Source organism: Rodentibacter myodis, from assembly GCF_001999305.1.
Taxonomy (GTDB): Bacteria; Pseudomonadota; Gammaproteobacteria; order Enterobacterales; family Pasteurellaceae; genus Rodentibacter; species Rodentibacter myodis.
This window is the reverse complement of the sequence record NZ_MLHQ01000001.1, coordinates 115,343-173,013: the sequence shown is the minus strand read 5'-3', so window position 1 is coordinate 173,013 and position 57,671 is coordinate 115,343. Positions and strand designations below refer to the sequence as shown.

At 41.9% G+C, this 57,671-nt stretch carries 59 protein-coding genes (2 of these 59 running past the window's edge); 19 read left to right on the top strand and 40 right to left on the bottom strand.

Annotated elements, in window-relative coordinates:
* The 7 genes from nagA to BKL49_RS00790 form a co-directional block, all read right to left on the bottom strand.
* On the bottom strand, positions 1-997 hold the 5' portion of the coding sequence (gene nagA / locus BKL49_RS00820; RefSeq protein ID WP_077422750.1) for an N-acetylglucosamine-6-phosphate deacetylase. Its footprint begins 158 nt before the window's first position; the window shows 997 of its 1,155 coding nt (coding positions 1-997); it begins with the start codon at positions 995-997; its stop codon lies off the left edge, out of view.
* Positions 998-1,177: 180 nt separating this feature from the next.
* Positions 1,178-1,984, bottom strand: a complete 807-nt coding sequence (gene nagB, locus BKL49_RS00815) for a glucosamine-6-phosphate deaminase (protein WP_077422749.1) — start codon at positions 1,982-1,984, stop codon at positions 1,178-1,180.
* Between the two features lie 230 nt (positions 1,985-2,214).
* On the bottom strand, positions 2,215-3,093 hold the full coding sequence (nanA, locus tag BKL49_RS00810) for an N-acetylneuraminate lyase (RefSeq protein WP_077422748.1): 879 nt from the start codon (positions 3,091-3,093) through the stop codon (positions 2,215-2,217).
* Between the two features lie 8 nt (positions 3,094-3,101).
* Positions 3,102-3,968 carry a MurR/RpiR family transcriptional regulator gene (locus tag BKL49_RS00805; protein WP_077422747.1) on the bottom strand — a complete coding sequence of 289 codons (867 nt, stop codon included), beginning with the start codon at positions 3,966-3,968 and terminating at the stop codon, positions 3,102-3,104.
* Complete coding sequence (locus tag BKL49_RS00800; RefSeq protein WP_077422746.1) at positions 3,961-4,866, bottom strand: N-acetylmannosamine kinase; 906 nt, start codon at positions 4,864-4,866, stop codon at positions 3,961-3,963. Before BKL49_RS00800 ends, BKL49_RS00805 begins: the two co-directional genes overlap by 8 nt.
* A gap of 75 nt (positions 4,867-4,941) precedes the next feature.
* On the bottom strand, positions 4,942-5,622 hold the full coding sequence (locus BKL49_RS00795; protein WP_077422745.1) for an N-acetylmannosamine-6-phosphate 2-epimerase: 681 nt from the start codon (positions 5,620-5,622) through the stop codon (positions 4,942-4,944).
* A gap of 18 nt (positions 5,623-5,640) precedes the next feature.
* A complete protein-coding gene (locus BKL49_RS00790; RefSeq protein ID WP_077422744.1) occupies positions 5,641-6,249 on the bottom strand; it encodes an SGNH/GDSL hydrolase family protein in 609 nt (202 codons plus the stop codon).
* Between the two features lie 297 nt (positions 6,250-6,546).
* On the opposite strand from BKL49_RS00790, the gene BKL49_RS00785 reads away from it, so the two are divergent.
* The 3 genes from BKL49_RS00785 to BKL49_RS00775 all read left to right on the top strand — a co-directional run bounded on the left by BKL49_RS00785 (position 6,547) and on the right by BKL49_RS00775 (position 11,211).
* Positions 6,547-7,533: a sialic acid TRAP transporter substrate-binding protein SiaP gene (locus BKL49_RS00785; protein WP_077422743.1), complete on the top strand. Its 987-nt coding sequence runs from the start codon at positions 6,547-6,549 to the stop codon at positions 7,531-7,533.
* 66 nt (positions 7,534-7,599) lie between these two features.
* The gene (locus BKL49_RS00780) at positions 7,600-9,447 is read left to right on the top strand and encodes a TRAP transporter large permease (RefSeq protein ID WP_077422742.1); all 1,848 of its coding nucleotides are present in this window, start codon (positions 7,600-7,602) and stop codon (positions 9,445-9,447) included.
* A gap of 636 nt (positions 9,448-10,083) precedes the next feature.
* Positions 10,084-11,211 carry an N-acetylneuraminate epimerase gene (locus tag BKL49_RS00775; RefSeq protein WP_167367097.1) on the top strand — a complete coding sequence of 376 codons (1,128 nt, stop codon included), beginning with the start codon at positions 10,084-10,086 and terminating at the stop codon, positions 11,209-11,211.
* A gap of 226 nt (positions 11,212-11,437) precedes the next feature.
* On the opposite strand, the gene crp is transcribed toward BKL49_RS00775, so the two are convergent.
* The 5 genes from crp to coaBC are packed head-to-tail and all read right to left on the bottom strand — an operon-like array spanning position 11,438 to position 14,729.
* Positions 11,438-12,109: a cAMP-activated global transcriptional regulator CRP gene (gene crp, locus BKL49_RS00770; protein ID WP_077422740.1), complete on the bottom strand. Its 672-nt coding sequence runs from the start codon at positions 12,107-12,109 to the stop codon at positions 11,438-11,440.
* 19 nt (positions 12,110-12,128) lie between these two features.
* Complete coding sequence (locus BKL49_RS00765) at positions 12,129-12,347, bottom strand: YheU family protein (RefSeq protein WP_077422739.1); 219 nt, start codon at positions 12,345-12,347, stop codon at positions 12,129-12,131.
* 17 nt (positions 12,348-12,364) lie between these two features.
* On the bottom strand, positions 12,365-13,021 hold the full coding sequence (gene slmA / locus BKL49_RS00760; protein WP_077422738.1) for a nucleoid occlusion factor SlmA: 657 nt from the start codon (positions 13,019-13,021) through the stop codon (positions 12,365-12,367).
* Between the two features lie 3 nt (positions 13,022-13,024).
* Positions 13,025-13,480, bottom strand: a complete 456-nt coding sequence (gene dut / locus BKL49_RS00755) for a dUTP diphosphatase (RefSeq protein ID WP_077422737.1) — start codon at positions 13,478-13,480, stop codon at positions 13,025-13,027.
* A 46-nt stretch (positions 13,481-13,526) separates the two neighbouring features.
* Positions 13,527-14,729: a bifunctional phosphopantothenoylcysteine decarboxylase/phosphopantothenate--cysteine ligase CoaBC gene (gene coaBC / locus BKL49_RS00750; RefSeq protein ID WP_077422736.1), complete on the bottom strand. Its 1,203-nt coding sequence runs from the start codon at positions 14,727-14,729 to the stop codon at positions 13,527-13,529.
* A 179-nt stretch (positions 14,730-14,908) separates the two neighbouring features.
* On the opposite strand from coaBC, the gene radC reads away from it, so the two are divergent.
* The 4 genes from radC to mutM all read left to right on the top strand — a co-directional run bounded on the left by radC (position 14,909) and on the right by mutM (position 17,139).
* Complete coding sequence (gene radC, locus BKL49_RS00745; RefSeq protein WP_077422735.1) at positions 14,909-15,571, top strand: RadC family protein; 663 nt, start codon at positions 14,909-14,911, stop codon at positions 15,569-15,571.
* A gap of 213 nt (positions 15,572-15,784) precedes the next feature.
* Positions 15,785-16,021: a 50S ribosomal protein L28 gene (rpmB, locus tag BKL49_RS00740; RefSeq protein ID WP_005542826.1), complete on the top strand. Its 237-nt coding sequence runs from the start codon at positions 15,785-15,787 to the stop codon at positions 16,019-16,021.
* 11 nt (positions 16,022-16,032) lie between these two features.
* Positions 16,033-16,203 (top strand): 50S ribosomal protein L33, encoded by a 171-nt coding sequence (rpmG, locus tag BKL49_RS00735; RefSeq protein ID WP_005613503.1) that lies wholly within the window; start codon positions 16,033-16,035, stop codon positions 16,201-16,203.
* A 120-nt stretch (positions 16,204-16,323) separates the two neighbouring features.
* Positions 16,324-17,139, top strand: a complete 816-nt coding sequence (mutM, locus tag BKL49_RS00730; RefSeq protein WP_077422734.1) for a DNA-formamidopyrimidine glycosylase — start codon at positions 16,324-16,326, stop codon at positions 17,137-17,139.
* A gap of 22 nt (positions 17,140-17,161) precedes the next feature.
* Here mutM and BKL49_RS00725 read toward each other — a convergent pair whose 3' ends face one another.
* The 4 genes from BKL49_RS00725 to BKL49_RS00710 all read right to left on the bottom strand — a co-directional run bounded on the left by BKL49_RS00725 (position 17,162) and on the right by BKL49_RS00710 (position 21,604).
* Positions 17,162-17,878, bottom strand: a complete 717-nt coding sequence (locus BKL49_RS00725) for a DUF554 domain-containing protein (protein WP_077422733.1) — start codon at positions 17,876-17,878, stop codon at positions 17,162-17,164.
* Between the two features lie 47 nt (positions 17,879-17,925).
* Positions 17,926-18,438 carry an MltR family transcriptional regulator gene (locus BKL49_RS00720; protein WP_244151923.1) on the bottom strand — a complete coding sequence of 171 codons (513 nt, stop codon included), beginning with the start codon at positions 18,436-18,438 and terminating at the stop codon, positions 17,926-17,928.
* Positions 18,439-18,509: 71 nt separating this feature from the next.
* Positions 18,510-19,664: a mannitol-1-phosphate 5-dehydrogenase gene (locus BKL49_RS00715; protein WP_077422731.1), complete on the bottom strand. Its 1,155-nt coding sequence runs from the start codon at positions 19,662-19,664 to the stop codon at positions 18,510-18,512.
* Between the two features lie 65 nt (positions 19,665-19,729).
* On the bottom strand, positions 19,730-21,604 hold the full coding sequence (locus BKL49_RS00710; protein ID WP_077422730.1) for a PTS mannitol transporter subunit IICBA: 1,875 nt from the start codon (positions 21,602-21,604) through the stop codon (positions 19,730-19,732).
* A gap of 462 nt (positions 21,605-22,066) precedes the next feature.
* Here BKL49_RS00710 and nrfA point away from each other — a divergent pair, with 462 nt between their 5' ends.
* From nrfA to BKL49_RS00670, 8 genes are all read left to right on the top strand, one after another.
* Positions 22,067-23,587: an ammonia-forming nitrite reductase cytochrome c552 subunit gene (gene nrfA / locus BKL49_RS00705; protein ID WP_208607791.1), complete on the top strand. Its 1,521-nt coding sequence runs from the start codon at positions 22,067-22,069 to the stop codon at positions 23,585-23,587.
* 72 nt (positions 23,588-23,659) lie between these two features.
* Positions 23,660-24,298: a cytochrome c nitrite reductase pentaheme subunit gene (gene nrfB, locus BKL49_RS00700; protein WP_077422728.1), complete on the top strand. Its 639-nt coding sequence runs from the start codon at positions 23,660-23,662 to the stop codon at positions 24,296-24,298.
* Positions 24,295-24,972, top strand: a complete 678-nt coding sequence (gene nrfC, locus BKL49_RS00695) for a cytochrome c nitrite reductase Fe-S protein (protein ID WP_077422727.1) — start codon at positions 24,295-24,297, stop codon at positions 24,970-24,972. Before nrfB ends, nrfC begins: the two co-directional genes overlap by 4 nt.
* Positions 24,969-25,934, top strand: a complete 966-nt coding sequence (gene nrfD / locus BKL49_RS00690; protein WP_077422726.1) for a cytochrome c nitrite reductase subunit NrfD — start codon at positions 24,969-24,971, stop codon at positions 25,932-25,934. The genes nrfC and nrfD overlap by 4 nt, the downstream gene beginning before the upstream one ends.
* Before the next feature lie 187 nt (positions 25,935-26,121).
* The gene (nrfE, locus tag BKL49_RS00685; RefSeq protein WP_077422725.1) at positions 26,122-28,032 is read left to right on the top strand and encodes a heme lyase NrfEFG subunit NrfE; all 1,911 of its coding nucleotides are present in this window, start codon (positions 26,122-26,124) and stop codon (positions 28,030-28,032) included.
* On the top strand, positions 28,029-28,559 hold the full coding sequence (locus BKL49_RS00680) for a DsbE family thiol:disulfide interchange protein (RefSeq protein WP_077422724.1): 531 nt from the start codon (positions 28,029-28,031) through the stop codon (positions 28,557-28,559). Before nrfE ends, BKL49_RS00680 begins: the two co-directional genes overlap by 4 nt.
* Positions 28,560-28,579: 20 nt before the next feature.
* On the top strand, positions 28,580-29,686 hold the full coding sequence (nrfF, locus tag BKL49_RS00675) for a heme lyase NrfEFG subunit NrfF (protein WP_077422769.1): 1,107 nt from the start codon (positions 28,580-28,582) through the stop codon (positions 29,684-29,686).
* The gene (locus BKL49_RS00670) at positions 29,683-30,888 is read left to right on the top strand and encodes a BaiN/RdsA family NAD(P)/FAD-dependent oxidoreductase (RefSeq protein ID WP_077422723.1); all 1,206 of its coding nucleotides are present in this window, start codon (positions 29,683-29,685) and stop codon (positions 30,886-30,888) included. The genes nrfF and BKL49_RS00670 overlap by 4 nt, the downstream gene beginning before the upstream one ends.
* 79 nt (positions 30,889-30,967) lie before the next feature.
* Here BKL49_RS00670 and era read toward each other — a convergent pair whose 3' ends face one another.
* The 5 genes from era to grcA form a co-directional block, all read right to left on the bottom strand.
* Positions 30,968-31,876 carry a GTPase Era gene (gene era, locus BKL49_RS00665; protein ID WP_077422722.1) on the bottom strand — a complete coding sequence of 303 codons (909 nt, stop codon included), beginning with the start codon at positions 31,874-31,876 and terminating at the stop codon, positions 30,968-30,970.
* A complete protein-coding gene (gene rnc, locus BKL49_RS00660) occupies positions 31,873-32,556 on the bottom strand; it encodes a ribonuclease III (protein WP_077422721.1) in 684 nt (227 codons plus the stop codon). The genes era and rnc overlap by 4 nt, the downstream gene beginning before the upstream one ends.
* Before the next feature lies 1 nt (position 32,557).
* Positions 32,558-33,607: a signal peptidase I gene (lepB, locus tag BKL49_RS00655; protein WP_077422720.1), complete on the bottom strand. Its 1,050-nt coding sequence runs from the start codon at positions 33,605-33,607 to the stop codon at positions 32,558-32,560.
* Between the two features lie 8 nt (positions 33,608-33,615).
* Positions 33,616-35,412 carry a translation elongation factor 4 gene (gene lepA, locus BKL49_RS00650; RefSeq protein WP_077422768.1) on the bottom strand — a complete coding sequence of 599 codons (1,797 nt, stop codon included), beginning with the start codon at positions 35,410-35,412 and terminating at the stop codon, positions 33,616-33,618.
* 413 nt (positions 35,413-35,825) lie between these two features.
* Positions 35,826-36,209, bottom strand: coding sequence for an autonomous glycyl radical cofactor GrcA (gene grcA / locus BKL49_RS00645; protein WP_077422719.1), 384 nt, complete (start codon positions 36,207-36,209; stop codon positions 35,826-35,828).
* 271 nt (positions 36,210-36,480) lie between these two features.
* Here grcA and ung point away from each other — a divergent pair, with 271 nt between their 5' ends.
* A complete protein-coding gene (gene ung, locus BKL49_RS00640; protein ID WP_077422718.1) occupies positions 36,481-37,140 on the top strand; it encodes a uracil-DNA glycosylase in 660 nt (219 codons plus the stop codon).
* 56 nt (positions 37,141-37,196) lie between these two features.
* Here the strand turns inward: ung and ruvX are convergent, their stop codons facing one another.
* The 6 genes from ruvX to fadR all read right to left on the bottom strand — a co-directional run bounded on the left by ruvX (position 37,197) and on the right by fadR (position 41,458).
* Positions 37,197-37,619 carry a Holliday junction resolvase RuvX gene (gene ruvX / locus BKL49_RS00635; RefSeq protein WP_077422717.1) on the bottom strand — a complete coding sequence of 141 codons (423 nt, stop codon included), beginning with the start codon at positions 37,617-37,619 and terminating at the stop codon, positions 37,197-37,199.
* Complete coding sequence (locus BKL49_RS00630; protein ID WP_077422767.1) at positions 37,619-38,179, bottom strand: YqgE/AlgH family protein; 561 nt, start codon at positions 38,177-38,179, stop codon at positions 37,619-37,621. Before BKL49_RS00630 ends, ruvX begins: the two co-directional genes overlap by 1 nt.
* Complete coding sequence (gene rsmE / locus BKL49_RS00625; protein ID WP_077422716.1) at positions 38,176-38,913, bottom strand: 16S rRNA (uracil(1498)-N(3))-methyltransferase; 738 nt, start codon at positions 38,911-38,913, stop codon at positions 38,176-38,178. The genes BKL49_RS00630 and rsmE overlap by 4 nt, the downstream gene beginning before the upstream one ends.
* Positions 38,914-39,029: 116 nt before the next feature.
* Positions 39,030-39,791, bottom strand: a complete 762-nt coding sequence (locus tag BKL49_RS00620) for an ABC transporter permease (RefSeq protein ID WP_077422715.1) — start codon at positions 39,789-39,791, stop codon at positions 39,030-39,032.
* Between the two features lies 1 nt (position 39,792).
* Positions 39,793-40,701, bottom strand: a complete 909-nt coding sequence (locus tag BKL49_RS00615; RefSeq protein WP_077422714.1) for an ABC transporter ATP-binding protein — start codon at positions 40,699-40,701, stop codon at positions 39,793-39,795.
* 31 nt (positions 40,702-40,732) lie between these two features.
* Positions 40,733-41,458, bottom strand: coding sequence for a fatty acid metabolism transcriptional regulator FadR (gene fadR, locus BKL49_RS00610; protein WP_077422713.1), 726 nt, complete (start codon positions 41,456-41,458; stop codon positions 40,733-40,735).
* 131 nt (positions 41,459-41,589) lie between these two features.
* Here fadR and nhaB point away from each other — a divergent pair, with 131 nt between their 5' ends.
* Both nhaB and dsbB read left to right on the top strand, forming a co-directional pair.
* The gene (nhaB, locus tag BKL49_RS00605) at positions 41,590-43,128 is read left to right on the top strand and encodes a Na(+)/H(+) antiporter NhaB (RefSeq protein ID WP_077422712.1); all 1,539 of its coding nucleotides are present in this window, start codon (positions 41,590-41,592) and stop codon (positions 43,126-43,128) included.
* Between the two features lie 9 nt (positions 43,129-43,137).
* Positions 43,138-43,671 carry a disulfide bond formation protein DsbB gene (dsbB, locus tag BKL49_RS00600; protein ID WP_077422711.1) on the top strand — a complete coding sequence of 178 codons (534 nt, stop codon included), beginning with the start codon at positions 43,138-43,140 and terminating at the stop codon, positions 43,669-43,671.
* 31 nt (positions 43,672-43,702) lie between these two features.
* Here the strand turns inward: dsbB and BKL49_RS00595 are convergent, their stop codons facing one another.
* From BKL49_RS00595 to BKL49_RS00570, 6 genes are all read right to left on the bottom strand, one after another.
* The gene (locus BKL49_RS00595; RefSeq protein WP_077422710.1) at positions 43,703-44,458 is read right to left on the bottom strand and encodes a DeoR/GlpR family transcriptional regulator; all 756 of its coding nucleotides are present in this window, start codon (positions 44,456-44,458) and stop codon (positions 43,703-43,705) included.
* Positions 44,459-44,483: 25 nt separating this feature from the next.
* A complete protein-coding gene (locus tag BKL49_RS00590) occupies positions 44,484-45,065 on the bottom strand; it encodes a rhomboid family intramembrane serine protease (protein ID WP_077422709.1) in 582 nt (193 codons plus the stop codon).
* Between the two features lie 99 nt (positions 45,066-45,164).
* Positions 45,165-45,653 carry a rod shape-determining protein MreD gene (gene mreD, locus BKL49_RS00585; protein ID WP_077422708.1) on the bottom strand — a complete coding sequence of 163 codons (489 nt, stop codon included), beginning with the start codon at positions 45,651-45,653 and terminating at the stop codon, positions 45,165-45,167.
* Entirely contained in the window at positions 45,653-46,708 is a 1,056-nt protein-coding gene (gene mreC, locus BKL49_RS00580) for a rod shape-determining protein MreC (RefSeq protein WP_077422707.1), read from the bottom strand. Before mreC ends, mreD begins: the two co-directional genes overlap by 1 nt.
* Positions 46,709-46,773: 65 nt before the next feature.
* Positions 46,774-47,826: a rod shape-determining protein gene (locus tag BKL49_RS00575; protein ID WP_077422706.1), complete on the bottom strand. Its 1,053-nt coding sequence runs from the start codon at positions 47,824-47,826 to the stop codon at positions 46,774-46,776.
* A 174-nt stretch (positions 47,827-48,000) separates the two neighbouring features.
* The gene (locus BKL49_RS00570) at positions 48,001-49,788 is read right to left on the bottom strand and encodes an ABC transporter ATP-binding protein/permease (RefSeq protein WP_077422705.1); all 1,788 of its coding nucleotides are present in this window, start codon (positions 49,786-49,788) and stop codon (positions 48,001-48,003) included.
* 304 nt (positions 49,789-50,092) lie between these two features.
* On the opposite strand from BKL49_RS00570, the gene BKL49_RS00565 reads away from it, so the two are divergent.
* Positions 50,093-51,751 carry a putative transporter gene (locus tag BKL49_RS00565; RefSeq protein WP_077422704.1) on the top strand — a complete coding sequence of 553 codons (1,659 nt, stop codon included), beginning with the start codon at positions 50,093-50,095 and terminating at the stop codon, positions 51,749-51,751.
* A gap of 201 nt (positions 51,752-51,952) precedes the next feature.
* On the opposite strand, the gene lipA is transcribed toward BKL49_RS00565, so the two are convergent.
* From lipA to mrdA, 7 genes are all read right to left on the bottom strand, one after another.
* A complete protein-coding gene (lipA, locus tag BKL49_RS00555; RefSeq protein WP_077422702.1) occupies positions 51,953-52,915 on the bottom strand; it encodes a lipoyl synthase in 963 nt (320 codons plus the stop codon).
* A 52-nt stretch (positions 52,916-52,967) separates the two neighbouring features.
* On the bottom strand, positions 52,968-53,609 hold the full coding sequence (lipB, locus tag BKL49_RS00550) for a lipoyl(octanoyl) transferase LipB (protein ID WP_077422701.1): 642 nt from the start codon (positions 53,607-53,609) through the stop codon (positions 52,968-52,970).
* Between the two features lies 1 nt (position 53,610).
* Positions 53,611-53,889 (bottom strand): DUF493 family protein YbeD, encoded by a 279-nt coding sequence (ybeD, locus tag BKL49_RS00545; RefSeq protein WP_077422700.1) that lies wholly within the window; start codon positions 53,887-53,889, stop codon positions 53,611-53,613.
* Positions 53,890-53,996: 107 nt separating this feature from the next.
* Positions 53,997-55,181, bottom strand: a complete 1,185-nt coding sequence (locus BKL49_RS00540) for a serine hydrolase (RefSeq protein WP_077422699.1) — start codon at positions 55,179-55,181, stop codon at positions 53,997-53,999.
* 21 nt (positions 55,182-55,202) lie between these two features.
* A complete protein-coding gene (locus BKL49_RS00535; protein ID WP_077422698.1) occupies positions 55,203-56,054 on the bottom strand; it encodes a septal ring lytic transglycosylase RlpA family protein in 852 nt (283 codons plus the stop codon).
* 51 nt (positions 56,055-56,105) lie between these two features.
* Positions 56,106-57,221, bottom strand: a complete 1,116-nt coding sequence (gene rodA / locus BKL49_RS00530; RefSeq protein ID WP_077422697.1) for a rod shape-determining protein RodA — start codon at positions 57,219-57,221, stop codon at positions 56,106-56,108.
* Positions 57,221-57,671 carry the 3' end of a penicillin-binding protein 2 gene (gene mrdA, locus BKL49_RS00525; RefSeq protein WP_077422696.1) on the bottom strand. Its footprint extends 1,511 nt past the window's final position, so the window shows 451 of its 1,962 coding nt (coding positions 1,512-1,962); its start codon lies off the right edge, out of view — the gene reads right to left on this strand; it ends in the stop codon at positions 57,221-57,223. The genes rodA and mrdA overlap by 1 nt, the downstream gene beginning before the upstream one ends.

Here is a 57,671-nt window from a genome sequence, read left to right as displayed (position 1 = left end):
GAATGGCTTCGGCAAGGGGGATTTCCACAAATTCTACGGCGTTTTTAATGGATTCCATCATTGTGATCGAAGCACCGGCGATAGTGCCGTTGGCATCGTAACAACGCCCTTCTTTCACATAAATGGTTTTGCCGACAAAAGTAAAGGTTTCTAATTCCGGCCCGGCTCCTGCGGCGGCGAGGGAGTCAGTGACGATACATAATTTGTCACCTTTGATTTTTTTATCAATACGCACATTACCATAGTTGATATGCACACCATCTACGATAATGCCGGTGTAAACATCGGAATCTAACACCGCACCCACTACCCCCATTGCACGGCCGGAACTGATCGGCGACATTGCATTGTGTAAATGGGTGGCAAAAGTCGCTCCCTTATGGAATGCCGCTTTCGCCGTTTCATAAGTCGCATTGGAATGTCCGATGGAGACGATAATGCCGCTTTTGACAAAATCGGGAATATATTGGACGGTCGGATTTTCAGCCGCAATGGTTATTTTGGTGATCACATCACCGTTTTCACAAAGAAAATCCTTCATTTCAGGCGAGATTTCACGGATATATTCAGGACGGTGAACGCCTTTTTTCTCCACGCTGATATAAGGCCCTTCAATGTGTAAACCCAGTGCTTGGTTTTTATGCTTGGTTAAATATTCACGCATAATTTTGACCGCACTTTTAATGCCTTCATCAGGTGCGGTAATAAAAGTGGGTAAAAAACTGGTGCAGCCGGATTTTAAATTCGTGGCTTGCATCATTTCTAAGGTTTCGACAGAGGTTTGATCGTTAAACATCACGCCGCCACAACCGTTAAGTTGCAGATCAATAAATCCTGCGGTAAGGTTGTTGCCCTGTAAATCAATGGTGTTGATTCCGCTTTCTAATTCACTTTGCGGTACAACGGCTTCGATCATTTCCCCATCGATAATAACGGCAAAATCCCGTAGGACTTCATATTTGGTGTAAATTACACAATTTGTTAATGCGTATCTCATTTTGTTTTCCTAAAAATAACCTATTGGTAGGGACACCACATTTTGTGTCCGTCATCATTATTCACTGAATTTTTATATGGACGCCAGCGTGGCGTCCCTACTTTTTCCTAAAGAATTCAGGAAATGGCTACGTAAAAATAATCAAAAAAACGACCGCACTTTTGTGTGGTCGCCGATGATTTAGGATAACACGCTATGAATGGCGCGTTGTTCCAACTCCGTAAAGTATTTAACGGTTTTTACTTTTAATTCCTGCTGTGCCGGCTCGTCACATACCAAAATAAAATGGCGATGAAGTTGTAATGCACTGACTGTCCATAAGTGATTTACCGCCCCTTCCACTGCCGCCTGCACGGCAAGGGCTTTTTGATGCCCGGTGGCAAGAATCATTACTTCTTCTGCGTCAAGCAAGGTTGCTACGCCAATGGTTAAGGCATATTTTGGTACTTTGTTGACATCGTTATCAAAAAAGCGGGAATTAGCAATAAGGGTATCCTGTGTTAAGGTTTTAATACGGGTGCGTGAACTTAATGAGGAAGCCGGTTCATTGAACGCAATATGCCCGTCATTTCCCACACCGCCCATAAAGAGGTTGATTTTGCCGTAAGATTTAATTTTTTCTTCGTAACGGCGACATTCTTCATCCAGATCATCTGCATTGCCGTTCAGAATATTGATATTTTCCGGCTGCATATCAACGTGGTTGAAGAAATTGTTATACATAAAGCTGTGATAACTTTCCGGATGAGATTGAGGTAAACCAACATATTCATCCATATTGAAGGTAACCACATTTTTGAAGCTCACCTCACCGGCTTTGTAGAGGGCGATTAATTCTTGATAGGTTTTTAACGGTGTACTGCCGGTAGGCAATCCAAGCACAAAGGGACGTTCGGCAGTGGGTTTGAAATGATTGATACGATCCACAATATGACGCGCCGCCCAACGGCTCACTTGTTGATCATCTTGTAAAGGGATAAGACGCATAATAAATTTCCTTTATTTTGACCGCACTTTTATTGTGAATGATTTCAACGTGCGGTCATTTTTTCAATAGATTTTCATATGATGTAGGTAATCTCAAAGGATTAAAAATTTAATTGTAGGGACGCCACGCTGGCGTCCATATTTAAAAATCAAATAATTTAAATGGGTTAATTTTGCGGACGCCGGCATGGCGTCCCTACTTTATCCTTGGCGATGACATCCTCGTTAATTTATAAATATTTTGCTTTTAATTCTTTCGCTTTGGCAAGTTGTTCCGGAGTGGCTTTTGCCGTCATTGGTTCACGGCAATAACCGGCTTCTACGCCTTCTAATTTAAGCAATTCTTTGATGGTTAAATATAAACCGTTGGCTAAAATGCCTTCGATTAAATCGTTGGTAACGTGTTGAATTTCCAATGCTTCTTTGATTTTGCCCGCTTTTGCCAATTCAAAAATTTGACGGGCGCGGATTCCGTTTACGTTAAAGGTTGAACCGATTGCACCGTCCACACCTAGCGAGGCGGCAGGCAACATCATTTCATCAAAGCCTGCCCAGATGAGGTGGTTTGGATAGGCTTTTTTCAAGCGTTCCAATAAATAGAAGTCGCCGGCGGTAAATTTCACGCCTAGCACTTTTGGATTTTGATAAAGCTCGCCAAATTGTTCAATCCCCATATTCACGCCGGTTAAGAACGGAATGGAATAGACGATCATATTATTACCGGTTTCGGCAATAATGGTTTCGTAATAATGTTTGATTTCAGGAAAGCTGAATTTGTAGTAAAAGGGTGTGACGGCAGATAAGCAGTCATAGCCTAATTCTGTGGCGTATTTACCCAATTCTACCGCTTCGTATAAATTCACGCTGCCCACTTGGGCGATAAGGGCGACCTGATCTTTTGCTTCATCTTTTGCAATGCGGAAGATTTGTTTTTTCTCCTCGGTGGAGAGCATAAAGTTTTCACCGGTTGAACCGCCTACATATAAGCCATCGATTTTCATTTTATCGATATTGTGGCGAATAATTTGGCGTAAGCCTTTTTCATTGATTGAGCCATCTTCGTTAAATGACACTAATAATGCACTGAAAATACCTTTCAAATCACGCATAATTTCTCCTATTTTATACGTTGTTCCAAAATCACATTGAGCGTTTTTTGCTTGGTTTGCACCGCTCTATCTTGTTCGCTTTGTACCAACAAAGCATAAATTAAATCCAATACAAAAAGTTGGGCGATTTTCGTACCAATGGAATCCCCCTGCAATTTGCCCTGTTTATTGCCATTGACCAACACAAAATCGGCGGCTTCCGTAATGGGGGAACGTAAACTATGCGTAATCGCCACCGTGGTTGCTCCATTTTGTTTGGCAATTTTTAAGGTGTGGGTGGTTTCTTGTGAATAGCCCGAATGGCTGATACCAATGGCAACATCATTAGGTTTTAACAATGCCGCCTGCATATACATAAAATGATTATTGCCTGTTGCATCCACGTGAAAACCGATTCGCATTAATTTATTTTTTGCCTCTTCCGCCGTAATGCCGGATGAGCCTACGCCGAATAGAAAAATACGATTCGCACGGCGAATGGCTTTAACACTTTCTTCCAGTTGTTTGAGATCCAACAAATTAATGGTTTCACTCACCACATTGGAAATCGCATTTTGTAACTTTTGCGCAATATGATGTGAGCTATCCGCCTGCTCAATATCGGTTTCCAATAATGGATTATCAAGGTTATCTTTGGTTGCCAATTCAATGGAAAGTTCTAATTTAAAATCACTGAATCCTTTAAAACCGACAGAACGGCAAAATCGTACAAAGGTTGCCTCGCCTACATCTAAATGTTCGGCAATTTCCGAAAGGGAACACTGCACCACCAAATCCGGCGACATTAAAATCGTATCTGCAATTTTTTTCTCGGTTTTGGTTAAACTTTGATAGAGCGAACTAATCGTATTTAAAACGTTGCCATTTTTAACCATAACTTGCCCCTTTATTCGCCGGGGTAAGTAATACATCGTTTACCCAATACGCCGCACCGATTAATCCTGCATCTTGTCCAAATTGTGCCGCCGCGACATCACAATGATAAACTTGTGGCATTTCATTTAGAAAATCTTTTACTAACGGTAAATAACCTTCCGCCAATCCTACGCTACCGCCAATCACCACTTTTTGCATATCCAAACCAATTTTTAAATCGGCGATTAAATGCGCAATGGTTTGAGCGGAACGCACCACAAGTGCGGTCGCTTTTTCATCATTTTTTCTGAAGCGTTCAAACACTTCTTTGGGGGAACAAGGTTCGTCCCACATTGCGGTGGCGGCTTCAATGGCACGTCCGGAGGCGATTGCTTCAACGCAACCACGCCGCCCACAACCACAAATCGCACCATTAGGATCGGCTAAAGTATGCCCGATATGACCGGCGATACCATTTGGCTCGGTGAGTAATTGGCGATTGACAATAAGTCCACCACCCACGCCGGTTGAGACGGTGATAAAGGCAAAATTGGTGAAAGTATTATTTTCCGTTACCCGATATTCCGCATAGGCTGCCGCTTGCACATCATTTAATAAGCCAATGGGTTTATCCGTATGACGGGCGATACTTTCTTTTAAGGGAAATTCAGCCAATCCGCCCAAGTTTTTCGAGTTAAGTGCGGTCAAAATGCCATTATTTATAATGCCTGTTGAGGCAACGGCGACATAATCAAATTGCCCCATATAGTTTTTTAACAATCGGGCAACGGCTTGGTGCAACGCCTCGGCGGCATTATCTTGCGGTGTTGCAATTTGTTGGCGAGAGGTAATTTCGCCTTTTTCAACAATTGCCGCCGCAATTTTCGTGCCGCCAATATCAAGTGCTAAACAACGCATAACTAATCCTTATTTCGGCGTAAAAAGTCACCGTTAAAATGGTTAATCTAAAAATAAGTAGAATAAATTTATCTTTTATTTTGCCGATTTCACCGCATTGGCAAACCAGCTCACAATATGCTCAAGACGGGTTAATGCCGATCCCACCGTGACAAAATCTGCGCCAATTTGAATGGCGGTTTTTGCCAATTCAGGGCTATTGTAACGTCCTTCCGCCATCACTCGGCAGCCTGCCGCTTTAAGATCCTTGACTAATTGATAATCCGGTTCTTCCGGCACTGTACCGCCGGTATAGCCCGACATTGTACTGCCGATAATATCAAAGCCTAATTTTTGACAATGCAATCCTTCGGCTAAATTGGAGCAGTCCGCCATTGCAAGGCAACCTAATTCGTGGATTTTTTTGACCGCACTTTCCAAATCAACCGGACGGGGGCGATTCGTGCCATCTACGGCGATAATATCCGCCCCTGCATTCGCGAGATCTTCAATATCCTGCAAGAAAGGGGTGATACGAATCGGGCTATCGGGCAAATCACGTTTCACAATGCCGATAATGGGTACATTCACCATTGGGCGTGTGGCTTTTAAATTATCCACACCTTCAATACGAATGCCGGCGGCACCGCCGATTACCGAAGCCTGAGCCATTGCCGCCACAATTTCAGGTTTATCCATTGGGCCGTCATCAACAGGTTGGCAAGAAGCAATTAAGCCATTTTGAATAATATTAAGTGTGTTTTGATTGACTGACATAATTAAACTCCAAATTCATTAGCGGGTAAGATGAGGTAACAATAATTGCGCCAAAGTGTCATATCCTTTAGCCGAAAAATGCAAGCCGTCCGAACTTAATGAATCAGCCAGCCAACCTTGATCGTTACGAAAAGCCTGCTGAGTAGGGATAAAGGTTAATTCATTCGGGCAATGATGGGCGAGATAATCATTTAACACGGCAATTTGAGCGTTTGTTACCGTTTTTATTTGATCTTCATTAACCGGTGTGGCTTCCAATAGAAAGTAACGGACATTAGACGGAGCAAGTGGGCGGATGTTATCTATAATTTGTTGTAACCAATCCAACACCTGCTGAGGCGAATATTGAGGCTCTTTCACAATATCATTCACACCCAAGAAAAAAAACACCGTTTCACCAAGGTGTTGAATTGCGCCTTGTGCGGCAATAACATCAAGATACTGACGGGTACTTACACCGGAAATACCAAGATTCGCGACGGTTTTTCCCATTAAAGAGGGTGTACCCTGTGGCAAATCCCCCCACATATCAAATAAGGAATGACCGATTAACGTCACCTCCGATTTTTTTTCAAATTCTGCCTGTTTTTGTTGATACCGATTAAAAATATCCTGATCGCTTAACATAAAAGCCTCTTTTAATTGTTTGTAACGGCGACATCATATCGATTTTGACTAAGTGGCGGTCATTATATCCCTCAAAAAGAAAAAGCACACCATTTTTATTTTATTTTTGAAGTGCTTTATTCAAAAATGTGATCTGCTTCTCATTTTTGAAATAAAACTTCGTTTTCTATTCAAAAAATGATCTTTATGCTTTAGAGTAACCGCAACAGGTGGGAATTGTTCGATATGATGTATTGATTGCATTGCAATTTTCCATCTCTCTTTTTTATCTCATAGACCTGCCAATGGAGGCTTTCAATGAAATTCACCAAACGTTTTATTATAACCGCCCTATCCTTAGGTATCTCGACTGCCGTTTATGCTGCCGATTACGATCTTAAATTTGGTATGAATGCCGGTACATCTTCAAATGAATACAAAGCGGCGGAGCTTTTTGCCAAAGAAGTCAAAGAAAAATCCAACGGCAAAATTGAAATTTCACTTTACCCCAATGCACAACTGGGCGATGACCGCTCAATGTTAAAACAATTAAAAGACGGTGCATTAGACTTTACTTTTGGCGAAGCCGCCCGCTTCCAAATTTTTTATCCGGAAGCAGAAGTGTTTGCCCTGCCTTATATCATCCCGAATTACGCCACCGCTCAAAAAGCCTTATTTGAAACAGAATTCGGTAAAAATTTAATTCATAAAATGAATAAAGAATTAGGTTTGACCCTGCTTTCCCAAGCCTATAACGGTACACGCCAAACCACTTCCAATCGCCCGATTAATAGCATTGCCGATATGAAAGGGTTGAAATTACGCGTGCCAAATGCGGCAACCAACCTTGCCTATGCAAAATATGTGGGGGCATCGCCAACGCCAATGGCATTTTCCGAAGTGTATTTAGCCTTGCAAACCAATTCTGTTGACGGTCAAGAAAACCCATTACCGGCAATTCAAGCGCAAAAATTCTATGAAGTGCAAAAATATTTGGCAATGACCAATCATATTTTAAATGACCAACTTTATTTAATGAGCAATGAAACCTTAGAGGAACTGCCGGAAGATTTACAAAAAGTGGTGAAAGAGGCTGCCCTAAAAGCGGCGGAATACCACACGCAACTCTTTATTGAGGGAGAACGTGATCTTATCGCTTTCTTTGAAAAAGAAGGGGTTACCATCACCAAACCGGATCTCGCCCCATTCAAAGCCGCAATGAAACCTTATTATGAAGAATTCATTAAGAAAAACGGTAAAGCCGGTGAAGAAGGTATCAAACAAATTGAGGCATTAAACCCATAATTTGTATCGGGGCTATTTATATAGCCCCTCATTTAGGGTTTTTATCGTTATGCCGGAGCAATCAATATGAAAATTTTTAATAAACTTGAAGAATGGATTGGCGGTATTTTATTTTTAGTCATCTTCGCCATTCTTATCGCCCAAATTTTCTTCCGACAAGTTGTTCATTCTCCGCTCATTTGGAGTGAAGAATTGGCACGCTTGCTTTTCGTTTATGTGGGAATGTTGGGAATTAGTATCGGAGTTCGTAATCAACAACACGTCTTTATTGATTTCTTAACCAACCTGATGCCGGAAAAAATAAAACGGGCGGTTGCAACCTTTAGTCAGCTTATTATTTTTGCCTGCCTTATCTTTTTTGTGCATTTTGGGATCAAACTCTTTTGGGATGCCTCGTTTGAAATTGTTTCCTTAGGCATTTCAGAAAAATGGCTGTATGCCTCTTTACCTTTCACATCGGCATTAATGTTTGTGCGTTTTCTACAAGCCCAAGCGGATAATTTCAGAGAACAAAAAACCTACTTACCTGCCACATTTTTCCTCGTTGTCGGCGTAATTTTATTTGCCATTTTGTTTATGTATCCCGAGTGGTATAAAGCCTTACGGATTTCCTCTTATGTGAAATTTGGATCTAACGCCGTCTTTATCACATTGGGCGTATGGTTGGTGATTATGTTCCTAGGCGTACCGGTAGGCTGGTCGCTTTTTATCGCCACCTTATTATATTTTTCAATGGTGCGTTGGAATATCACAAATGCCGCGTCCTCCAAATTGATTGAGAGCCTAAACAGTTTTCCATTGTTAAGTGTGCCTTTCTTTATCCTCACCGGTATTTTAATGAACACAGGCGGTATTACCGAACGGATCTTCAATTTTGCCAAAGCATTATTAGGGCATTACACCGGGGGAATGGGACACGTAAACATTGGGGCAAGCCTATTATTTTCGGGAATGTCAGGCTCCGCATTAGCCGATGCAGGCGGCTTGGGACAGCTAGAAATTAAGGCAATGCGTGATGCCGGATATGATGACGATATTTGCGGTGGTATTACTGCCGCCTCTTGCATTATCGGCCCACTTGTTCCGCCGAGTATTGCAATGATTATTTACGGTGTTATCGCCAACGAATCCATTGCCAAACTCTTTATTGCAGGTTTTATCCCCGGTGTTTTAGTGACAATTGCCTTAATGGTGATGAATTACTACATTTCCAAAAAACGGGGCTATCCAAGAACACCAAAAGCCACAATGGCACAACTTTGTACCGCATTTAAAAAAGCAATTTGGGCAATTTTGACCCCAATTCTCATCATTGGCGGTATTTTCTCCGGTTTATTTACACCGACAGAAGCTGCGGTAATTGCAGCGTTATATTCCGTGATTATCGGTATGTTCGTTTACAAAGAACTTACCTTAAAAATGCTTTTTAATAGTTGTGTCGAAGCAATGGCAATTACCGGCGTAACCGTATTAATGGTGATGACGGTAACTTTCTTCGGCGATATGATCGCCCGTGAACAAGTCGCAATGCGAATTGCCGATGTCTTTATGGCAGTTGCCGATTCACAACTTACCGTTTTGGTGATGATCAATCTCCTGCTTTTATTCCTAGGGATGTTTATTGATGCATTGGCATTGCAATTTTTAGTCCTGCCAATGTTAATCCCAATTGCAATGCACTTTGGTATTGATTTGGTTTTCTTCGGTGTAATGACAACCTTAAATATGATGATCGGGATTTTAACCCCACCAATGGGAATGGCACTCTTTGTGGTGGCACGCGTGGGAAATATGTCCGTTTCGACTGTAACAAAAGGGGTATTGCCGTTCCTTGTGCCGATTTTTGTTACCCTCGTACTGATAACAATCTTCCCACAAATTATTACCTTTATCCCGAATCTGTTGATGCCTTAGCCAAAAAGTGCGGTTAAATTTTTCAGTGAATGATGTTTTTAACGCCCCTCCAAAACTTCACGAAAAATGACCGCACTTTCGATATTTCGATATGATGTTGGGCGTTGTGTGATTAACTGAAGATTTTGATGAGTTTGTAGGGACGCCACGCCGGCATCCTGATGTTAATTCATTGAAATTGTTGATTTTTTTGATAAGGACGCGAGCGTCGCGTCCCGACCTATCACATTATTTAGGTGTTGTGTGATGAGAGAAGATTTTGATGAATTTGTAGGGACGCCACGCCGGCGTTCTAAATGTTAATTTATTGAAATTGCTCGATTTTTTTGATAAGGACGCGAGGCATCGCGTCCCGACCAATCACATTATTTAGGTGTTGTGTGATTGACTGAAGATTTTGATGAATTTGTAGGGACGCCACGCTGGCGTCCTGATGTTAATGCATTGAAATTATTGATTTTTTTGATAAGGACGCGAGCGTGGCGTTCCTACCGCCATATTTTTGTTTACAACATATCGGTACTTTTCAGCATAAATTCGTTTATTTCCTTGTTCGGGAAATTAAGAAAGAAAAACCTATTCAATGCCGTTTTATGAATAGCCCCCTAACCTAAACATAGCTAAATGAGGTTTCTTATGAAATTAACCAAAACAGCATTATGCACTGCACTTTTCGCTACTTTTACTTTTTCAGCTACCGTTCAAGCCTACCCCGATTTACCTGTTGGCATTAAAAGTGGAGCAGGGGCATTAATTGGCGATACCCTTTATGTGGGTTTAGGCACAGGCGGAGATAAATTCTATGCTTTAGATTTAAAAACACCGACTGAACAATGGAAAGAAATTGCCACTTTCCCCGGTGGGGAACGTAGCCAACCGGTAGCGGCGGCAGTGGATGGAAAACTTTATGTCTTTGGCGGCTTGCAAAAAAATGAAAAAGGCGAACTTCAATTTATTAATGACGCTTATCGCTACGATCCTGCAACCAACACTTGGACAAAACTGCCAACCCGTTCACCTCGAGGGTTAATCGGCTCAAGTAGTGCCTCGCACGGTGAAAAAATTTATATCATGGGCGGGACGAATATGTCTATTTTTAACGGATATTTTCAAGACATTGTTGCCGCCGGTGAAGATAAAGTGAAAAAAGATGAAATTAATACCGCCTATTTTGAACAACGCCCTGAAGATTATTTTTTCACAACCGAATTATTAAGTTACGACCCAGCCACCAATAAATGGCGTAATGAGGGGCATTTGCCGTTTTCCGGTCGTGCCGGTGCGGCATTTACCATTCAAGGCAATGATTTAATGTTAGTGAATGGTGAAATCAAACCGGGACTTCGCACGGCAGAAACTCACCAAGGTAAATTCACCCCTAAAGGTGTTGAATGGAAAAATTTACCGGATCTCCCTGCGCCAAAAGGCAAGATTCAAGATGGGTTAGCCGGTGCAATGGCAGGGTATAGTCACGGTTATTATTTGGTTACCGGCGGAGCAAACTTCCCCGGCTCGGTAAAACAATACAAAGACGGAATGATTTATGCCCACAAAGGGTTAAGCAAGGCTTGGCATAAGGAAGTTTATACCTTCAACAAAGAGAAATGGCAGATTGTCGGTGAATTGCCAATGAATATTGGTTATGGCGTTTCGGTTTCTTACGGTAATAAAGTATTGCTCATCGGAGGGGAAACCGATGGAGGCAAAGCACTCACTTCTGTCACTTCATTAAGCTATGACGGTAAAAAATTAACCGTGGAATAACTTATAAAAGATAAATACCATTTGCCATTGAACGGTATTTTCTTATGAAAATAGACCACACTTTACAGGAGACCAATCCTGTTCTCTTATACTAGTGCAAGAAGTGGGCGAATAATAAAATCCTTTTCGTATTTTGTCGATAAATCAATCTATAATTCAAAAATCAGACTTGACAAAATAATATCTCGTTATAAAAAATCGCCTTATGGCGGTTTCTTTTTACCTTTTATCTGACACCATATACCACAATGGTTTTGCCGTGGGCGTGGATTAGATTTTGATCTTCTAACATTTTGATAATTCGCCCTACCGTTTCACGGGAACAGCCGACCATTTGCCCGATCTCTTGGCGTGTAATTTTTATTTGCATACCGTCCGGATGGGTCATTGCATCCGGTTGTTTTGCCAAATTCATTAAGGTTTGAGCGATTCGCCCTGCCACATCCAAAAATGCAAGGTTACTGACCTGACGTGATGTATTTTGCAAGCGGCGTGCCAATTGGGCGGTAAGGAACATTAAAATTTCAGGATTAACTTGAATAAGTTGACGGTATTTTTTATAAGAAATTTCGGCAATTTCGCAAGGCGTTTTAGTTTTCACCCACGCCGAACGCTTTGAGCCTTCATCAAATAAACCGGCTTCCCCAAAAAATTCGCCTGCGCCGAGATAGGTTAAAATCATCTCTTTGCCTTCTTCATCTTTTGCAGACACCATCACCGAACCTTTAATCACATAGTAAAGTGTGGTGGCATCTTCACCGGCGTGGATTAGCGTTGATTTCGCCGGATAGCGATGTAAATGGCAATGGGTTAAAAACCAATCTAAAGCAGGATCTCTTACCGGCGTTTGTTCCTCTTGAGGTAAAACATCAATCTCAACATCAACGTAATCTGACATATCAACTCCTTATCAGTACCTATTTTAAAAATTCCATTTTATCTTTAATATCAATGGATTCGTGCAATTCCGACCAAACAATGACCGCACTTCCATTCCGGATTTTTGCTAATAACTGTTGTTTCTTATTTGCAAAAGACATTTCTTCAGCACCGTAGTCCGTTCCTTCACGCAGTACCACGCTTTCAACAATGTTATCAAGGGTTTCGGGTGTAATTTCTTGCCACGGAATAATCATACATTTCCTTTAGAAAGTCAATTCAACAGGGGTTCAATACAACGCCATTGTTGTTCAAAAGACTGGTTTGATGTCGCGCGGAAATTCGTGCGTACATAACGCATAAATTGTCCTTCGCAAAGGGTAACCAAATGAGCGGCGATAATGCGAACATCCACGTTAAAACCCTTTCCTTCACGCAATTTTCGCATTTGTAAAATATTCACAAATTGCATTTCAAGGCGATCAAAAAACTGGGCGACACGTGCCTGTAATTGTGCATCTTCAAACATCAAAGCGTGACCGGTTAAAATACGGGTCAAGCCCGGATTTTTACGGGCAAAATCCAAAATCATCTGCAAAATATCGTGTACTCGATTGATCGTATTGGTTTCGTTACGAATGGATGCGTTAATTCGGCTTAATAAATTATTTTCAAGGTTCTCAATTAACGCCTCAAACATTTTGGTTTTACTTGGAAAATAACGATAAAGTGCTGCTTCCGATACCCCCACTTCTTGGGCTAAACGGGCGGTGGTCATCCGCTCCATTCCCCGTTCGGAATGTAACATATGGGTTAAAACCGTTAATACTTGCTGGCGGCGTTCTTTCACCGTGCGTTTTTCAATTTTCGGGGCTTTGACTTCCGGCGTTGCCACTTCTACGCCATCCAATGCTAATTGTTCTTCTGTCATAAATTATTGTTTACCTGAATGTCCAAAACCGCCTTCACCACGTGAGGTTTCCGTAAACTCACTCACAATATTAAATTCTGCCTGTATCACCGGCACAAACACAAGCTGTGCAATGCGATCGCCCACTTCCACTTTAAAGGGTTCGGCACCACGATTCCACATCGAAACCATTAAAGGCCCTTGATAATCGGAATCAATAAGTCCCACTAAATTTCCCAATACAATACCGTGTTTATGTCCAAGTCCGGAACGTGGCAAAATCACCGCGGCTAAATTAGGATCGGCAATATAAATAGACAATCCCGTCGGGATCAATTTGGTTTCACCCGCTTGAATTTCAAAGGTTTCATCGATCAATGCACGCAAGTCAAGACCTGCCGAACCTTCCGTAGCATAAGTCGGCAAAGGAAATTCGCGCCCAATACGTTGATCCAAAATTTTCACATCAATTTTTTTCATTTACGTCTCCGTGTTAAACATACCATCACAAAAAGTGCGGTCAACATTATTTGCTTTTTTGATATTGTTGAAGAATTTCATTCACCAAATCAACAGCCAAATCCGCTTTCGATTTTAAAGAAAGGGTTTTACCGCCGCCCAGCCAGAACAGTTGCAGGCTATTTTCATCGGCATTAAACACCTGCCCGCCGGAAACATCATTGGCACAAATCATATCCAATTTTTTACGTTGTAATTTATCTTTTGCGTAATCCGCCACATTTTGGGTTTCGGCGGCAAATCCCACGGTGAAAGGACGAGATGTCGATAAATGCCCTACATCGGCAATAATATCGGGATTTTTAATCAACGTTATCTTCATTTCATCGCCAGATTTTTTAATTTTTTGATTGGCAACTTCGGCAATCCGATAATCCGCCACTGCGGCACAGCCAATAAAAATCTGATTTTTGACCGCACTTTCAAGGGCTGCCTGCCACATTTCTTGGGCGGAAATCACATCAATACGTTTAACATTTTTCGGCGTAGCTAAATTTACCGGGCCGCTAATTAAGGTGACATTCGCACCACGTTGTGCAAAGGCTTCTGCAATGGCAAAGCCCATTTTGCCGGAACTATGATTGGAAATATAACGCACAGGATCAATCGGTTCACGCGTTGGGCCGGCGGTAATTGCCACATTTAAACCCTGTAAATCTTGGGTTTGCGTAAAAAAAGTGGAAAGTGCGGTCAAAATTTCCATTGGTTCGGACATTCGCCCTGCGCCCACATCGCCACAAACCTGAAAGCCACTATTTGGCCCGATCAAGCGTACACCACGTGTTTCAAGTGCGGTTAAATTTTGCTGTGTTATTTGTTGGCGGAACATTTGTTGATTCATTGCCGGTGCAAGAAAAATAGGGGCTGCGGTTGCCAAACAAAGGGTAGAAAGTAAATCGTTCGCCATTCCCACCGTAAAACGGGCAATGAAATCGGCACTCGCAGGGGCAATCACCACCGCCTCCGCCCATTTTGCCAGTTCAATATGCCCCATTGCCAGCTCAGCCTGAGGATCGAGTAAAGATTGCGCTACGGCATTGCCGGAAATCGCTTGCAAAGTCAATGGTGTAACAAACTCGGCGGCAGCCGGGGTCAGCACAACCCGTACTTCCGCTTCGTTTTTGCGTAATAAGCGAGTTAATTCAATCGTTTTGTAAGCCGCAATGCCGCCTGTCATCCCAACGACAATTCTTTTTCCGCTTAAATCCATCGCTACTCCCTTTAATATTTTTGTTAGTGCTTAACAACAAGTCGTGCATTTTACTTCAATTTATCGGAATAAAAAATTGTATTTTTACGATCTGCCTCTCAGATTTTATCGGTCAAATTCGCATTCGGAAAAAAGTGCGGTCAAAATGAGCGGAATTTTGATTCAAAAAAGGAAAATCTATGGCATTGCCCGAACTTATGCCCCGAGAAAAATTATTAAAGTATGGCGTTAGCACGCTTTCCGATAATGAACTTCTCGCTATTTTTCTACGCACCGGAATCAAAGGCTGCCCCGTTATGCAACTTTCCGAGCAGGTATTGACTCATTTCGGCTCGCTTCGGGCTTTACTTTCTGCCGATCAAAAATCTTTTTGTGCCGTAAAAGGCTTGGGAATTACTCAATTTATTCAGCTTCAAGCCACCACCGAAATGACAAAACGTTATCTCAAACAAGCAATGTTTAACTCACAGGTGTTTAGTGATCCCGAAACCGTAAAACTTTATTTGCGAACGGAACTACAACACGAAGAACGTGAAATTTTTATGGTGCTGTTTTTAGACAATCAACATCGTTTGCTCAAAAAAGAGCGGTTATTTTTAGGCACGATTAATGTTTCCAGTGTCTATCCGCGGGAAATTATTAAAGAAGCCTTGTATTGCAATGCGGCGGCACTCATTTTAGCCCACAATCATCCCTCAGGTGTTGCCGAACCCAGCGATTCCGATCACATCGTGACACAAAAAATTTGTGAATCGGCAGAATTAATGGAAATTCGGATTCTCGATCACTTTATTGTGGGAAAAACCGATTGTTATTCTTTTGCAGAAAATTGCCTGCTTTAACTTTCGCCGAAATTGAACATTTTTTATTGAGAACATTTGGGAAAATCGCATTTGTACTTGAGAAATAAAAATTAAATCAGTATAATCTGCGACCTTTAATATAGTAAGCGGGTCGGATTAGCGCGACCTGACGAGGTAGCGAACCTGTTTTTATCAGGTTTAGAACAATCCGAACTGTAAGCTCGAGCTTATATTTAATTATTGGAGATTATTATGTCTAGAGTTTGTCAAGTAACAGGCAAGCGTCCGGCTGTGGGTAACAATCGCTCACACGCAATGAATGCGACACGTCGTCGTTTTCTTCCAAACCTTCACACTCACCGTTTTTGGGTTGAAAGTGAAAACCGTTTTGTAACCTTACGTTTAACTGCGAAAGGTATGCGTATTATCGATAAAAAAGGCATTGATGCAGTGTTAGCTGAAATCCGTGCTCGTGGCGAAAAAATCTAAGGAGCTAAAATATGGCAGCGAAAGGCGCTCGTGAGAAAATCCGTTTAGTTTCTACTGCAGAGACCGGTCACTTCTACACAACCGACAAAAACAAACGTAATATGCCTGAAAAAATGGAAATCAAAAAATTTGATCCCGTTGTGCGTAAACACGTTATCTATAAAGAAGCAAAAATCAAATAATTTTGCAGATTTAGAAAAAGCCCGACTCTGTTCGGGTTTTTTTACATCTCTCATCAAGTCGTTTTATTCCCCCCTCATCAGGAATAAAATACTTCCTTATTTCATCAAAGAGAACTCAAAATGCCTGAACTTCCGGAAGTCGAAACTGCACTACGTGGTGTCAGCCCTTATCTTAAAGGTTTCACGATTGAAAAAATTACCGTTCGCCAACCCAAATTGCGTTGGGCGGTTTCCCCTGAATTGATGGAACTAAAAAATGTCAAAATTTTAGATCTCACCCGCCGTGCGAAATATCTGATTATTCATACGGAAAAAGGCTATATCATCGGGCATTTAGGAATGTCCGGCTCGGTACGCATTGTGCCGCACGATAGCCCCATAGATAAGCACGACCACGTTGATATTGTGATGAATAACGGAAAATTATTACGTTATAACGATCCACGCCGCTTCGGTGCTTGGTTATGGGCGGAAAACCTTGATGAATTTCATTTGTTCTTAAAATTAGGGCCTGAGCCACTTTCCGATGAATTTAATGCCGATTATTTATTTAAAAAATCCCGCAAAAAATCAACCGCACTTAAAACATTTTTAATGGATAATGCCGTTGTTGTTGGAGTTGGGAATATTTATGCGAATGAAAGCCTGTTTTTATGTGGTTTGCACCCGCTTAAATCTGCCGGCAATCTTACCCGAAAACAATGCGAACTAATTGTGGATACAATAAAAACTGTGCTGACAAAAGCTATTGAACAAGGCGGGACAACCCTCAAAGATTTCTTACAACCTGATGGTCGCCCCGGTTATTTTGCGCAAGAATTATTGGTTTATGGCAACAAAGACAAGCCTTGTCCAAAGTGCGGTACAAAAATTGAAAGCTTAGTGATCGGACAACGCAATAGCTATTTTTGTCCGCATTGCCAAAAGAAAAAATAAAGGCGCATAATGCGCCTTCTTCTTAGAAAAATAGTGTCCACCAATGAGAGATCGGCATAATTAAAAATAATGCAGGTAACATATTGGCAACCCGAAACATTTGCATATTACAAATGCGAAAACCTGCCGCAATCATCAATATTCCTCCTACTGCGGCAAAATCTGCACGCATTTCCGGTGTAACAAATGGGATAATAAATACCGCGGAATACGCTAATACTAATTGTAATAGAAGCTGCGGTACAAAAATGCTCGCCACCGCATAGCCCAAACCGGTTGCAAAAATCAAGGCAGTGAAAAAATCAAGAAAAGCCTTCACCATCAAAACACTAAAATCTCCGGTCATTCCTTCATTCATTGCGCCAAAAATACCGGTTCCGCTGAAGGAAAATAAAATCACGATTGCCACAAATTTCGACAAAAACTCCTCGTGCGTTAAATGATGTCCGCCTTGTGGAAATAATTTTTCCACAATACCTTTTGCGGAAGAGGCTAATTTATTGAGTCCCTGTTCTAACATCATCATTTCACCCACAATCGAGCCTAACAATACTGCTAAAATCATTGCCGGCATACTTGCCGTTTTCGCTACCATCACAATGCCCATACACATTGAACAAAGCCCAAAAATAAGGGTTAAATTTATGCGTAAACGTTCAGGAATTCGTCCTCCTAGTGCAGCACCAATCAGCGCACCACTGAAAATTGCAATCGCATTGATATAAGGTCCAATAATCATCATATGTCTCCGATAGAAAGAAAAAGATCGCTATAAAAAAAGCGGACTTAAAGCGGACTTTCAATTTGTAACTTATCACAAATAGCCGTGACGGCGAGTGTTAAGCAAGAACGTACCACTTTTTCTTTGCGTTGTTGTTTCATTTGAAAAAGAAGTGAATCGGGAGGAGAGGTTTCGGGAGGAAAATCCAAAATGGCTTTATCTTCCACAAAATTTAGGTGTTGGGCGAAATCAATAATGAGCGAATCAGAAAAATTATAGTCTTTTTCATCATTATTTAGCTGATCTTTTAAATGAACAAAATGAGCAATATCCTCAAAAACCGGACTATCAAACACGCCCAAACCTAATAATACCTTTAGGCGAACGGAGAGATCCGCAAGGGGACCGCTGGTTTCAAATAGGGAATCCACCACCGATTTTACGGCAAAATCCGTTTTACGAAAAACACGGTTGATCAAGCTATCCACCGCTTCATCAAAAATGGCGACAGAAGCAATAATAAAGCCACGTGCCGATCCTGCCTCGTTGAGTTTTTCATAAATACATTCCAATGACACCGTTAAAATCCTTTTATTTTTGACCGCACTTTTATAATGAAAAAGGGCGAAAATAAATTCGCCCATAATGATTAGTGAGGAATTTTCTCATAAGCCTGTTTGATACGCTCAATCAAGGCTTCATCTTGCAATTCGGTATAGTGACGAACCGTTTCACTTACCCCTTTCTTGGCAAGGCTTTCCGCCAATTCCAATGCCTGCGGATCTTGTGCGTTACGATATGACAATGCGGCAGCAATAGCTTGAATTAAATGCGTATTCTCCAACTGATATTCCAAAGTTCCACGTAATGGCTTAATCAAGCGATCATTAAAACTTAATTTACGCAATGGTTCACGCCCAACACGATCTACATCGTCCACCAAGAATGGATTGGCAAAACGTTTTAAGATTTTCTCAATATACGCCGCGTGAGCCTGCGGATCAAAGCCATAGCGTTTAATTAATACCGCACCACTTTCTTGCATAGTGGCTTTTACATTTGCCTTAATTTCCTTATCTTCAATGCTTTCTTTCACAAAGCGATAACCTTTTAATTTACCAAGATATGCCGTTGTGGCGTGGCCGGTATTTAAAGTGAAAAGTTTCCGCTCAACAAATGCCATCAGGTTATCGGTTCTTTCCATACCGGTAATTTGTGGAATTTCACCTTTAAATTGCGTTTCATCCACAATCCATTCGCTAAATTCTTCAACGGTAACAAGCAACGGATCGGCTTCATCCATTTGAACCGGCGGGACAATGCGATCCACCGCAGAATCAACAAATCCCACTAAACTTTCTGCTTTTGCCTGTAATGCCGGACTTAAATGGGCAAACACCTGCTCTTTTAAGAAAGTGGTACCACGCACCATATTTTCACAAGCAATAATATTTAACGGTTTTTCATTTCCTGCGTTAAATCGGGCTTCTAACCCTTTCGCAAGGGTACCGGCAATAATTTTTAATACGTTAGGACCAACCGCCGTTGTAATCAGATCAACCTCATTAAACAAGGCAATTACCGCGCCTTCGTCTTTTGAATTAACGCCGGTGACATTAGTCACCCGCTCAATCGTATTAAGACTTTCGCCAACAATTTTCACGTTATAGGCTTGATCTTGCTTTAACCGATTAATCACGCTTTCATTTACATCGGCAAAAATGACTTGAATATGACTGTCTGCCAATAATTTTCCGATAAAGCCACGACCGATATTGCCTGCGCCAAAATGTAATGCTTTCATTGTATTACTCCAAATTTGATTTGAAAGGATAGCGGTGTAAAAACACCGCTAAAATTAACCGCACTTTATGCTTTAAGTAAGGCTAGCACTTTTTCCACATCCTTTGTTGTGGTCAAGATTTCAATGGCTTCTTCGCTATCCAATGCATTCGTAATGGCGGAAACCACTTGAATATGCTCGTTATTTTTCGCAGCAATTCCTACCACCAGTTTGGCAATGCCGTCTTCTTCGTCATTAAAACGCACGCCTGACGGATATTGACACACCACGATACCGGTTTTTAGCACCGCATCTTTCGCTTCTACCGTACCGTGCGGCACGGCAACCCCTTCACCGAGATAGGTGGAAACCAATTTTTCACGTTCAAACATTGCATCCACATAACTTGGTTCAACAAAGCCTGCTTTCACTAATTGCTCTCCGGCAAAACGAATCGCTTGATCTTTATTTTCAGCGGTTAATCCTAAAAAGATTTGTTCCGGTTTTAAGGTGAATTTTGCGCCATTCACTTCCACCACATTTTCTTCCGCTTTTGGCGCAGTTTTTTGTGCAGAAAGTTGTTCTTTCAAATCTTGTACAAGGCTATCGTAGAACTTGTTATCCAAGAAATTGGTTAAAGATAAATGCATTGCATTTGGCACTTGTTTTTTCGCCCGTAAGGTTAAATCTTGGTGTGTAATCACAAGGCGGGCATCATCCGGTAAATCGTTAATTGCAACGTTAGTGACTTCTAACGGTAAGCCCGCATCGTTCACTTTTTTACGCAACATACTTGCGCCCATTGCACTTGATCCCATACCGGCATCGCAAGAAACATAGATTTTGCTTAAACCTTTATAATCCGTCACTTGTGCTTGATGGCTATTGCCTGCTTTCATTGCTTTTGAAGCCGCCTGCATTTCTTCAAGATTGTTTGATTCTTCTTTTTGAATTTTTAAGAACAAGGATGCCAACACAAATGACACTACACAAGCCACAATCACCGAAGCAACCACGCCAACCACAGAGGATTTTGGTGTCATCATCAACACAGCAATAATTGAACCCGGTGAAGCCGGTGCAACTAAACCTGCACTAAATAACGTTAAAGTAAACACCCCTGCCATACCACCGGCAATCACCGCAATCAGTAAACGTGGATTCATTAACACATAAGGGAAATAAATTTCGTGAATTCCCCCGAAGAAATGGATAATTGCCGCGCCGCCTGCCGTTTGTTTTGCCGAACCTTTTCCAAAGAAAATATAAGCCAGTAAAACACCCAAGCCCGGGCCGGGATTGGCTTCAATTAAGAAGAAAATAGATTGTCCAAATTCTTGCGACTGTTGAATACCGAGCGGCGAGAAAATACCGTGGTTAATCGCATTATTTAAGAAAAGAATTTTTGCCGGTTCAACAAAAATAGACGTTAGTGGAAGCAGATTATTCTCTACCAACACTTTCACGCCTGCCGCCAACAATTCCGTAAGGGATTTCACCACCGGGCCAACCACCCAGAAAAATAAAATCGCCAAAATCATTCCGATAATGCCGGATGAGAAGTTGTTGACCAACATCTCAAAACCGCTTTTGATTTTGCCGTCAGCCCATTTGTCGAAACGCTTAATTGCCCAACCGCCCGTAGGCCCTGCAATCATTGCACCAAGAAACATTGGAATATCCGTACCGATAATCACGCCTGCCGTGGTAATTGCCCCGACTACTGCACCGCGATCGCCTCCCATTAATTTACCGCCGGTATAACCGATTAATAATGGAAGTAAATAAGTGATCATCGGCCCAACCAGTTTTGCCAACGTTTCATTTGGCAACCAACCTGTCGGAATAAAAAGTGCGGTAATAAAACCCCACGCAATAAAGGCACCGATATTCGGCATCACCATATTAGAAAGAAAGCGTCCAAAACTTTGGATCTTCACTTTTGCACTTGCTGATAGCATAAAAACCTCACAGAAAAAGGAATTGTATAAATCCTGTTCAACATATCACAATACATTTTTCATAGAAAATAATTTTATATAAATCTGTGAAGTAGATCACAATATTTTTAACACACCACAAATTAAAATTGTGATAAAAATCACATTATTGATTTCAGGTGGAATTTTTTGTGATCTAAATCACATTTTAAATCCTCTTAAACCTCCCTTAACCAACCTCCTTTCGCTTTTCGTTATTCCTATCAGAAAGAAAATATATCCCTACCTCTTTAGGTGTATTTCACATTATCGGCTTTGATCTAAAGCAACTTTTTTTCAAATCTCACTAGAAAATAACCGCACTTTTGCTATCGTTAGCCTTGAGCCGAACCCTCTTTTTATCAGTAATTTCAATACCTTATCAAGAATGGTTCGCATTTAAAATCCTTTTACTTTTCCTACCTTAGTTATGGAGTGATTATCGTGAACGCATTAAGAAAAAGCCTCATTTTGGCGGCTTCTTTCGCTGCCTTGGGTGTAAATTCTGCAATGGCTGAAATGGTTTATAAGCCGGTTGAACAGCCTGTTGAAGCCCCAAATCCCAATTTAAAAATCGAAGCGGTGAATGAAAAATTCGCTGAAAAATATCCGCAACAATTCCAATCTTGGAAAGCCACCGAAAAAGGCGACAAAATCATTTATGCCGATGAGCAAGATCCTCGATTAATCGTTCTTTGGGGCGGCTATGCGTTCGCGAAAGAATACAATGCGCCGCGTGGTCACGTTTATGCCATTAAAGATGTGCGTGATATTTTGCGTACCGGCGCACCAAAAACGGCAAATGATGGCCCTCAACCTATGGCGTGTTGGACTTGTAAAGGCCCTGATGTGCCACGTTTAATCGCAGAATGGGGGGAAGAAGGTTACTTTAGCGGAAAATGGGCAAAAGGCGGCGCAGAAGTGGTTAACTCCATTGGTTGTGCGGACTGCCACGATACCACCTCTAAAGAATTTGCCGAAGGTAAACCGGCACTACGTATTGCCCGCCCACACGTATTGCGTGCGTTGGATCACTTAAACAACGCCTTACAAGCAAAAGCCAAAGCGGAAGGCAAAGATCAACCTAATTTAAGTTTCAACACCGCGGCCCGCACAGAACAACGTGCCGAAATCTGTGCAAACTGCCACGTTGAATACTACTTCGCCGGTGATATTAAACAGGTTACTTTCCCTTGGAATAACGGTCAAACCGTGGATGATATTGAAAAATACTATGACGACATTGGTTTTAGCGACTGGACGCACTCTCTTTCTAAAGCCCCAATGTTGAAAGCTCAGCACCCTGACTTTGAAATTTGGTCTTTAGGAATGCACGGTAAAAATGGCGTAACCTGTATTGATTGCCATATGCCGAAAGTACAAGGCGCAGACGGTAAAGTTTATACCGATCACCAAATTCAAAATCCATTTGACGCTTTTGATAACACTTGTGCAAACTGCCACGATCAAAGTAAAGAAAAACTGAAAGACATCGTTGCATCACGCAAAAAAGAAGTGAAAGATGTGATGGGTCGTTTGGAAGATCAAGTAGTAAAAGCACACTTTGAAGCGAAAGCCGCTTGGGAGGCAGGGGCAAACAAAGAAGAAATGGAACCGGCATTAATGGATATTCGTCACGCACAATGGCGTTGGGATTATGCCGCAGCAAGTCATGGCGGTCATATGCACGCACCGGATGTAATGCTTCGTGTATTGGGTTCAGGTTTAGACAAAGCGGCAGATGCACGTGTCAAACTCGCCGCCGTTTTAGCCAAACACGGCGTCAAAACACCGGTTGAAATACCTGATATTTCCACAGCAGAAAAAGCTTGGAAAGTGATGGGTATTGATATTGAAAAAGAGCGTAAAGCCAAAGAAGAATTCTTAAAAACTGTCGTACCTCAATGGGAAAAAGAAGCAAAAGCCAACGGCAAATTAGCTGAAGATACCGCCACAAAACAATAAGAAAAATCACCGCACTTTTGTGCATTGCGTAAAAGTGCGGTCGTTTTCAACGATAAATTTGAGGTAACCCAAATGAACTTAACTTCCCTATTTCGTAATGCGGTAAAAGCCGTGGCATTCTTTGCCTTTGCCGTGGCAACGCCAATAATGGCACACGCTGAAACGGATTCCGCTCAACGCTATGAACCGCAATTAGACAATCAACGCGATCCGAATCAATATTGTGCCAAATGCCACAAATTCGACAAAGTGGACAAAAATCAAACCTTGGATCAATCCGGGGGCGAATTACATTTTGGTAAATTCCACGGCGCACACTTAAATCAAAAAAATCCTAACAACGGCAAGCCGATTACTTGTGTAAGCTGCCACGGTAATATCTCTGAAAATCATCGCCGTGGTGCAAAAGATGTAATGCGTTTTGAAGGCGATATTTTTGGTGAGAAAAAACCAATGTACTCCGTGCAAGAACAAAACCAAGTTTGTTTTGCCTGCCATCAACCGGACAAATTACGCGAAAAACTTTGGGCACACGATGTTCACGCAATGAAATTACCTTGTGCGAGCTGCCACACCCTTCATCCAAAAGATGAGCCGATGAAAGGCATTAAACCGAAAGAACGCGTAAAACTTTGTGTTGATTGCCATGGTGAACAACAAAAACGCAAAGCCGAACAAGAAAAATCAACCGAACAAAAGGATAAACAATGACCGCTTGCTCACGCCGAAACTTTGTTTCCGGTATGGGGGCGGTAATCCTTATGACGGGAACATCTTTAACGTCTTTAGCAAAAGAAGACAAGGCGGATAAAACCAAACGTTATGCAATGATACACGATGAAACGGCTTGCATTGGCTGCACAGCCTGTATGGATGCCTGTCGTGATGTAAACCAAGTGCCGCAAGGCGTTTCTCGTTTAGAGATTTTGCGTAGCGAACCTTATGGTGAATTTCCGAATCAGGAATATGAGTTTTTCCGCCAATCTTGCCAACACTGCAGTAATGCACCCTGCGTTGCCGTTTGCCCGACCGGTGCTTCTTTTATTGATCAAGAAACCGGTATTGTGGATGTCAATAAAGATCTCTGCGTAGGTTGTCAATATTGCATTGCCGTATGTCCGTATCGCGTGCGTTTTATTCACCCGGTGCATAAAACGGCAGATAAATGCAATTTCTGTCGTGATACCAATCTTGCCAACGGCAAACAACCTGCTTGCGTGGAAGCCTGCCCGACTAAGGCTTTAACTTTTGGTGATATGAATGATCCAAACAGTGAAGTAGCACGAAAAGTGAAAGAAAAACCGGTTTATCGCACAAAAGTGGAATTAGGTACACAACCGAATCTTTACCATATTCCATTTCAACATGGGGAGCCTAGAAGATGACGTTAGATTATCCAGTTCCATTCCACACGCCTAATTTAGTGTGGGATTCCACCATTGCGATCTATTTGTTTTTACTTGGTATTTCATCCGGTGCGGTGCAATTAGCCATTGCTTACAAACGCAGTAACAAACTTGAAAACCCGAGTCAAAACTGGATTATTCGTTCCGGTGTCATTTTGGGATCGGTGCCGACTTTAATCGGTTTAACACTCCTCATTTTCCACCTAACACGCCCTTGGACATTCTGGAAATTGATGTTTAATTATCAATTTAATTCCGTTATGTCCATGGGGGTAATGCTTTTCCAAGTGTATATGGTGTTTTTGGTGCTATGGAGTGTTGCGATCTTCAAAAATGACATTGAAGGGCTGATTAACCGTTTTATGCCAAAATTGAAATTTGTCATAAAACCAATTGGCTTTGCCGAACGTTTGATTAGCCCTGTTGAGGTGATTTTATTCATCTTGGCTGCCGTATTAGGGGCTTATACCGGTTTCTTACTTTCCGCATTAATCAGCTATCCAATGTTGAATAATCCGGTATTGCCTGCCTTGTTCTTGGCATCGGGAACCTCCTCCGGTATTGCCGCAACCTTCTTGATTATCCTGCTTGCAGGCAAATTAAAAGGCGATTCTCACGAATCTCATTTTATTCACAAGTTTGAAGTGCCGATTATGGTGACTGAACTTGGTTTATTGGTCTGTTTCTTCGTGGGATTACACTTTGGCGGTGGTCAAAAAACCGTTGCATTGCATAATGCCCTCTCCGGATTCTGGGGAGCCGTATTCTGGATCGGGGTATTCTTTATCGGTATTTTAATCCCGCTCATCGGAAACTTATTTGCCGGCGATCGCCTCAAATATAACCGTAATTTTATTATCTTTGTGTCGATTTTCGACTTAATTGGGGTATTATGTTTGCGGTATTTTATTTTGTATGCGGGGCAATTAACCATTGCTTAATGGTATTTAGTAGGGACGCGACACTTCGTGTCCCATATCAAAAAACAAACCATTTCAATAAATTAACATTAAGGACGCCGGTCTAATCAGTCTGGCATTTCTGCTTTTGATATGGTATTAAACCGTGATGACATAATATTGAAACAACACGCTTAATAAATTTGTTAAACAAACAACACAACATTATATGCTCCCAGAACTTGGCTTCATTTTTCTCCTTATTGCCACTGCCTCTGCATTTTTCCTTGCATTAGTGCCGCAACTCGGCTTAGTCAAAAAAAGCCAAACTTTAATTCATTCCGCTTGGTGGTTGAGTTACTTATTTACGATAACAACGACCCTTTCCATCGGTATTCTTGCTTATTCTTTCGCCATAGACGATTTCACCCTTGAATATGTCGCGGCACATTCAAATTCTCAACTTCCGACCTTTTTCAAAATAGCGGCAACTTGGGGAGGTCACGAAGGCTCAATGCTTTTTTGGCTATTTTCATTGAGCCTATGGTTAACGGCTTTTGCTTTTTTTAACCGAAAAAATGACCGCACTTTTTCCGCACAAACCTTATCATTGCTTGGTTTGATTTGTTTTGGCTTTGCGGTGTTTATTCTGTTTTACTCCAACCCTTTCGGGCGAATTTTCCCTGCGCCAATAGAAGGGCGAGATCTCAATCCAATGTTGCAGGATGTGGGGTTAATCTTCCACCCTCCATTACTGTATATCGGCTATGTGGGCTTTGCCGTCAATTTTGCAATGAGCTTGTCGGCACTCATTTACAATCGCCCAATGCAACAAATCGCCCGTTCAATGCGTGGTTGGGTTGGTTTTTCTTGGTTATTTTTAACCCTTGGTATCGTACTTGGGGCGTGGTGGGCATATTATGAACTTGGCTGGGGCGGCTGGTGGTTTTGGGATCCTGTTGAAAATGCCTCATTAATGCCTTGGTTACTTGGGTTGGCACTGTTGCATAGTTTGCTCATTACGGAAAAACAAGGGACATTCAATTATTGGACAATCCTCTTTTCACTCCTCACCTTTGCATTGAGTGTTTTAGGCACTTTCATTGTGCGTTCGGGCGCACTGACTTCCGTCCACGCTTTTGCCTTGGATAACACGCGTGGTTACGTGCTGTTATTTATCTTCTTTTTATTAACGGTATTTGCCTTCGGCTTGTTTGCCCTACGGGCAGGAAATAACCTAGAAAGTGCGGTCAAATTTCAACTTGTTTCTAAAGCCGGCGGCATTTTATTGCTCAATATTTTGCTTACCATCGCCACGGTTTCGACTTTCTTAGGCACCTTCTACCCAATGTTTTTCCAAGCGATGAACTGGGGTTCTATTTCGGTAGGCAGCCCTTACTTCAACAGCATTTTCCTTCCCCTTTTAACGCTAATCTTAATCGCAATGGTGGTCTCCCTTTCCCTCCATTGGGCAAAATTTGAACCTGTTATTTTGATACGCCGATTGTTACTTCTTTTTCCGGCGGCTCTCCTCGCCACATTAATGGTTTGGCAGCAACTTCATCAGGATCCTACGCTCAATTTTTGTTGCTTTGCCTATGTGTTATTAACCCTTGCCATCTGGCTTTTGTTGGCAACTTTATGGCAGAATTGGCGGCAAATTCGCTTGGCTCAAGTTGGAATGATATTGGCACATAGTGGCGTTGCGATTGCCACAATGGGTGCGGTAATGAGCAGCTATTTTGGTAATGAAATAGGCGTTCGGCTCGCCCCACAACAACATCAATCACTCGGGCAATTTGATTTCTACTATCGCCAATTTTCAAATGAAATCGGTGCAAACTTCACCTCGGAAGTGGCTTTTTTTGAGGTGACGGAAAAAGGCAAACCTTATGCAGAAATCATTCCCGAACGCCGTTATTATGACGTGCGAACAATGACAATGAGCGAAGTCGGATTAAGCGGTGGCTTTTGGGGCGATTTATATATCGTGATGGGCGATGCCCTTGGCAAAGGGGAATTTACTTTCCGCTTGCATTATAAACCGCTGATTCGCTGGCTATGGGTAGGGGGGATTTTAATGGCACTGGGCGCACTTTGTCGCGTGCTAACCCTACGTCCAAAACGGGAAAAAGTATGAAAACAAAACTCCTCTTTTTTACACCGCTCTTTTTAGTACTGGCGGTGATTTTGTTGTTAATGGCAGGGCTTCATCAAGATCCGAAAAAAATTGCTTCGGCACTTATTGATAAACCGATACCGGAATTTTATCAGGCAAACTTGCTTGCCCCCTCACAAACCCTTAGCCCGAAAGATTTCCCCAAAACCCCCTTTTTAATGAACATCTGGGGGAGTTGGTGCGGCTATTGCAAAGAAGAACATCCGCTTTTAATGGAGATTGCAAAAAGCACACCGATAGTCGGCATTAATTATCGTGATAATCCACAAAGCGGTATTGAAATGCTCAAGCGAATGGGCAATCCCTTTGTATTGACCCTCAACGATAGCCAAGGCGAACTCGCCCTAAAACTGGGCGTGGACGGTGCGCCGGAAACCTATTTAGTAGATGCGCAGGGTGTGATTCGTTATCGCCATTCCGGACTTTTGGAGCGTGAAACTTGGCAGCAGGTATTTTTGCCAAAAATTCAAGAATTAATGAAAAAATGAAGAAATTTTTAAAGACGATAATGACGGGAATCCCCACTATTTTCAAAAACAAAGGGCAAAAAATACGGCTTTTTTTGACCGCACTTTTTCTGTCTTTTTCGCTTTTTTCACAGGCAGAAATGGTGGATACCTACCAATTCAAAAACCACTCCGATCGCACACGTGCCGTAGAACTGGCAAAATCTTTGCGTTGTCCACAATGCCAAAACCAAAACTTAGTGGAATCCAATTCGCCCATTGCTTATGACTTGCGGCTGGAAGTTTATAGGATGGTGGATGAGGGGAAATCCAATCAACAAATTATCGACACAATGACAGCGCGTTTTGGCGATTTTGTTAATTATAAACCGCCCTTTCAATGGAACACGGCATTGTTGTGGTTATTGCCTGTTGTGCTATTGATTTTGGCTGTCGTATTAATTGGGTTTTCCCGTAAAAAAAGTATGGGGAATGAGGACAAATCTTTCCCCACAACGCTCGATAACAAGGCGAACAAACAAGAATCGCAAAGTGCTTTTTATGGTGATAAACCCATAAATTACCGCCATAGTTCGGTGATTTTTACCTTACTTATTACGATTCCACTGATTTATTATTTCTCATTAGATCGCTTTTCTCGTGTTCAGGAAGGTGAAAAAAAGATGATCTCTCAACATAACACGCAAATTGAGATGACGGATTTCCACAAAAAAGAAGATGTAATTAGCAAAATTCAAGATAAATTACGTGCAAATCCCAATGAGGCTGAAACTTGGCTACAACTGGGGGACGCCTATATGCAAAATGATGAATTTGAACACGCCCTAATTGCCTACACCAACGCGGAAAAACTCATCGGCAGCCAAGCCAATATTTTGGGTTTAAAAGCCACCGCACTTTATTATTTGGCAGGGAAAAAGATCACGCCTGAAATGCAACAACTTTTAACACAAGCCTTAACCTTGAACAAAAAAGAAATTTCTGCGCTTTCCTTACTCGCCACCGTAGCGGTGGAACAACAAAACTATGCACAAGCGAAAGATTATTTACAACAATTATTAGATACCGGCAATGCTGCGGTTGATCGCCGTATGGTGATTCAACGAATGAAAATGCTGGAATTTTTAGAACGAGGACAAACACGGTGAGCCATTATTGTGAAACCCTTATTATTGGTGCCGGTGCAGCCGGCTTATTTTGTGCCGCCCAATTAGGAAAGCTTGGTAAACAAGTCGCTGTGTTGGATAAGGGTAAAAAAATCGGGCGTAAAATTTTAATGTCGGGCGGCGGATTTTGTAATTTCACCAATTTGGATGTCACTGCCGCTCATTACCTTTCACAAAATCCTCATTTTGTAAAATCCGCACTTTCACGCTATACCAATTGGGATTTTATTGGTTTAGTGGGGGAATATGGTATTGCCTACCACGAAAAAGAATTAGGACAGCTTTTTTGTGATGAGGGAGCGGAAAAAATTGTTGAAATGCTTCGTAATGAATGTGAAAAACATCAGGTAAAGATCCACTTACGTAGCGAAGTGTCACAAATAGAACGCATTGAAGACAATGAAAAGGTGCGGTTTATCCTGACAGTCAACGCAATCCAATGGCAATGCCAAAATCTGGTGATTGCAACCGGTGGGCTTTCAATGCCGGGATTGGGCGCAACCCCTTTGGGTTATCAAATCGCCGAACAATTTCATCTTCCCATTATTCCACCACGTGCAAGCCTTGTGCCTTTTACTTATCGGGAAAGCGATAAATTTTTAACCGCACTTGCCGGCATCAGTATCCCTGCGAGGATCACGGCAAATTGCGGTCAATCTTTCCATAATCAGTTATTGTTTACTCACCGTGGCATTTCCGGTCCTGCCGTTTTGCAAATTTCCAATTATTGGCAACCGAATGAAAGCGTAGAAATTGATCTCTTACCCACACACAATGTGGAGGATGAAATCAATCTGGCGAAGCAAGAGTCTCCCAAGCAGATGTTAAAAACGGTGCTAGCCCGTTTACTCCCGAAAAAATTGGTAGAACTTTGGCTGGCGCAAGGCATTATTGAAGATGAAAGTATTGCCAATTTGAGTAAAGTGCGGTTAAAAAATTTAGTGAATTTTATTCATCATTGGCAATTTATACCGAATGGTACGGAGGGCTATCGCACGGCAGAAGTCACGCTAGGCGGGGTGGATACCAAATCGCTTTCCTCAAAAACAATGGAAAGCAATTCGGTAGAAGGGCTTTATTTTATCGGTGAAGTGCTGGATGTCACGGGCTGGCTCGGCGGCTATAATTTCCAATGGGCGTGGAGTTCAGCCTATGCCTGTGCGGTGGGAATCGCCGCCAGATAAATATTAAGGGCGTCATAATACGCCCTTGCAATGATGATAAAACAGGTTGAAAACCAACCGCACTTTTATTCGTCTATATTTATTCGTCCATATAACCTAAGCTACGCAACGCCCGTTCATCATCCGCCCAACCGGATTTCACTTTCACCCAGAGTTCAAGATGTACTTTATTGTCAAATAAGCGTTCCATATCCGCACGGGCTTCCATACTAATGGTTTTGATTTTTTGACCTTGTGCGCCAATCACCATTTTTTTCTGCCCTTCACGTTCAACAAGAATCAAACCGTTAATTTCATAAGTGCCACGCTCGTTCACTTTAAATTGTTCGATTTCTACCGTTACAGAATAGGGCAATTCTTCACCGGTGAAACGCATTAATTTTTCACGAATAATTTCTGAAGCCATAAAACGTTGAGAGCGATCCGTCACATAATCTTCAGGGAAATGGTGTACACCTTCACGCAGCGAGGCTCGCACGATTTTCTCAAGTTCGTGAACATTATTGCCACGCTGAGCAGAAATCGGCACGATATGGGCAAAGTTGAATTTACTGCTTAAATCGGTAATAAACGGCAATAACTCATCTTTATTTTTGATGTTATCCACTTTGTTGATCGCTAACACAACAGGGGTTTTGGTGTGACGAAGTTTATTTAACACCATTTCATCATCTGCATTCCAATGTGTGCCGTCCACCACAAAAATAATGAGATCCACATCCCCAATGGCACTACTTGCCGCACGATTCATTAAACGGTTAATGGCACGTTTTTCTTCAATATGTAGTCCCGGTGTATCTACATAGATTTCTTGATATGCCCCCTCGGTTTTAATCCCCACAATACGATGACGGGTAGTCTGTGCTTTGCGGGAAGTAATGGAAATTTTTTGCCCTAGGATTTTATTTAAGAGCGTTGATTTTCCCACATTTGGGCGACCTACAATGGCAATAAAGCCACAATAGGTTTTGTCGAGTTGTTCGGTCATTTGATATCCAGTTCTTTTAAAATTTGTTCTGCCGCTGCCTGCTCGGCTTTACGGCGACTTGAGCCTTTTCCCACAAAAGTGCGGTCATTTTTATCCATTTCTTTTATGGTACATTCCACCGTAAAAGTTTGGCAATGGGCTTCACCTTGAGTATTCACCACTTCATAATTTGGCAAGGGCAGGCGTTTTCCTTGCAAATATTCCTGCAAGCGGGTTTTGGCATCTTTTTGATTATCACCCGGCTTGATTTCCGCCAATAGGGTTTGATACCAGTTTCGGATCACCTGCGATGCGGCGGCTAATCCTTGATCGAGCGACATTGCGCCAATAATGGCTTCCACACAATCTGCTAAAATGGATTCACGGCGAAAACCGCCACTTTTTAATTCGCCTGAGCCGAGTGACATATAGTCGCCCAATTCAAATTCTCGGGCAAGGAATGCCAAGGTTTGTTCACGCACTAAAGTTGCCCGCATACGGCTTAGTTCGCCCTCATTACAGCGTGGAAATTGATGATAAAGGGCTTCGGCAATGGTGAAATTAAGAATGGAATCGCCTAGAAACTCTAGGCGTTCATTATGTTGGGTTGCCGCACTGCGGTGGGTCAGTGCCAATTTTAAGAGCGAGTTATCTTTAAATTGATAACCAATTTTTCGCTCCAATCTTTCTAATTGCTTCATCTTATTTAATTTCTGTTAAGAAACGTTCAAAACGGAAGCCTGTTGGCCATTCATTCGGTTCTTTTTCCAAGCTCATCCAAATGTAAGTGGCTTTCCCGACAATATTTTTTTCCGGTACGAATCCCCAAAAACGGCTGTCATCACTGTGATCACGATTGTCGCCCATCACAAAATATTGCCCTTCCGGCACAACCCATTCCGCCGTTGGATTTCCTTCTTGTGGGAAAAATTCAGGCCCCGCATAACGGCGATATGGGCTGATTAAAATATTGTGGGTTACATCGCCTTTTTCCGTCAATTCAAGTTGGTCTGGGAAGGCAGGATTGGTTGGATTTTGTGTGTATTCAAAGGCTTTGCTTTCACAATTTACTTCGCAAGGCTTGCCCTCTTGACCATAGACGATTTTCAAGGTTTTTTGATCCATATCGAAAATCACCCGATCTCCGCCCTGACCAATAATACGTTTAATATAATCCACGCCCGACATATTCTCTGTTGAAGTTAATGCCAAGTTTTCCGCATAAGCCGCCCGTGTTGCGCCTAATCCCGTACGTAATAATGCCTGTTCCGGTGCTTTAAACACAATCACATCACCACGTTGCGGCTTATCACCTGCAATAAGGGTATTTTGGAAAATCGGATCTTTTATGCCGTAAGCATATTTATTCACGACCAAAAAATCCCCCACCCGTAGGGTGGATTCCATTGAACCGGAGGGGATTTGAAAAGGTTCAAACACGAAAGAGCGAACCAAGAAAACTACGGCAAGCACGGGGAATAATGAAGAGATAAATTCCGAACCTTCAGAAATCGGTTCGATTTTCGCTTTTTCTTCATCACTTAATGCCTGACCGGAACGCTGTTCGGCGCGAGCAATTTGTCGATGACGCTTAGGCGCAACGACAAAGCGGTGATAACACCATAATACGCCCGAAAGTGCTGTCAAAATAAGCAATAAAATGCTGAAGGTGTTTGGTAATTGGAGATAATCCAAGCCTTTCCAAATACCAAAACCTACCGCTAAGAAAATGATAAAAAATAAATTCGACATTGTTTTTCCTATTTATCTTTACCCACGTGTAAAATCGCCAAAAATGCCTCTTGTGGCACTTCCACGTTCCCTAAGGATTTCATTCGTTTTTTACCTTCTTTTTGTTTTTGTAACAATTTTTTCTTACGGCTTACATCACCACCGTAACATTTTGCCAATACGTTTTTACGTAACTGTTTTACTGTTGAGCGGGCGATAATGTGGTTACCAATCGCCGCCTGAATTGCAATATCAAATTGCTGACGTGGAATTAATTCACGCATTTTTTCCACTAATTCACGGCCACGATATTGTGCATTATCTTTATGAACAATTAATGCCAGTGCATCGACACGATCCCCATTAATCATAATATCCACACGCACCATATCTGCCGCTTGGAAACGTTTGAAACCGTAATCCAAAGACGCATAACCACGGGAAGTAGATTTTAGACGGTCAAAGAAATCAAGCACCACTTCGCCCATTGGAATTTCATAAGTGAGAGCAATTTGATTGCCGTGGTACACCATATTGGTTTGCACGCCACGTTTTTCCACACATAAGGTAATCACATTTCCCAAATATTCTTGCGGTACCAACATATTACATTCGGCAATAGGTTCACGAATTTCAGAAATATTATTAAGCGGCGGCAACTTCGCCGGACTATCCACATAAACCACATCACCGTTGGTCATTTCCACTTCGTAAATTACCGTTGGTGCGGTGGTAATAAGATCTAAATCATATTCACGTTCCAAACGTTCTTGAATGATTTCCATATGAAGTAGCCCCAAGAAACCACAACGGAAACCAAAACCAAGTGCGGTGGAATTTTCCGGTTCGTAGAATAAAGAGGCATCATTCAGGCTGAGTTTGCCAAGGGCGTCACGGAATGCTTCATAGTCATCAGAGCTAACGGGAAATAATCCGGCATAAACCTGTGGTTTTACCTTTTTAAAGCCCGGTAGCACGCTATCGGCAGGATTATGTTGATGAGTGAGGGTATCGCCCACCGGCGCACCCAAAATATCTTTAATGGCACACACTACCCAACCTACTTCGCCGGTATTTAATACGCTAGTGTCCACTTGTTTTGGTGTGAAGATACCCAAACGATCAACGTTATAAGCCTGTCCGGTGGACATCACTTTAATTTTATCGCCTTTGCGTAATACACCGTTTTTGATACGCACCAAAGACACCACGCCTAAATAATTATCGAACCACGAGTCAATAATCAAAGCCTGTAACGGTGCTTCAGGATCACCCTCCGGAGCCGGAATTTTGGCTACAATTTCTTCCAGCACATCATTGATACCGACACCGGTTTTTGCCGAACAACGCACCGCTTCCATCGCATCAATACCGACAATATCTTCAATTTCTTCCGCCACCCGCTCAGGATCGGCGGCAGGTAAGTCGATTTTGTTTAAAATCGGTACGACTTCTAAATCCATCTCAATGGCGGTATAGCAGTTTGCCAAGGTTTGGGCTTCCACGCCTTGTCCTGCATCCACCACCAGCAATGCCCCCTCACAAGCGGCAAGAGAACGTGATACTTCATAAGAAAAATCCACGTGTCCCGGAGTATCGATAAAATTTAATTGATAGGTTTCGCCATTTTTGGCTTTGTAATTTAAGGTAACACTTTGGGCTTTAATGGTAATACCACGCTCACGTTCCAGATCCATCGAATCCAACACCTGCGCTTCCATTTCACGATCGGAAAGCCCGCCACAGGTTTGAATCAAGCGATCTGATAGGGTTGATTTACCGTGGTCAATATGAGCAATAATAGAAAAGTTACGAATATTCTTCATAAAAGATAATTTTCTCAAAAAATCAACAAATTTAACTGGCGGATTGTACCTGAAAAGCAAAGGAATCGCTAGGAAAGAAAGGAAAGTGCGGTCAATTTCCACTCATATTTCAAACAACGCTTCCACCTCTGCCCAAGTGAATGGAGGAAGACTTTTGGAGAGAGGGGAAAACAGCATACATATCACCTGCTAAGCGATAAGCATTTCTCAACAACAAAACTATCTATTACTATCAAACGATTTCGTTTGATAGTAATAAACACTTTATGAGGAGAGAGAAAATGCTATTAAAAACAGAAATAGAACAAAATATTCAATTTTGAATTGAATGATTTTGCATTGTTAGATGAAATAGAGTGAACATTAAATACAAAACCCCGATAAAATCGGGGTTTCTTTTATTCAATCTGAAATTATAGGCTTTCAGTGAAAGTACGGGTGATGACATCACGTTGTTGTTCCGGTGTTAAAGAGTTGAAACGTACGGCATAACCTGAAACACGGATAGTTAGTTGCGGATATTTATCCGGATTGTTTACCGCATCTTCTAAGGTTTCACGGCGTAATACGTTCACATTTAAGTGTTGACCGCCTTCAACTTTTACGGTTGGCGCAACGTTTACCGGTAATTCACGGTACTCGATTTGACCTAATTCGCTTACTGCAACCACTTGATCTTCAGCAAATTCACCTTTTGCACATAAACAACGTGCTTCATTGGTGTCGCTGTCTAATAACCAGAATGAGTTAAGTAAGTTGTCATTCGCTGCTTGAGTAATTTGAATACCTTTAATCATAATAGCCTCCTAATTTGGCGTGAGTATAATCATAAAAACTGTGCAAAGTTTATCAAAAAATTTTAATACTTCAAATTATTTTGATGGAAAACAAGTTGTTTTTTTATTACTCTTTTTAATATTTTGATCTAGATTAACTTCTTCATAATCAACCAGTTTTGATTAAAAAATTAATTAACCATATTGTTACAAAATATTAACAATTTATTCATCCCTCTCAATGTCATTTCGTTTATAATGCCTTCATTTTATTCTCAAACGGAATCCTATTATGAAAACTTGGACGGATGTCATCGGTATGGAAAAATCACAACCTTATTTTCAACATACCCTACAACAGGTTCACCTTGCCCGCCAAAGTGGAAAAACTATCTATCCGCCTCAACAAGATGTATTTAATGCCTTTAAATATACGGCGTTTGAAGAGGTAAAAGTCGTGATTTTAGGACAAGATCCCTATCACGGCCCAAACCAAGCACACGGACTTGCTTTTTCGGTAAAACCTGAAGTCGCGATCCCCCCCTCTCTACTCAATATGTATAAAGAATTAAGTCAGGATATTGCCGACTTTCAAATGCCTTCTCACGGTTATTTAGTGAAATGGGCGGAACAAGGCGTGCTATTACTGAACACAGTTTTAACTGTTGAACGGGGACTTGCCCACTCTCACGCCAATTTAGGTTGGGAAACGTTTACAGATCGTGTAATTGCGGCATTGAATGAACATCGCGAAAACCTCGTTTTCTTACTTTGGGGCAGTCACGCACAGAAAAAAGGGCAAATGATTGACCGCAATCGCCACTTGGTTCTCACCGCCCCTCATCCGTCCCCACTCTCGGCACATCGTGGCTTCTTTGGTTGTCATCATTTTTCCCAAACAAACCAATATTTGCAGCGGCACGGAATTCGTGAGATTGATTGGCAGGTTTAAAATGTCGCAGGTAAAAAGCCTAATAAAACAACCTAATTTTTAACCGCACTTTGTGCTTAAAAATCTCCGTTATTTTCAAACCAACTTTCTAAAATAAGGCAAGCGGAAATGCCGTCCACTTTGCCTTTTTTTAAGGCACGAAAACCACCACGATCAAAAATCTCGCTCCGGGCTGCGGTGGTAGTTAAACGTTCGTCCTGTAATTCAACTCTTACGCCAAACCGTCCGTTTAAGCGATTGGCGAAAGTTCGGGCGCGTGCGGTGAGATCTTGTTCTGTGCCATCCATATTCAAAGGCAAGCCGACAACTACAACGTCAGGTTTCCATTCTTTTAAGCATTTTTCAATGGCGTCCCAATTCGGAATACCGTCTTGTGCTTTAAAGGCGGGTAAGGCTTGAGCGGTGGCTGTAATGTTTTGCCCTACGGCACATCCGATACTTTTTGTACCAAAATCAAAGGCGAGTGCGGTAAAGCTCATTAGCTATGCCCCACTTGTGCCATTGCAAAATTATGCGGTTGAATACCCAATAATTGACCGGCTGCAAGATAGCGATCTTCATAAGGGGTATCAAATAAGATTTTTTCATCAGAGGGAACAACCAGCCATGCATTATCTGCAATTTCTTCTTCCAGCTGCCCTGCCGCCCAACTTGCACAACCTAATGCCACCAAATATTTCTCCGGTGCTTGGATTGAACCAAAAGTATCCACCACATCGGCAGAAGTGGTAAGGGAAAGTTCATCGGTGATGGGATAACTGTGTTGGAAATCATTGGCGGTTTTTTTATGAATAATAAATCCACGCTCAGTGTGAACCGGCCCACCGGCAACCACCATTGTATCGTCAAAAGTGCGGTCGTTTTTCATCATAAAATTCAATTTGGAATAAAGCTCCGCAATGCTTAAATCGGTGGGTTGATTAATCACCACACCCATTGAACCCTGCTCATTATGCTCGCAAACAAATACCACCGTGCGGTAAAAATAATCGTTCAAATGTGGCATTGCGATTAAAAATTGCCCTTGTAAATCCATTATTCGCCTAAGTCTCCAAAACAAATTTGTAATGCACTGATGGCTGCCAATGAGGCGGTTTCCGTTCTCAGTACACGCTTTCCTAATAAAATCTCGGTAAAACCCTGTTGTTCCGTCTGTGCAATTTCTTGTGGCGATAAACCTCCTTCCGAACCAATCAATAATCGCACGCCTTGTTTGGGAATTGTCGGTAAGGTTTTAATGGAATATTGGGCGCGTGGGTGCAAATTCAATTTCAATGCGCCGTCATTTTCCGCACACCAATCCTGTAATTTCATCAGCGGACGGATTTCCGGCACAATATTACGCCCACATTGCTCACAAGCGGCAATGGCAATTTTTTGCCACTGTTGGATTTTTTTATCCATACGCTCGCCATCCAGTTTTACGCCACAACGTTCCGACCAAAGTGGAGTAATAATATTCACCCCGAGTTCCACAGATTTCTGAATAGTAAATTCCATACGCTCACCACGGGAAATCACTTGCCCCAGATGAATTTTTAGTGGCGATTCTTTGTCGCACAATTCACGCCCCAGAATTTCAACCTTTACGGCTTTTTTGCCTGCCTCAAGAATTTGAGCAGGATAAATATGATTACTGCCATCAAATAATTCAATTTGTTCGCCTGCCGTCATTCGCAATACCCGTCCAACGTGGTTGGCAGCCTCATCAGAAAGTTGACATTGGGTTTGGTGCTCAAGGGATTCGGGGTGATAAATTCGAGGTATACGCATAATGTTGATATTTTGCTAAAAGTGCGGTCAATTTTTCGATCGTTTTGGCGGATTATGTAAATTGTATAATGCTTAATGAAAAAGTGGGGACATCAGTGTGTTGTCCCTACGCCAAGCTAAGAACGTAAGCCTATGCCTTTTTCGATTAATAAATAGGCGAAGGCATATAATACCATCACAAGTGATCCTAACACTAAAAATGTGTAGAACACAGGCACATCACTAATGCCTAAAAAGCCATAACGAAAGCCGTTGATCATATAAACAATGGGATTAAATTTCGAGACGGCTTGCCAAAAATCGGGCAAAAGTGAAATGGAATAAAACACGCCCCCTAAATAAGTAAGCGGTGTTAAAACGAAGGTTGGGATTAAGCCCACATCATCAAAGGTTTTGGCAAAAATGGCATTAATTAAACCGCCAAGGGCAAAACTGATTGTGGTGAGCAGTAAAGTGCAAAAAATCATTAACCAAGAGTGAATATTAAAAGTGATAAATAACAACGATACCATCATCACCAAAATACCAGCCAACACGCCCCGTACCATACTGCCGGCAACATAGCCCCAGATAATGTTATGTGATGAAAGGGGGGCGACCAACAATTCTTCGTAAGTTTTGTTGAATTTGCTCAGGAAAAAAGATGAGGCGGTATTCACATAAGAGGCAGTGATTGCCGTCATCATAACAAGCCCCGGTGCGATAAATTGCATATAGCTGACCCCCTGCATATCACCGATACGTCCGCCGATAAGTCGTCCAAAAATCAGAAAATAAAGAGTGGTGGTAATCACCGGTGGCACAAGGGTTTGTTTCCAAATGCGAATAACGCGTTTGGATTCTTTCATTGCCAGTGTAAAAAATCCGATAAAATTCATATTAATTCGCCATTTTAAGGAAAAGTTCTTCTAAACGATTGGATTTGTTGCGCATACTCAATACCTCAATATTTTGTGCGGTGAGCTGGGCAAACAAATTGGTTAAACCTTGTGAGCGTTGCACTTCCACTTCTAAGGTATTTTCATCCACCCATTGATACGGATAATGCGCGATCACAAGCGATTTGGTTTGTGGCACATTTTGTAAATCCAAAACAAAAACCTCTGTTTCCAGCTTTGCCAAAAGGGATTTCATTGAGGTATTTTCAATCAATTTTCCCTGTTGAATAATGCCGATATTACGGCAGAGATTTTCCGCTTCTTCCAAATAATGGGTGGTTAGAATAATGGTCGTTCCCCGTGCATTTAATTCACGCAAAAAATCCCAAAGGGAACGGCGAAGTTCAATATCCACGCCGGCGGTAGGCTCATCCAAAATCAATAATTTCGGGTTATGCATTAAGGCGCGGGCAATCATTACACGGCGTTTCATTCCACCGGAAAGTTCACGGGTGAGATGTGTACGTTTTTCCCATAGTTCCAATCTTTTTAACCAAATTTCTGCCCGTTTTAATGCTTCTTTTAGGGGAATACCATAAAAACCGGCTTGCTCGGTCAATACATCGATCACTTTCTCAAACTGGTTGAAATTAAACTCTTGCGGAACCAACCCAATTTGCTGTTTAAGCAAAGTCTTTTGTGTATCTAAATCATAACCGAACACTTTAACCGTACCGGCGGTTTTATTCACCAGCGAGCTAATAATGCCGATGGTTGTCGATTTGCCTGCACCGTTGTGTCCAAGCAGTGCATAAAAATCGCCTTGTTCAACGGTAAGATCAATGCCTTTTACCGCCTGAACGCCTCCGGCATAGGTTTTGATGAGATGACGAATTTCTAAAGCATACATAAAAATTGCATTTTATTGATTGAAATAAAATTTAGTCGGAAAAATCCTGCGGTAAACATTCCAATATAGTTTGCCAATAGGTCGCAGAATTTGCACGATGTTTACGAATACAATCTACCACCGCATCTGCATTGCCTTCTTGGCAAATTTGTTGCATTTCCAAATAGAATTGCTTGGTGATTGCACGATGTTTTTCGTGGCTAAAGAAGAGTAAAGCAATTTTTTGATAAACCCCTTTTAAACTATTAAAAATCAAACGATAAAAAGGTTTATTGGCAACAACCGTAAATTGGCGAAACACACGATAATCGAACTCCGTGTAATCTTCTGCGGTATTTTCTAATGTTATCAATTCATCAAATAACATTGCCGATTGTTGAGGGGAATTTTTGACCGCTTCATAAATATAAGATTCGGACATTTTACTGCGTAACGACAACATATTATCAATAATCAAAGGCGCAGCCTTGTGATCTAATGTAATTAAGGTTTCGATAATGCTCGGACTTGCCGTATCCCAAATATTATTTACTTGGGTCGGTTTGCCGTGTTGAATGGTGAGCCAGCCATCACGAGCCAAGCGTTGTAATACTTCACGCAGTGTTGTGCGGGTTACACCGATTTTATCGGCGAGATCACGTTCGGAAGGTAAAGTAGAACCTGCAGGAAAAACATCATTCCAAATACTTTTTACCAAATATTCTTCAGCAAGGGCTGCCGGACTTTTTGCTTTTAAAAGGGGTCTTTCCATATTCATAATAAATAGTGTTAGAAAAAGCTAACAAGATCAAAAAAATGTAATTTATATAGGTAAATTTTTATCTTCGGTATTATCCTTTAAAGCACTCTATATTACAATGACGGCACTATAAAAAACAGGAGTAATTTATGACTTACGCTCAAGCCTTTATGAAAAACTTTCTCGGCCCAAGTCCGGACTGGTATAAATTGGCGGTGATAATTTTTCTTATCATTAACCCTATTATTTTCTTTTGTATCAGCCCCTTTCTTGCCGGTTGGATTCTTGTTGCAGAATTTATTTTTACCCTTGCGATGGCGTTAAAATGCTATCCACTACAACCCGGTGGCTTGCTTGCTATTGAAGCGATTGTTATAGGAATGACACATCCGGAACACGTGAAAGCAGAAATTATGGCTAATTTTGAAGTTATTCTGCTTTTAATGTTTATGGTGGCGGGCATTTTCTTTATGAAACAATTACTGCTGTTTGTCTTTACTAAATTATTGGTAAATATTCGCTCGAAAATCACCCTTTCCCTTGCCTTCTGTTTCAGTGCCGCATTTTTATCCGCTTTCCTGGATGCCCTGACGGTGGTTGCCGTGATCATTAGTGTCGCAATGGGATTTTACGGCGTATATCACAAAGTCGCCTCGGGCAAAAACTTGCAAGATGCGGTTGATATTTCAGACGATGAAAAAGTGAAAAACCGTGAAACCTTAGAAAAATTTCGTGCATTTTTACGCAGTTTAATGATGCACGCCGGTGTGGGAACAGCACTGGGCGGTGTGATGACAATGGTAGGCGAACCGCAAAATTTAATTATTGCGGAACAAGCCAAATGGGATTTTATTGAATTTTTCTTCCGAATGGCGCCGGTAACCATTCCTGTTTTCTTTTGTGGTTTAATCACCTGTTATTTAGTTGAAAAATTCAAAATTTTCGGCTATGGCGAAAAATTACCACAGAAAGTCTGGTACACCCTCGCTTCTTTAGATCGCAGCAATTCGCAAAAAATGTCTAAACAAGACAAACTTAAACTTGGCGCACAAGCCATTATTGCAATCTGGTTGGTATTGGCACTTGCCTTTCACTTAGCCGCAGTGGGTTTGATCGGCTTAACCGTTATTATCCTCGCCACCACTTTTTCCGGTATTACCAGCGAACACGCAATCGGCAGGGCTTTCCAAGAATCCTTACCTTTTACCGCATTGCTTGTCGTCTTTTTCACCGTTGTGGCAGTGATTATCGACCAAAAATTATTTTCCCCAATTATTCACTACGTATTATCCGCCAGTGAAAGTGTACAGCTTGTTCTTTTTTATGTGTTTAACGGCTTGCTTTCCTCTATTTCCGATAACGTATTCGTGGCAACGGTTTACATTAATGAAGCCAAATCGGCACTCACCAATGGCGTGATTGCGCCTCACCAATTTGAGTTGCTTTCTGTGGCAATCAACACCGGTACAAATCTTCCTTCTGTCGCTACGCCAAATGGACAGGCTGCATTCCTGTTTTTATTAACCTCTTCGCTTGCGCCATTAATCCGCCTTTCTTATGGACGAATGGTTTATATGGCGTTGCCTTATACGATCGTGTTATCCTTGGTCGGCTTATTTGCGATTGAATACATTTTACCGGCAGCCACCGTTTGGCTTGCCAATTTAGGCTTAATTATGCCAATTTAAGGAGAACAAATGCTCGCATTATTTAAACAGTTTTCAGAAAAACGTTCGGCTTGGTTATTGCTTGCTTTTTCAAGTTTAGCCTTAGAATTGACCGCACTTTACTTCCAATACGGAATGGGATTACAACCCTGCGTACTTTGTGTATACGAACGTTTGGCAATGGTTGGTTTATTTATTGCGGGCATTATCGGTTTTCTTGCGCCTCGATCACTTATTGTGCGTTTAATCGCTATTGGTTTGGGGCTATTTAGTGCAGTAAAGGGCTTGATGATTTCTCTCCGTCATCTTGATTTACAAATGAATCCCGCCCCTTGGAAACAATGTGAATTTCTTCCCGATTTTCCGGAAACCCTCCCTTTCCACCAATGGTTCCCAATCCTGTTTAACCCAACAGGTTCTTGTGATAACAGTCAATGGTCGCTATTCGGCATCACAATGGTACAATGGTTAGTCTTTATTTTTGCGATCTATGTGATTGCATTGGCAATAATATTAATTTCACAACTGAAAAAACGTAGAAATCAGAGAAGATTGTTTAACTAAGAAAAAGTGCGGTCAAAATTGACCGCACTTTTTACTCGCACACCACTAATTTTGTTTTTGCATTTTGTAAGTATTGGCTAATTGAAGGGGGAATTTTATCGGTAAATAAATATTCCACATCGTTTAATTCCCCTAAACGAACAATGGCTTGGCGGGTAAATTTGGAATGGTCGGTGACCAATAAAGTTTGGCGGGAACTTTCAATAATGGCACGTTTTACCTGCACTTCGTGATAATCGTAGTCAAGCAACGAGCCATCCGAATCAATGGCACTGATACCCAAAATGCCAAAATCCAAACGAAATTGCGAAATAAAACTCACCGTGGCTTCGCCAATAATGCCGCCATCTTTACGCAATGAACCGCCTGCCATCGTAATGTCAAAACTTTCATTTTGCCGTAGTAAATGTGCCGCATTCAGGTTATTGGTGACGATACGTAAATATTTATGCTCAAGCAGGGCAATTGCCACCGCTTCCGGTGTTGTGCCTATGTCGATAAATAACGATGAACCATTTGGAATCAGTTTGGCGACTTCACGTGCAATACGATTTTTTTGCGAAGAAAAGAATTGTTTTCGGTCAATATAGTCTGAATTTTCCACTGAAGAAGGGAATGCCGCCCCACCGTGATGACGGCGGATAAGATCTAATTCCGCCAAAATATTCAAATCACGGCGAATGGTTTGTGGACTGACTTCAAGCTGAGCGACCAAATCTTCCGTGCTTAAATACCCATATTGAGCGACTAATTCGATAATCTTCTGATGGCGAATGGATTGTTTCATTAATTTATCCTTTTATTTCTCATTTTTACGCAGTTCGGCGCAAATAAATTCTACTATCAATAAAACCCCAAACTAATCCCACCACTAAACCTGAAATATGGGCTGCATTGCCGAGATAAATACCAAACAAAGGACTGATAAATCCAAATGCCAATCCCATCAATAACATTGTGAAAAAGCCTTTGGGTAAATCAAAAAGATTGGCATTGAGTTTATCGACCACAAATACATAGACTAAAACGGCATACACGACACCGGATAAGCCAAAAAAATCAGGGCCGGAAAAATAGTTTTGTACAACGCCACTGATGATGGCTGAAACCATAACCAATAAGAAAAGTTTAACACCGCCAAAGTAGCGTTCAATCACGCCGCCGAACAGCCAAAACCAAGATAAATTCGCAATAATATGCACATTTGATAAATGCACAAACGCGTGAGTGACATAACGCCAGAGTTGCCAATTTTGGCGGGGATCAATAGGGTAGTGAAATGCCATCATAATCGGTTCTTCAACCCCGAGCTGTTGCAAGATATAGATCACAATACAAATCACGGTAATGAGATATAAAGGCGTGAAATAACGGGAGAAGTTTAAATTTTTCATCATATAAAACTTTACGAATATCGAAATGGCACTTTATTTAATCGCTATGACTTTGAGATCGCACCAACCACTTACAGAAAAAGTGAAATCCTAATCTATTTAATGTAATCCAACACGGCGGCGAATTTTACGCATCAGTAAAAACACCCAAGGCCATAATATGCCGGAAGCTATCGCGCCGAAAATTTCTTGCCAATTAAAGGTGGCACTATGGAGAAATAATTCGACAAGAAAAATCGCAAAGCGAATGATAAACACAAAAAGAATGACCAATAAACTTTGAAACCAGAGAGAAAGATTGCGCAATACCAAATGATTTTTGGCAATAAAATAAAATGCGACCGATAACACAAGGGCGTGAACGCCAAGGGTTGCCCCCAAGACTAAGCCCCAAATGATCCCCAGTAAAAAGGCAAAGCCAATATTCACCTTGTTTGGAATAGCGAGTGTCCAGTAAAGTAAAACTAGAATCAACCAAGAGGGTTTAAAGGCTTGAAAGCCAACCGGCCAAGGTGCAAGTTCCATAACAAGTGCGGCAATAAAAAACAAGAAGATTGTCGCCCATTGTAAAATTAAGCGTATTTGCATTAATCTTCCTCCCTTGGTTCTAATTGTTCCGGTGAAACCGGTTCATCTTGTGGTGGTTCGGTTGGGATTTCAGGCTCACCCATTTCTTTTGAATTGTCCGTTATTGGTTCTTGTTCATCGGTGATTATTTTTGCTTTATGCACCCGATTTTTGCTTTCGTTGGCTTGGCTTTCTAAGCGTTTTTGCACTAATTCACGCACTTCTTCCGGTGATCTTGATTTCACTTTTGAGAGATCAATATTGCCCGGCCAAAGCAGAAGGACATAACGTAATCGTTCTAAGGAAGCCAAGGGCTTGGCTTTAACGGTCGCAAAATAATTAGCCCCATCACGGGATACGCTTTGCACCACCGCCACCGGATAACCTTCCATAAAACGACCACCCAAGCCGGAAGTAACCAATAAATCGCCTTTTTCAATATCCACCGAACGCGGTACGTTATCAAGCGTTAGTTCATCGGAATGTCCCGTACCGCTGGCAATCACCCGCACATCATTACGAAGTACCTGCACTGGGATCGCGTGGGTAACATCAGTGAGCAATAACACCCGACTGGTATCCGCCCCCACTGAAATAATTTGTCCAATTACGCCTTTTTCATCAATCACCGGTTGCCCCACATAAGCACCGTCTTTTTCTCCTTGGTTGATAATAATTTGTTGGCGATACACATCGGTTTCAGCGGTTAATACTTCAGCGATTTTTTTGTATTCATCGGTGCGTAATGGCGAGTTTAGCAATAAACGTAAACGTTGATTTTCAACTTTCAGTTGATCCAATAATAATAAATCTGCATTTTTTTCACGTAACTGTTCACGCAATACTTTATTTTCAATTTGTAATTTGTTGGTATCCACCAGATTCTCTGAAACACCATCTAATACGGTACGTGGACTATTTGCCAAATAATACAAACCACCTACTGCGGTTTCCATTATGCTACGGGCTTTGTTCATCGAATTTTGCGCGTCAACCAAAATCAAGGTGACGGATGCAATCACCGCTAAAATAAGGCGAATACCTAAGGGAGGCGCTTTACCAAAAATCGGTTTCATTCGGATTCCTAAATGCTCAAAATAAAAGTGCGGTCAAAATCAACCGCACTTTTATTGATGATAAATTATTCGTCACTAAAAACATCACCACCGTGCATATCAATCATATCCAGTGCCTCACCACCACCACGAGCGACACAAGTAAGCGGTTCTTCCGCCACGATTACCGGTACGCCACATTCTTTTGAAAGTAAAATATCAATATTACGCAATAACGCACCGCCACCGGTTAGCACCATACCCCGTTCAAAAATATCGGCGGCGTGTTCCGGTTGACATTCTTCTAATGCGGTACGAACTGCTGCAACAATGCCATTTAACGGCTGTTGGAGGGCTTCTAACACATCGCGGGAAGTGAGTTTAAATGAACGTGGCGCACCTTCTGCAAGATTGTGACCGTGCACTTCCATTTCTAAGATGTCATCACCGTCTTGAATATAAGCCGTACCGATTTCGTGTTTGATACGTTCGGCAGTCGGCTCACCAATGACAGAACCAAAGGTGCGGCGTACATAAGAAATAATGGCTTCATCAAAACGGTCGCCACCGATACGCACGGAAGAAGAATACACAATACCATTTAAAGAGATCACGGCAACTTCGGTCGTACCGCCACCAATATCGATAACCATTGAACCAATCGCCGTGGAAACAGGCAAGTTTGCACCAATAGCCGCCGCCATTGGTTCTTCAATTAAATACACTTCACGCGCACCGGCACCTAATGCCGATTCTCTAATTGCACGGCGTTCTACTTGGGTTGCCCCTGCCGGCACACAAACCAACACACGTGGACTTGGACGCATAAAGTTGCCACTGTGAACCTGCTTGATGAAATATTGCAACATTTTTTCTGTGACGGAAAAATCCGCAATCACCCCATCTTTCATCGGACGAATCGCCACAATGCTTTTTGGCGTACGCCCCAACATTTGCTTGGCTTCTTTTCCTACTGCGGCAATACTTTTGTATGCCCCCATACGATCTTGACGAATTGCCACCACTGAAGGCTCATCAAGTACAATGCCTTGTCCTTTCACATAAATCAGCGTATTTGCCGTCCCTAAGTCAATGGAAAGATCGTTTGAAAATAAACCGCGTACTTTTTTAAATAACATAGTCATTCCGTTAATTTGAATTGAGTAAAAAATCGCCCCTATTTTCCCATTGGTGTTGTGAAAGGAGCGTGAAAAAAATTGCGCTAAATGTATCAAAAAATCGCTATGGATAACAGTCTTTTTGCATTTTTACATTAAAAATACGCCGAAAAATGACCGCACTTTTGATTTAGGTTATCCCTCAATTTCAGCCAGCTGCCACTCACCGTTTGGTAAAATCTGCAACTGTAATTGATGGAAGGTTTTTAAGGTAGAACGATGTCCCACACTAATTATTGTCATCGTTGGTAATTCTGTTTTGATTAAACGATACATTGCCTCTTCCAAGCCTTCATCCATACTTGCCGTGGCTTCATCCAAAAAGGCGACTTTCGGTTTATGTAATAACAAACGGGCAAACGCCAAACGTTGTTGTTCGCCTAAAGAAAGAATTCGTGTCCAATCCTGCTCCTGTTCAACCCGTTCGACCAAATGCCCAAGCTGTACTTTGCGTAAAATATCCTCTACTAAAGTGCGGTCAATTTCCTGCGTGTTTTTCGGATAAGCCAAAGCGGTGAATAAATCCCCCTGCGGTAAATAAGGTTTTTGTGAAAGGAAAAGTTGTGCCTGCGGGCAATAGATTTTTCCTAAGGAATAAGACCAAAGCCCTGCCACCGTGCGTAACAAAGTGGTTTTTCCCACGCCGGAATCCCCTTGAATCAAAAGACGGCTACCTTGCATTAAGGTGAGATTGAGATCTTGAATCAAGGTGCGACCAAATGGATTTTTTATACTTAAATGCTCAAAAATGACCGCACTTTCGTGTGTGTGAATATCCGTCTGGGATTCACGATTTGCCATATTGATGGCATAAGTAAAACCGGTTAAACGATCAAGCGTGGCTTTGTAGCCTGCGAAGTTATCGTAGGTGTTACGGAAAAAGGAAAGATTGGAATGTAATTGCCCGAACACCTGCAAAGTTTGCATTAAATCACCCAGTTTGATTTGTTTTTCAAAATAGCGACCCACCTGAATCAATAAAGGGAACACCACGGAAATTTGACTGACCACAAGGTTAAAACCGGAGAATTTTAGGGTTCGGTAAACAATATCCCACATATTATTGATAACCGCGCGGAACTGGCGATAAAGCTGATTTTGTTCCACTTTTTCGCCGGCATAAAAGGCAATACTTTCGGCATATTCTTTAATACGAATTAAAGAATAACGGTAGTTTGCGTTTAATCGTTCGTTGGCAAAATTTAAGTTGATTAACGGACGACCAAGCCAAAATGCGATCAACGTGGTGAATATCACATAAGCAAAAACCAAGAACACCATCATATGGGGAATTTCTACCCCCAATAGCACCATCGGCCCTGCCAAGCCCCACAGCAAAATAGTGTAAGAAATGATTGACGTAACGGCATCAATCACGCCGGTTGCCAAAGAAAGGGTAGTTTTCACATAAGATTGTACATCTTGTTGAATACGTTGATCGGGGTTGTCTAAATTGGCGGAAAGATATTGGGTTTTGTAATAAGCACGATTTGCCATCCATTTATTCGCCAACTCATCATTGAGCCAAGTAACCCAGCCGATCACAAAACGCTGTTCAAGATAATAGCTCACTAAGGCGGAGGAAACTGAACTCGCTGCAATCACGCAAAATAATCCCATTTGTTGCCAAAAAACGGACTCATTAAATTCTTGTAGCGAGGTGTACATATTTTTATACCATTCGGAATACACTAAGCTAATCCGTACGCTCACCAGCGTTAATGCGACAATCAACAAAAAGAATAATAAAGGTTTAATGCTCCGTCTCAGGGAAAGATAACTGCCGGCAAACAGCCAAAATTGTTTCCCCCAATGGGTAAAACGCACCAATAAAAAAATACCGAAACTAAACACCATCGCCGTAATAGCAAGCGTTCTTAAAATCCATAAAAGAGAGGTGATTGCCTCTTGTCCGTAGTCCATAAATTTGTCCGTTATCGTCTAAAAGAGCGGTCATTTTAGGCAGTGTTTATGATTAAGCAAGAAAAAATGTGATGAACTTATCATTTTTTGAGTTTGGTTAAAGGCGGGAAAAATCAACTTTGTTATAATCCTTTTGGGTTAAATCTATCGATATAATGTAGCAAATGAACCATTCCCAAAAAGAATGCGATTAGCCGGACGTCACGCAGACATTCTTAATATGAATGAATTGAGATTGTTTGAAATTTTAATTTGGTTTTGTGCATTTTCTACATCATAACGAAATTATTCATAAGAGGTTTATATGAGCGATATTGCGCTTACGATCAGTTTGCTTGCCCTTGTTGCCGTGATTGGTTTATGGATTGGGCATTGGAAGATAAAAGGCGTAGGGCTAGGCATTGGTGGCGTATTGTTTGGTGGCATTATTGTTGCCCATTTTACTCATCAATACGGTATTCAACTTGATTCTCATACCCTATACTTCATTCAAGAATTTGGCTTAATTCTGTTTGTTTATACCATCGGGATTCAGGTTGGTCCCGGTTTTTTTGCCTCACTTAGAAAATCCGGCTTAAAACTGAATGGACTTGCAATTTTGATTGTGTTGTTAGGTTCGCTTTCAGTGGTCGTGCTAACAAAAGCCATTGATGTTCCCTTAGATATCGCATTGGGAATTTATTCCGGAGCAGTCACCAATACGCCTTCATTAGGGGCGGGACAGCAAATCTTAAGTGAATTAGGCTTACCTCAAGTCACCTCTACAATGGGAATGGCTTACGCAATGGCGTATCCATTTGGTATTTGTGGCATTTTGCTTTCAATGTGGCTCATTCGTCTTTTCTTTAAAATTAAGGTGGAAGAAGAAGCTAACCGTTTTAACAAAGAAAGCGGACAGGACAAAGAAAGTTTGCATACCATTTCCATCAAAGTAACCAACCATAATTTAAATGGACTCCGCTTGGTAGAAATTCCCGGTTTTAATGAAGAAGGCGTGGTTTGTTCCCGTTTAAAACGAGGGGAAGAAGTGATCGTACCGAAAGCCAATACGGAAATTCATCTTGATGATGTGTTGCATTTAGTGGGCGATGCCACTGCATTAAGAAAAATGCACTTAGTGATTGGTGATGAAGTGGAAATGCCCGTACTTTCTTCTTCCAATGGAGAAATTCGTGCGGAACGTGTCGTGGTGACGAACGAAAAAGTGCTGGGTAAAAAAATCCGTACCCTCAACATTCATCAAAAATACGGTGTTGTGATTTCCCGCTTAAATCGTGCAGGAATCGAGCTTGTGCCAAGCGGCAACACCTCATTGCAATTTGGGGATGTGTTACATATGGTGGGACGTGCCGATGTGTTAAATCAAGCCATTTCCGTGATTGGCAACGCCCAACAAAAACTCCTGCAAGTTCAAATGCTCCCAGTATTTATCGGCATTGGGCTTGGTGTACTACTGGGTTCTATTCCGTTTTATATTCCTGGTTTCCCGGTGGCACTTAAACTCGGTTTAGCTGGTGGCCCACTTGTTGTGGCACTCATTCTTGCCCGAATTGGCAGTATCGGCAAACTTTATTGGTTTATGCCGCCAAGTGCCAATCTTGCCTTGCGGGAAATTGGTATTGTGCTGTTTCTTGCGGTAGTCGGGTTAAAATCAGGCGGAAATTTTGTGGATACGCTTGTCAATGGATCAGGTTTGGAATGGATGGGCTATGGGATTTTTATCACCTTTATTCCCCTAATGATTGTCGGCGTTATTGCCCGTTTATACGCCAAACTGAATTATCTCAGCATTTGTGGCTTACTAGCCGGCGCAATGACCGATCCTCCCGCCCTTGCTTTTGCCAACGAAATAAAAGAAGACAACGGCGCTGCCGCTCTTTCTTATGCCACGGTTTATCCTCTTGTGATGTTCCTAAGAATTATTTCACCACAGCTTTTAGCCGTGTTGCTTTGGACGGTTTAAAACACGAAAAAACGGGCTATTTCAACAGAAATAACCCGTTTTTTATGCCACAAAAGTGCGATCATTTTTAATGAAGTTTTCAGTATTATGTAGCAAACGCGCAAAGAAAAAACAATGTGAGCGGTAGGGACACCAATCGTGGCATCCCTACTTTTTCCCAAAAAACGTTCACTGTGCAACTGCAACATAATATTAAAAGTTTTATTTCACCAATCCTCCACTCGCCTGTAAATCAGCGTGGTAAGAGGAGCGAACGAAGGGCCCACAAGCGGCGTGTTCAAAACCCATTGCATTGGCTTTTTCACGGAATTCGTCAAATTCTGTCGGTGGCACATAGCGGGCGACTGGCAGGTGATGACGGCTTGGTTGTAAATATTGCCCGAGGGTCAGCATTGTGACACCATTAGTGCGTAAATCCTGCATTACTTGTAGGATTTCTTCATTGGTTTCACCAAGTCCAACCATTAACCCTGATTTAGTTGGGATATGCGGGAACATTTCCTTAAACTCACGCAGGAGTTTTAATGACCATTCGTAATCCGCCCCCGGACGAATCTCTTTATATAAACGTGGTACATTTTCAAGATTATGATTGAACACATCCGGTGGATTATCTTTTAGTTTTTCCAAGGCTTGAGTAATGCGACCGCGAAAATCCGGTACTAAAATCTCAATTTTTATGCCCGGATTTAAAGCCCGCACTTCTTTCACACATTCGGCAAAATGTCCTGCACCGCGATCAGGCAAATCATCACGATCCACCGAGGTAATCACCACATACTTTAATTTCATATCCTGAATGGTTTCAGCAAGTTTGCGTGGTTCTTCCGGATCAGGCGGTAACGGTTTACCGTGTGCCACATCACAGAAAGGACAACGGCGGGTACAAATTGCCCCTAAAATCATAAAGGTTGCCGTGCCGTGATTAAAACATTCGTGCAAATTCGGGCAAGAGGCTTCTTCACACACGGAATGTAAACCGTGGCGGCGCATACCGTTTTTGATGCTTTCAATTTTGAGGGAACTTGCCGGTAATTTGATTTTCATCCATTCCGGTTTTTTCAATAATTCTTGGTTTGGATCGATATTTTTGACAGGGATAACGGAGGTTTTTGCCGCATCACGATATTTGACACCGCGCTCCATTTTAAATGGCGTTGACATAGCTCTTTCCTAAAGAAAAATGCCTGAAACAGGCATTTTGATGAGTTGAATGTTAAAAATTTGTGACATTATAGCCCAAAAGTTCGGCAAAGTGTTTAATTAATTTGGGGGAAACCTTCTCCAAAGTCGCCTCATTTTTATCAATAAAATCCGCTAATTGGCACATTTCTAAGCCTACATAACCACAAGGGTTAATGCGGTGAAACGGACTGAGATCCATATTGATATTGAAAGCAAGACCGTGAAAAGAACAGCCTTTACGGATTCGCAATCCTAAAGAACAAATTTTCTTACCGTCAATATAAACTCCCGGTGCATCAGCTTTGGGATAGCCCTCAATGCCATAATCGGCGAGGGTTCTCACCACAGATTGCTCAAGTGCGGTCACTAACTGGCGAACATTTAGATCTTGATGACGGCGAATGTCAATCAATACATACATCACTTGCTGACCGGGGCCGTGGTAAGTAATTTGCCCGCCACGATCCGACTGTACAACAGGAATACTACCGGCTTGTAAAAGATGTTCGGGTTTTCCTGCCTGCCCTTGGGTAAACACGGGGGAATGTTCCACCAACCAGATTTCATCGGTTGTCTCAGCGGTGCGATTATCGGTAAATGCCTGCATTTTATGCCAAATGTCTTGATAATCCTGCAAGCCAAGTTGGCGAACAATAAGAGGTAATGCCGTCATATTAAATAACCATTTTCACGCCTTCGACTTTGGCGAGTTCTTTGTAAAGGGTTTCCACTTGTTCAAAATTTTGTGCCACTACATCAATAGAAACAGAATTATAGGTGCCTTTGCTGCTGCGTTTTTCCTTTGGAATGTAATCGCCCGGCAAATATTTTTGCACCACGGCAATTAAATCTTGGGCAAGGTTTTCACGATTCACTCCAGCCACTTTAAAGGTCATTGCCGCAGGAAATTCCATTACTTCTTTCAATTTTTCATAATCTTGTTCGGTTGCCATTCTTTTTCCTTATGTTGAATGAGAGAAAGGGCAGATTTCACATCTGCCCGACTTTCGTTAATCGACTCCGCTATAAATGGGGAAGTGCGGTCATTTTTCAAGGTGTTTTAGAAAAGGCTTTTTATGGTTAACACCAACCAGTCCCAAGCATTTCCAAAGATACCGCCTTCTTTGACTTCGCTCATCGCCTGTAAATTCACCACCGCAACATCTTTGCCATCAAGCTGATAGATGACTTTACCAACCACCTGACCTTTCGCTAATGGGGCTTGCAAGTATTTATTATCTAATTCATAACGGGCTTTTAATTCAGCCTGTTTGCCTTTTGGCACAGTGATAAAACTATCTTGCAACACGCCTAATTTCACTTTGCCTTGATCGCCGTAATAAACGGATTGTTCTGAAATTTCTTTATTGGCTTCAAGGGTTTTCAAAGTTTCAAAATTCGCAAAACCCCATTGTAATAATTTCTTACTTTCGACTTCGCGTCCTTTATAAGTCGGCACGCCCATTACCACGGAAATTAAACGCATATTGCTTGGGTTGGTCGCCGATGCTACGAGATTATAGCCTGCTTTGCTGGTGTGACCGGTTTTCATTCCGTCCACATTCATTGTTTTATCCCATAATAAACCGTTGCGATTAGGCTGTTTGATTTTATTAAACGTGAAGTCTTTTTCTGCGTAAATTTTATATTCTTCCGGTAAATCACGAATAATATGTGCGCCAATAATCGCCATATCCCGTGCTGTTGAATATTGATTCGGGTCGTCTAAACCGTGCGGTGTAGTGAAATTGGTATTTTTCAAACCAAATTGTTGAACGTATTTGTTCATCGTATCAACAAAGTTTAATACCGTGCCTGAAATATGTTCTGCCAATGCCACACAAGCATCATTTCCGGAAACAATGATCACGCCTTTATTCAAATCTTCCACAGAAACCTGTTGGTTCAAATTAAGGAACATTTTTGATGAATCGGGGAAATTACGCCCCCAAGCACTCTCACCGATAGTCACCATATCCGTGTTATGAATTTTGCCTTGTTTTAAGGCTTGTCCCACCACATAGCTGGTCATCATTTTGGTTAAAGAGGCGGGATATTGGCGTTGATCCGGATTTAATGCGGCAATCACCGCACCGGAATGATAGTCCATCAAAATATAGGTTTGTGCGTTCACTTCTGGTGGAGTAATTCCATATTGTATCTCTTCTGCCGAAGCAAAAGTTGATACTGTCATCAAGCCGGAAATGAGGGCGAGTTTTTTGAAATTAACGCGTTGCTTTAACATAAAATTTCCTTTCATTACATCTTAGTTTTTGTAGGTATAAACGATCAGCGGATTGCCGTTCGTCATTGCTTGTAGTTTTGATTTTAAGCGAGTGATCATCTGTTTATCCGCCACCGGCCCGAGATGAAGTTCATATCGTCCGTTGTGTTGATTCACCTCTGCACTCACATTTTCTAACGCCAGACGGGTAATTAAATTATTGGCGTGTTTTTCGCTTGGGAGATCTAACATTTTTAGTTTGTACTGTTCTTTCAACGCTTTGGCGTTTACGTCTGTTTTTTTTTCCACATTAACAAGGCGATCTGAAGCCGCTTGGGTTTTGGCGTGTTTCGCCAGCGTTTTTGCCCCTGCCCCTGAAATATCGCCATTGCGGGAAATATGTAAGGCTTCCACTTTCACTTGCCCCACCCCTCTGGCAATCAAGCCAATTTCTTTCGCGGCGGCGTAAGACAAATCAATAATACGCCCCTGACTAAAAGGCCCGCGATCATTAATTCGCACAATTGTTTTTCGATGATTGCGCAAATTCGTCACCAAAGCATAGGAATTTAGAGGTAAGGTTTTGTGTGCAGCAGTGTAAAGATCGGCATTGTAGCTTTCACCGCTTGATGTACGGCGACCGTGAAATTTGCGGTGATAATAGCTTGCCATTCCCTCTTTCGCATATTCTTTCGCTTTGCTATTGCCGTGGGTGGTATATGTTTTTCCGTTTACCGTATAAGTTTTTGATGAGGTCATCGGCGTGCTACGGGTTAGTTTTGCCCCTTTAATGCCATATTGTTTGTGGGGATCATTTTGAGCTTGAGCGGGTAAAATACTCAGCACCGCAATAAAACCAAGTGCGGTCAATTTTAGTAATGTTTTTAAGGTCATAAATAAATTTTCTAATCAGTCAAATCCTATGTAAGAACGTTAAAACACAAATTAGTTCCCATTCATAAATTTTGTGCGGTGGGTATGAATCGACATCACCAAGCCGAAACTTGCCATAATCGCCACATAAGATGTACCGCCATAACTAAACAACGGCAACGGCACGCCCACTACCGGTAAAATGCCACTCACCATACCAATATTAACGAATAAATACACGAAAAAAATTAAGGTGGTTGCCCCTGCGAGAATACGTCCAAAGGTGGTTTGTGCATTTACCGCAATCATTAAGCCACGCACAATAATAAACATATAAATTGCCATCAAAATGGCAAAGCCTACCATTCCGTGTTCTTCACTCATCACGGCAAAAATAAAATCCGTATGGGGTTCCGGCAAAAATTCCAACTGAGATTGTGTACCTTGCATCCAGCCTTTTCCCCACATTCCGCCCGAACCAATGGCAATTTTCGATTGCAGAATGTGATACCCCGCACCAAGCGGATCTTTTTCCGGATCAAGCAAGGTGAGAACGCGGGTGCGTTGATAATCGTGCATTAAATAAAGCCACATTATGGGAATAAAAGCGGCTAGCCCCACAACGGCAGCCAGAATCAACCACCAACTCATTCCGGCAAGAAACACCACAAATAATCCCGAAGCACTGACAAGAATTGATGTGCCGAGGTCGGGCTGAATTGCCACCAATAAAGTGGGTATCATAATCATTGCTATGGCGATAAAGGTTTCACTCATTTTCGGCGGAACGGGACGATTGCCCAAATAAACCGCCACCATTAGGGGTACGGCAAGTTTAACAATTTCCGAAGGTTGAAAGCGAACAAAACCCAAATCAAGCCAACGTTGCGCCCCTTTACTGGTTGTGCCAATGGCATCCACCAAAATCAGCAAGACAAAGCCTACCAAGTAAAGATAGGGTGCGATCCCCTGATAAAACTTAGGCGGCAGCTGTGCCATAATAAGCAAAACGGCAAAACCAAGCACAACTTGAATAATACGGTTGCGGAACATCACCTCGCTTGCCCCTGAGGCACTATAAAGCACAAGCATTCCATAGCCTGTAATGGCGATTAGCCCTAATAACAACCAAAAATCCAAATGTAACGGCTTCCATAAACGAAGCCAAAGGGATGTTTTTTCTTCCATTATTCCGTTTGTCCGTTTTCTATATCCGGTGTTTCCGCAGGTTCACCATTATTACTTGCGGCATTGGCTTTGCGTTCAATTTCAGGGAGGCGTTGATTAAGGTAGAAATCCATAATTTTTCTCACTACCGGTGCGGCATTACTGGAACCGCCCCCTGCATTTTCTAAAATAATTGATACCACCAATTTTGGATTCTCATAAGGTGCATAAGCGGTAAACCAAGCGTGATCGTGTAGCTCTTTTTTCAAGCCTGCCGCGTTATATTTTTGGTTTTCTTTCAAGCTAAACACCTGCGCTGTACCGGATTTTCCCGCAACGTGATAATTCGCGCCAATAAAGGCTTTTCTCCCCGTCCCTGCGCCTGAATTGACGACATTAAACATTCCTCGCTTGGCGGCATCCCAATAAGCCTGTTTCGGTTCGGTAATATCTTCATAAAGTAAGGGATCT

Coding starts and splice junctions, on each gene's coding strand:
- rodA (WP_077422697.1), bottom strand. CDS start 57,221: ATGGAAGAAAAAACATCCCTTTGGCTTCGTTTATGGAAGCCGTTACAT.
- ung (WP_077422718.1), top strand. CDS start 36,481: ATGAAAACTTGGACGGATGTCATCGGTATGGAAAAATCACAACCTTAT.
- BKL49_RS00540 (WP_077422699.1), bottom strand. CDS start 55,181: ATGTTAAAGCAACGCGTTAATTTCAAAAAACTCGCCCTCATTTCCGGC.
- mreD (WP_077422708.1), bottom strand. CDS start 45,653: ATGCAAATACGCTTAATTTTACAATGGGCGACAATCTTCTTGTTTTTT.
- nrfD (WP_077422726.1), top strand. CDS start 24,969: ATGACGTTAGATTATCCAGTTCCATTCCACACGCCTAATTTAGTGTGG.
- BKL49_RS00710 (WP_077422730.1), bottom strand. CDS start 21,604: ATGCTATCAGCAAGTGCAAAAGTGAAGATCCAAAGTTTTGGACGCTTT.
- nagB (WP_077422749.1), bottom strand. CDS start 1,984: ATGCGTCTTATCCCTTTACAAGATGATCAACAAGTGAGCCGTTGGGCG.
- coaBC (WP_077422736.1), bottom strand. CDS start 14,729: ATGGATTTAAGCGGAAAAAGAATTGTCGTTGGGATGACAGGCGGCATT.
- BKL49_RS00565 (WP_077422704.1), top strand. CDS start 50,093: ATGAGCGATATTGCGCTTACGATCAGTTTGCTTGCCCTTGTTGCCGTG.
- rpmB (WP_005542826.1), top strand. CDS start 15,785: ATGTCTAGAGTTTGTCAAGTAACAGGCAAGCGTCCGGCTGTGGGTAAC.
- rpmG (WP_005613503.1), top strand. CDS start 16,033: ATGGCAGCGAAAGGCGCTCGTGAGAAAATCCGTTTAGTTTCTACTGCA.
- mreC (WP_077422707.1), bottom strand. CDS start 46,708: ATGAAACCGATTTTTGGTAAAGCGCCTCCCTTAGGTATTCGCCTTATT.
- slmA (WP_077422738.1), bottom strand. CDS start 13,021: ATGACAGAAGAACAATTAGCATTGGATGGCGTAGAAGTGGCAACGCCG.
- grcA (WP_077422719.1), bottom strand. CDS start 36,209: ATGATTAAAGGTATTCAAATTACTCAAGCAGCGAATGACAACTTACTT.
- nrfF (WP_077422769.1), top strand. CDS start 28,580: ATGACGGGAATCCCCACTATTTTCAAAAACAAAGGGCAAAAAATACGG.
- ruvX (WP_077422717.1), bottom strand. CDS start 37,619: ATGAGCTTTACCGCACTCGCCTTTGATTTTGGTACAAAAAGTATCGGA.
- BKL49_RS00780 (WP_077422742.1), top strand. CDS start 7,600: ATGAAAATTTTTAATAAACTTGAAGAATGGATTGGCGGTATTTTATTT.
- BKL49_RS00795 (WP_077422745.1), bottom strand. CDS start 5,622: ATGTCAGTCAATCAAAACACACTTAATATTATTCAAAATGGCTTAATT.
- dsbB (WP_077422711.1), top strand. CDS start 43,138: ATGCTCGCATTATTTAAACAGTTTTCAGAAAAACGTTCGGCTTGGTTA.
- BKL49_RS00680 (WP_077422724.1), top strand. CDS start 28,029: ATGAAAACAAAACTCCTCTTTTTTACACCGCTCTTTTTAGTACTGGCG.
- BKL49_RS00800 (WP_077422746.1), bottom strand. CDS start 4,866: ATGCGTTGTTTAGCACTTGATATTGGCGGCACGAAAATTGCGGCGGCA.
- BKL49_RS00595 (WP_077422710.1), bottom strand. CDS start 44,458: ATGAAACAATCCATTCGCCATCAGAAGATTATCGAATTAGTCGCTCAA.
- lipA (WP_077422702.1), bottom strand. CDS start 52,915: ATGTCAACGCCATTTAAAATGGAGCGCGGTGTCAAATATCGTGATGCG.
- lipB (WP_077422701.1), bottom strand. CDS start 53,609: ATGACGGCATTACCTCTTATTGTTCGCCAACTTGGCTTGCAGGATTAT.
- nhaB (WP_077422712.1), top strand. CDS start 41,590: ATGACTTACGCTCAAGCCTTTATGAAAAACTTTCTCGGCCCAAGTCCG.
- radC (WP_077422735.1), top strand. CDS start 14,909: ATGGCATTGCCCGAACTTATGCCCCGAGAAAAATTATTAAAGTATGGC.
- dut (WP_077422737.1), bottom strand. CDS start 13,480: ATGAAAAAAATTGATGTGAAAATTTTGGATCAACGTATTGGGCGCGAA.
- nrfC (WP_077422727.1), top strand. CDS start 24,295: ATGACCGCTTGCTCACGCCGAAACTTTGTTTCCGGTATGGGGGCGGTA.
- nrfE (WP_077422725.1), top strand. CDS start 26,122: ATGCTCCCAGAACTTGGCTTCATTTTTCTCCTTATTGCCACTGCCTCT.
- BKL49_RS00715 (WP_077422731.1), bottom strand. CDS start 19,664: ATGAAAGCATTACATTTTGGCGCAGGCAATATCGGTCGTGGCTTTATC.
- fadR (WP_077422713.1), bottom strand. CDS start 41,458: ATGAATATGGAAAGACCCCTTTTAAAAGCAAAAAGTCCGGCAGCCCTT.
- nrfB (WP_077422728.1), top strand. CDS start 23,660: ATGAACTTAACTTCCCTATTTCGTAATGCGGTAAAAGCCGTGGCATTC.
- BKL49_RS00725 (WP_077422733.1), bottom strand. CDS start 17,878: ATGATTATTGGACCTTATATCAATGCGATTGCAATTTTCAGTGGTGCG.
- BKL49_RS00575 (WP_077422706.1), bottom strand. CDS start 47,826: ATGTTATTTAAAAAAGTACGCGGTTTATTTTCAAACGATCTTTCCATT.
- BKL49_RS00775 (WP_167367097.1), top strand. CDS start 10,084: ATGAAATTAACCAAAACAGCATTATGCACTGCACTTTTCGCTACTTTT.
- crp (WP_077422740.1), bottom strand. CDS start 12,109: ATGTCAGATTACGTTGATGTTGAGATTGATGTTTTACCTCAAGAGGAA.
- BKL49_RS00765 (WP_077422739.1), bottom strand. CDS start 12,347: ATGATTATTCCGTGGCAAGAAATTACACCCGAAACCCTTGATAACATT.
- ybeD (WP_077422700.1), bottom strand. CDS start 53,889: ATGGCAACCGAACAAGATTATGAAAAATTGAAAGAAGTAATGGAATTT.
- nanA (WP_077422748.1), bottom strand. CDS start 3,093: ATGCGTGATTTGAAAGGTATTTTCAGTGCATTATTAGTGTCATTTAAC.
- BKL49_RS00790 (WP_077422744.1), bottom strand. CDS start 6,249: ATGTTAAGCGATCAGGATATTTTTAATCGGTATCAACAAAAACAGGCA.
- BKL49_RS00805 (WP_077422747.1), bottom strand. CDS start 3,968: ATGGTTAAAAATGGCAACGTTTTAAATACGATTAGTTCGCTCTATCAA.
- lepA (WP_077422768.1), bottom strand. CDS start 35,412: ATGAAGAATATTCGTAACTTTTCTATTATTGCTCATATTGACCACGGT.
- mutM (WP_077422734.1), top strand. CDS start 16,324: ATGCCTGAACTTCCGGAAGTCGAAACTGCACTACGTGGTGTCAGCCCT.
- rsmE (WP_077422716.1), bottom strand. CDS start 38,913: ATGCGTATACCTCGAATTTATCACCCCGAATCCCTTGAGCACCAAACC.
- rnc (WP_077422721.1), bottom strand. CDS start 32,556: ATGAAGCAATTAGAAAGATTGGAGCGAAAAATTGGTTATCAATTTAAA.
- lepB (WP_077422720.1), bottom strand. CDS start 33,607: ATGTCGAATTTATTTTTTATCATTTTCTTAGCGGTAGGTTTTGGTATT.
- BKL49_RS00590 (WP_077422709.1), bottom strand. CDS start 45,065: ATGAAAAATTTAAACTTCTCCCGTTATTTCACGCCTTTATATCTCATT.
- BKL49_RS00785 (WP_077422743.1), top strand. CDS start 6,547: ATGAAATTCACCAAACGTTTTATTATAACCGCCCTATCCTTAGGTATC.
- BKL49_RS00615 (WP_077422714.1), bottom strand. CDS start 40,701: ATGTATGCTTTAGAAATTCGTCATCTCATCAAAACCTATGCCGGAGGC.
- BKL49_RS00570 (WP_077422705.1), bottom strand. CDS start 49,788: ATGGACTACGGACAAGAGGCAATCACCTCTCTTTTATGGATTTTAAGA.
- era (WP_077422722.1), bottom strand. CDS start 31,876: ATGACCGAACAACTCGACAAAACCTATTGTGGCTTTATTGCCATTGTA.
- BKL49_RS00535 (WP_077422698.1), bottom strand. CDS start 56,054: ATGACCTTAAAAACATTACTAAAATTGACCGCACTTGGTTTTATTGCG.
- BKL49_RS00620 (WP_077422715.1), bottom strand. CDS start 39,791: ATGAATTTTATCGGATTTTTTACACTGGCAATGAAAGAATCCAAACGC.